The organism is Mesorhizobium sp. M0030 (assembly GCF_040323695.1).
Lineage (GTDB): Bacteria > Pseudomonadota > Alphaproteobacteria > Rhizobiales > Rhizobiaceae > Mesorhizobium.
This window is the reverse complement of record NZ_JAMYVE010000006.1, coordinates 56,596-111,544: the sequence shown is the minus strand read 5'-3', so window position 1 is coordinate 111,544 and position 54,949 is coordinate 56,596. Positions and strand designations below refer to the sequence as shown.

Below are 54,949 nucleotides of genomic sequence, written 5' to 3'. Positions count from 1 at the left end.
GGTTGATTCCAACCGCCGAGGTCCCGCTCACCAACCTGGTGCGCGAAGAAATCACGGCCCATGAAAAGCTGCCGCTGCGCTATACGGCGCTGACGCCGTGCTTTCGCTCGGAAGCGGGCTCCGCCGGCCGCGACACGCGCGGCATGTTGCGCCAGCACCAGTTCTATAAGGTCGAGCTGGTCTCGGTCACCGACCAGGAGTCTTCGCTCGCCGAGCACGAGCGGATGACGCAGTGCGCGGAAGAGGTGCTGAAGCGACTGGAGCTGCCGTTCCGCACCATGGTCCTGTGCACGGGCGACATGGGGTTTGGCGCGCGCAAGACCTACGACATCGAGGTCTGGCTGCCCGGCCAGAACGCCTATCGCGAAATCTCGTCCTGCTCGGTCTGCGGCGACTTCCAGGCCAGGCGCATGGATGCCCGCTACAAGGACCGGGATGGCAAGGGCAACCGCTTTGTGCACACGCTGAACGGTTCGGGCACCGCTGTCGGCCGTGCGCTGATTGCCGTCATCGAAAACTACCAGAATGAGGATGGCAGCGTAACCATTCCTGAAGTGCTGCGGCCTTATATGGGCGGTCTGGCGAAGATCGAATCGAAGTAATGCGCATCCTTCTGACCAATGATGACGGCATCCATGCCGAGGGCCTGGCGTCGCTCGAACGCATCGCCCGCACGCTGTCGGACGATGTCTGGGTCGTGGCGCCGGAGCAGGACCAGTCCGGCTACGCGCACTCGCTGTCGATCTCGGAGCCGCTCCGGCTGCGCAAGATCGGCGAGAAACACTACGCCGTGCGCGGCACGCCGACCGACTGCGTCATCATGGGCGTCAAGAAGATCCTGCCTGGCGCGCCGGACCTGATCCTGTCCGGTGTCAATTCCGGCGCCAACATCGCCGACGACGTCACCTATTCCGGCACCGTCGCCGGCGCCATGGAAGGCGCGCTGCTCGGCATCCGCTCGATCGCACTCAGCCAGGGTTATTCCTATGTCGGCGAGGACCGCGTCGTTCCCTATGAGACCACCGAGGCGCTGGCGCCGGCGTTGCTGAAAAAGCTCGTCGCCATGCCGCTGCCGGACGGCGTGCTGCTCAACGTCAACTTTCCCAACTGCCTGCCTGACGAGGTTGCCGGCACCGTCGTGACGTCGCAGGGCAAGCTGGTGCACAGCCTTTGGGTCGACGAGCGCCGCGACGGGCGCGGCCTGCCTTATTACTGGCTGCGCTTCGGCCGCGAGCCGGTCGAGGGCAAGCAAGGCACCGATCTCCATGCTCTGCACAACCGGCTGGTGTCGGTGACGCCGCTGCAGCTCGACCTCACCGCGCATGAAATCCGTGACCAACTGACCAAAGCGCTGTCTGATTAAGGTTTTGGCATGAACAAGGTTTCTGCATGAACATGCCGCTCGACGATCGCGAGGGTTTTGCCGCTTTCCTGCTGCGCCTGCGCGGCCAAGGCGCGGTGCCGAAGGCGCTGATCGCAGCCTTCGAGGCGACGCCGCGGCGCGGCTTCCTCAACGGCCAGTTCCATTCGATCGCCTGGTCGGACGGCATGCTGCCGATCGAGTGCGGCGAGGCGATCGAGGGCGCCGACCTGCAGGCGGCGGTGATTGCGGCCCTGGCAATAGAGCCCGGCAACCGGGTGCTCGAGATCGGCACCGGCTCGGGCTACACGGCAGCGGTGATGTCGCGGCTCGCGGCTCGCATCGTCAGCGTCGACCGCTACAAGACGCTGGCCGAGCAGGCCAGGCAACGCTTCGAGGCGCTCGGCATCGGCAATGTCATCGTGCGCCAGGCCGATGGTTCCACCGGCCTTGCCAACGAAGCGCCGTTCGACCGCATCGTAGCCTGGGCGGCTTTCGACAGCCTGCCGCGCTTCCTGCTCGACCAATTGTCGAGCGGCGGCATCGTCATTGCCCCGATCGGGCCGGAGGAGGGCGAGCAGGTGCTGGCCAAGCTGACCAAGGTCGGCAGCCGCTTCGAGCGCGAGGATATCGGCACCGTGCGCCTGCAGCCGATCCTGCGCAGCGTTGCGGCGGTTATCTGAATTCTGCCTGTCACGCGCTTCGAAGGTAAGCCGAAGCCGATCGTTTCGTCATCCACGGGCGAAGCAAGGAGCGTAGCGACGCAGCGCAGACCCGAGGATCCATGCCGCGCCATCAAGGCGTAGCTACGGCGCAGAATTCTGCTCTGCTGCATTCTTCGGCCAATGTCACGGAATGGATCCCAGGGTCTCCGCGACGGCGCTTCGCGCCTGCTTCGCCCAGGGATGACGACGTTGGTGAAGGCGCCTTACAAAATGTTTTAAGAAAATTTGCGTCCGATTCTATGGGGTTAACCCGCCAGTAACATTAACGCGCTTTAATCATGACCAGTGTGTACCGGGTCTGCGGGTTAGTGCGATGCAATTCAGTGTTATGAAGGCAAACGGGCGTACTCTGTCGCGGGGCTGCGCTGTCCTCATGCTAGCCGGAATGGCAGCGGGGTGTAGCTCCCAGGTCTCGCGGTTCAACGGTGTCGACGACGTCTTCACCTCCTCGACCAACAATCAGCGCGCCATCATCGACAAGCAGAGCACCGCGCAGCCCTATCCGGGCGATGTGGCGCCCGAGCCGATCGCTGCAGCACCTGTCGATGGCAGCCATAACCAGTCGGTCAGCCGCTCCAGCCTGGAGCCGGTCACCGTCCAGCAGCTGCCGCCGCCAAGCGCGCCCAAAGCCGCTCCGATGCGCACCGCTTCCGCGCCTGCACTTGCGCCGGCACCGCATGTCGACAGGACGACCACCAGCACCGTGCAGCCGGCAAGGCCGTTCAAGAATGCCGGTGACTCCGATCCGAAACCAGTTGCCGCCGGCACGCCGCACGCCACGGAGATCGTCGTCAGGGACGGCGAGACCATTTCCGGCATCGCCCATCGCTATCACGTGCCGGCCGACGTCATCATGAAGGTCAACGGCTTGAGCGCCACCAAGGGGCTGAAGACCGGCCAGAAGCTGGTCATCCCGGCCTATGCCTATTCGAGCAAGGGGACCGAGCCGAAAGTTGCCGACGGCAAGCCGGCGAACAGCCCCAAGACGCCGGCTCCGGAGAAGGTCGCCGTGCTGCCGCAGCAGCCGAAGCTCAAGGACGGCAAGTCCGCCGCGCAGGTCGACGCTTCGGCCGCGAACAAGCCGAAGACCGACAAGCCGGCGCAGCAGACGGCCGCAGCGGCGCCAAAGGCAGGTGCCGGCACCTACACGGTGCAGTCGGGCGATAGCCTGTCCTCCATCGCCAGGAAGACCGGGGTTGGCGTCGTGGCGCTGAAGCAGGCCAACGGCATGCAGGACGGTCTGCTCAAGATCGGCCAGACGCTGAAGGTTCCCGCCGGTGGCACCGCAACGGTTGCAAGCGCCAAGCCGGCCAAAGTTGATCCGGTGACGACGGCCGCAACCCAGCCTGCGGCAAAGCCGACGGAGACGCTCGCCACCTACACGCCGCCGAAGAAGGATGCCAAGGTCATCCAGCAGGCCGAGGACGACGATGCTGTCGCGCCTGATGCCACCGGCATCGGCAAGATGCGTTGGCCGGTGCGTGGCCGCGTCATCTCCAATTTTGGTGGCGGCAAGGATGGTGTCGACATCGCCGTGCCTGAGGGGACGCCGGTCAAGGCGGCCGAAAACGGCGTGGTCATCTATGCCGGCGACGGCCTCAAGGAATTCGGCAATACGGTTCTGGTGCGCCACGAAAACGGGCTGGTCACCGTCTATGGTCACGCCAGGTCGATCGAGGTGCAGCGCGGCCAGAAGGTCAAGCGCGGCCAGGAAATCGCGCTGTCGGGCATGAGCGGGACCACCGACTCGCCGAAACTGCACTTCGAAGTGCGCAAGAACTCGGCCCCGGTCGACCCCTCTGGCTATCTCGAATAGAACAATAAACGTTTTGCAGGCCGTCTGACCTCCAGTCCGGCCCGCCGGCTCAGCCCGCTCCGCAAGGGGCGGGCTTTTTCAGTGACCTGACGGAAATCAATCAGTCGTTCAGCGGCTTGCCGAGCCGGCCGGCCAGATCCTGGGTGAACTGCCAGGCGACGCGGCCCGAGCGGCTGCCGCGCGTCGTTGCCCATTCTAGCGCCTCGGCGCGCAGCTGCTCCGGGTCGATAGTGAGCCCGTGATGGCTGGCATAGCTGTTGACCATGTCGAGATATTCGTCCTGCGAACATTTGTGGAAGCCGAGCCACAGGCCGAAACGGTCGGACAGCGAAACCTTTTCCTCGACCGCCTCGGACGGGTTGATGGCGGTCGAGCGCTCATTGTCGATCATGTCGCGCGGCAACAGGTGCCGGCGGTTCGACGTGGCGTAGAAGATGACATTGGCCGGGCGGCCCTCGACGCCGCCTTCAAGGGCTGCCTTCAGCGACTTGTAGGAGGTGTCGTCATGGTCGAAGGAGAGGTCGTCGCAAAACAGGATGAAGCGAAACGGCGCCGCCTTCAGCAGGCCCATCAGCCTGGGCAGCGTGTCGATATCCTCGCGATGGATCTCGATCAGCTTGAGCGGCAGGTCGGATTTGGCCTGGGCGTTGATCTGCGCATGCACGGCCTTGACCAGCGAGGATTTGCCCATGCCGCGCGCACCCCACAACAACACATTGTTGGCGGCATGGCCGGCGGCGAAGCGTTCCGTGTTTTCGACCAGAATGTCGCGCACGCGGTCGACGCCGCGGATCAGGCCGATGTCGACGCGGTTGACCTTGCGCACCGGCTCGAGATAGCCGGGGTCGGCCTGCCAGACGAAGCAATCGGCAACCGCAAGATCGGTTTGCGGCACCGGCGGCGGGGCGAGGCGGGTGACCGCCTCGATCAGGCGGTCGAGCTTTTGGTTCAGGGCCTCGATGGTGCTGTCGGTCATGTCTCGTCTTTTATGTTTCCGCACGAACGTGCGTAGGGGCCGAAATCGTCTTGATCCGGGCGAGATAGAAACTGGTTCCAAGCTTTTGTTTGGGCATGATCTTTTGCGAAAACCACGCCCGTATTCCGGGAGCATGCTCTAACACGGGTCAACCGGCCGGAAAAGCAGCTGAAAGCCCGGCCGCGCAGTTGCATTGGTAACTTTACCCACTATATTCCGGCCAAATTTGGCGAGGCCGCCCTACGGCCTTCTTCGTAACCAGGAGTTCTTGATGTTCGTCACACCGGCATACGCCCAAGCTACCGGAACTCCGCTTGGTCCGTTCGGGGATATCGGCATGATACTCCCGTTCGTTCTGATCTTCGTGATCATGTATTTCCTCATCATCCGGCCGCAGCGCGCCCAGTTGAAGAAGCGCCAGGAGATGATCTCGGCCGTGCGCCGTGGCGACACGGTCATCACCGGCGGCGGCTTCGTCGGCAAGGTGACCAAGGTGATCGACGACAATGAGCTTGAGATCGACCTTGGCGGCGGCACCAAGGTGACGGCGCTGCGCTCGACGATCGCCGATGTTCGGGTCAAGGGCGAGCCGGTGGCCAACCAGAACGCCAAGAAGTAAGCCAGTTTCCCAAGCGGAGCGATCCGCGGGCAGAGCTCTGACAAAGACGGCGTATGGTCCATTTTTCGCGCCTGAAAATGATCCTGATCTGGCTTGCTATGGCCACAATGCTCGTCGGCGCGCCCAGTCTTCACGCTGCCGGCGCGGACGTGCTGCTTCGATTGGACGCGACCGATGTGATCGATCGCCGGTTGGAGGCGACGCGTGACGAAATCAGGACGCTGCTGCGCGATGCAAGGATCGGCTATACTGGTCTTGCTAAGTCGGGTCGGGCCGTTCAGGTGCATATCACCGACGCCGCTCAGGTCGGCGCGGCCAAGATGGCATTGGAGGCGGTGACTGATCCTGTCCTTGGCAGCGCTGGTCCGGTCCAGGAAGTGATCCTGGATGATACCGGAGCAGCGTTGCTCAAGTTCACGGTAACAGACACAGGTATCAAGTATCGGATGTCGATCGCGCTTGCGCAGTCGATCGTGGTCATTAAGAATCGCCTGCGTGATCTTGGTGTAGCCGACCCAGTAGTGCGGCCAGAGGGCGAAGACGGTATGCTGGTCCGGACCTCGGGCGTTGCGGATTTGCAAAGGCTGAGGAGAATTCTCACCCGAACCGGAATGCTGACTTTTCAGTGGGTTGATGAGTCGATGCCGGTCGCTGATGCGATCAATGGCCGGACGCCCGCTGGCTCGGTGGTGGTTTATTCGAAGGACGATCCACCGGTTCCCTATCTGGTTGAGAGCCGAACGATCGTTTCCAGTGACGACATTGTCAATGCTCAGGCGACTTCCAACTCCGTCACAAATGAGCCGGCGGTTTCGTTCACCTTCGATTCCAGGGCAACGGCACGCGTTGCGCAGGCGACCTCGCAGAATGTCGGCAAGCTATTTGCGATGATCCTCGACAACCAAGTGCTTTCGGTGCCAGTCGTCCGCGAGCCAATTCTTAACGGCCGCGGCCAGATATCGGGCAACCTTACAAAGGAGAACGCCGATGATCTGGCCTTGCTTTTGCGTTCCGGACCGATGCCTGCACAATTGAAAATAGTCGAGTAGCGCACGATAGCGCCCGGCGGTGATCAGAATTAGAATGGAACCGACAGAGGCGATTGACGCCGAAACCGCTGCCGGCGGCAGCGCCAAATTGACCTCAGCGCGCTCGACAATCGGCGAAGTGCGGGTTAAGGGCGAGCCGGTGGCAAATAAGAACGCCAAGAAATAACCGAATTGTCGGCGGAACGATCCGCCAGTACGCCCTGACGGACAACGCCATATGCTGTATTTTTCGCGCCTGAAGATGATCCTGATCTGGATCGCCGTGGCCGTCACATTCATCCTTGCCGCGCCAAATCTCTTCCCGGCCAGCACATTGGCGCAATTGCCCAACTGGGTGCCGAAGCGGCAGATGACGCTTGGTCTCGATCTGCAGGGCGGTTCGCACATCCTCTTGCAGATGGACCAGAACGACCTGGTCAAGGCGCAGCTGGAAACGACGCGCGACGAGATCCGCACGCTGCTGCGCGATGCCAAGGTGGGCTATACCGGCCTTGGCGGCACCGGCAGGACCGTACAAGTGCGCATCACCGATCCAACCCAGATCGATGCCGCCAAGGCGGCGCTTAAGCCGCTGACCGATCCGGTCGCCGCCGGCCTGTTCACCGGTGGCTCCATCCAGGAGATGTCCCTGGATGATTCCGAAGCCGGGCTGCTCAAATTCACCGTCACCGACGCCGGCATCAAATACCGCACCTCGGCCGCATTGGCGCAGTCGATCGAAGTCGTCGAGCGTCGCGTCAACGAACTCGGCACCACCGAGCCGATCGTGCAGCGGCAGGGCGACGACCGTGTACTCGTCCAGGTGCCGGGCCTGCAGGATCCGCAAAGGCTGAAGGAGATCATCGGCCAGACCGCCAAGATGACCTTCCAGATGGTCGATACCTCGATGTCGGTGCAGGATGCGCTGAACGGCCGCCCGCCGGCAGGCTCCTCGGTGCTTTATTCGCAGGACGATCCGCCGGTTCCGTATCTGGTGGAAAATCGCGTCATCGTGTCCGGTGAAGATCTTGCCAAGGCGACGGCAACCTATGATTCCCGAAACAACGAGCCGGTGGTTTCGTTCGTCTTCAACTCGCGCGGTGCGACACGATTCGGCCAGGCGACGCAGCAGAATGTCGGCAAGCCGTTCGCCATCATCCTCGACAATCAGGTGATTTCGGCGCCGGTGATCCGCGAACCGATCCTCGGCGGCAGCGGCCAGATCTCAGGCAATTTCACCGCCGAAAGCGCCAACGACCTCGCCGTGCTGCTGCGCGCCGGCGCGCTGCCGGCAAAGCTGACCGTGATCGAAGAACGCACCGTCGGCCCGGGCCTCGGCCAGGATTCGATCCATGCCGGCAAGGTCGCCGGCATCATCGGCTCCATTCTCGTCGTCGCCTTCATGTTCGTCGCCTACGGACTTCTCGGCTTCCTCGCCAACATTGCGCTCGCCGTGCACGTGGCGATGATCGTCGGGGTCTTGTCGCTGCTTGGCGCGACACTGACCTTGCCCGGCATTGCCGGTATCGTGCTGACCATCGGCATGGCGGTCGATTCCAACGTGCTGATCTATGAGCGTATCCGAGAGGAGCGACGGGCCGGCCGTTCGGTCATCCAGTCGATCGACACAGGCTTCACCAAGGCGTTGGCGACCATCGTGGATTCCAACGTGACGTCGCTGATTGCCACGGTCGTGCTGTTCTATCTCGGCACCGGACCGGTCAAGGGCTTCGCCATCACCTATGCCATCGGCATTTTGACCACGGTGTTCACCGCCTTCACCTTCACCCGTCTGCTGGTGTCGATCTGGCTGCGCCGTGCGCGTCCGAAGGAATTGCCGCGTGCGCCGGTGACCTTCGTTCCGGCCGGCACGAAAATCCCGTTCATGGGCATCCGCCGCTGGACGTTCGCACTGTCCAGCCTGCTGTCGATCGCGTCGGTTATCGGATTCCTGACCATCGACATCAACTACGGCATCGACTTCAAGGGCGGCTCGATCATCGAGGTGCAGTCCAAGCAAGGCGACGCCGATATTGGCGATATCAGAAGCCGGCTGTCGGAGCTCAATATCGGTGAAGTGCAGGTCCAGCAATTCGGCGCGCCGAATGACGTGCTGATCCGCGTTGGCACCCAGGATGGCGGTGAGAACGCCGAGCAGACCGTCATCGACAAGGTGCGCGGCGAGCTGCAGGACAATTACGATTTCCGCCGCGTCGAGGTGGTGGGTCCCACCGTTTCGGGCGAACTGGCCAAGCAAGGCACGATTGCGATGATCATCGCGCTGATCGGCATCCTGGTCTATGTCTGGTTCCGCTTCGAATGGCAGTTCGCGGTCGGCGCAATCGTGGCGACGGTGCACGATGTGGTGATGACGCTGGGCTTCTTCGTCATCACCGGGCTCGAGTTCAACCAGTCTTCGCTGGCGGCGATCCTGACCATTATCGGCTATTCGCTCAACGACACGATCGTCGTCTATGACCGTGTTCGAGAAGATTTGCGAAAATACAAACGAATGCCGCTCCCACAATTGTTGAACAACGCCATCAACGAGACGCTGTCGAGAACGACGCTGACTTCGGTGACGACCATCCTGGCGCTGCTGGCGCTCGTGTTGTTCGGCGGCGAGGTGATCCGCTCGTTCACCATGGCGATGCTGTTCGGCGTCGTCTTCGGCACCTATTCGTCGATCTTCATCGCAGCGCCCTTGCTGATCCTGTTCAGGCTCAGGCCGCAGGGAGCGAGCGCCGATGAGGAGAAGCCGGTTGGTGGCGGCAAGGCCATGGCGACCTGACGGCTGCGCTGGTGGCAAAAGGCATCGTCATCCGCGAGGCGCATTTCCCCGGACGGGCGCCGATCGAAGCCTACGGCAATGGCGGCTTCCGCTTCGCCGACATGTCGCATCGCGGCTCGCTTCTTTGCCTGCCCTCCGGCATCCATGGCTGGGAGCCGGCCGATCCGCTGGCCCTGACGGCGGCGGATTTCGACCTGCTGCTGGCTGAGGCCGGCAAGGTCGAGATCCTGCTGGTCGGTACAGGCAAGGATTTGCGGCCCTTGCCGACAGCACTTCGGGCGGCGCTGAAAGCGGCTGGCATTGGCTCCGACCCGATGTCTACGGGGGCAGCGGTGCGGACCTACAATGTTCTGCTTGCCGAAGACCGCGCCGTGGCCGCGGCGCTCATCGCCGTCGACTGACGTGACCGATACAGCTGACATCGTCATGGAGACGGTGCGCGCCGGCGACCATGACCGCTATGTCAGCGCACTCTATGCACCGGCCAACAAGCGCGCGGCGCTGTTTTCGCTTTACGCCTTCAATGCCGAGATTGCGTCTGTCCGAGACCGCATCCACGAGGCATTGCCGGGCGAAGTGAGGCTGCAATGGTGGCGCGATGTCATCGCTGCTGAAGCCGCAGCCACAGGCAACCCGCTCGCCGATGCGCTGAAGGCGACGATTTCTGCCCATGGCCTGCCCAAAACTGCCTTCGACAACATGCTCGAGGCCCGCATCTTCGACCTCTATGACGATCCGATGCCGTCGCGCACCGATCTCGAGGGATATTGCGGCGAGACGGCGGCCGCGCTGATCCAGCTGGCGGCGATGGTGCTCGATCCCAATCAGGCGCCGCGCTTTGCCGAACTGGCGGGCAGGGCCGGCTGCGCCCAGGCGATGACCGGCCTGTTGCTGCTGTTGCCGCTGCATCGCCGACGCGGGCAATGCTTCGTGCCGGCGGATATCCTTGCAGCGGCCGGCTCGTCGCCGGAGGAGTTCGTCAGCGGCGACGGCGGCCCCGGCGCTCAGCGCGCGGTGGCTGCGATGATTGCATTGGCGCAGGAGCATCTCCGCGCTTTCGAGCAAGGGGCGTCCGCACTTCCGGAAACGCTGCGTCCGGCGTTCCTGCCGCTGGCGCTGACCAGCGCCTATCTCGGCAAGATGGCCAATGGCCGCTCGCCGCTTGGTGGCGCAGCCCGGCTTTCGGCTCTGCGCCGGCATTGGCTGTTGCTCAGGCGCGCAACGCGGGGTTGGCCAGCGAGTTGACGTAAACGTCAATCGCGTTAGGACTCTGAGACTTGGCTATTCAGCAGCTTCCGATGTTTGCGCCGGCAGCCCTAGCCACTCCCGACAATCTGCCCGCGCGCGTGAGGTGATCGCGTGGCGCTTGGCCACCGTCTTGTCCTTGCCGCGCAGGCGTTTGCCTTCGGTCTTCGGTGCTTCCACCGGCGGGAACAGGCCGAAATTGACGTTCATCGGCTGGAACGAGCGTTTGCCCGGCTCGTCGTCGGAAACGATGTGGCCGCCGGTGATGTGGTTGAGCAAGGCGCCGAAGGCGGTGGTGAGCGGTGGCAGCGATGGCGCGTGGCCGAGCCGCTCGGCGGCGGCGAAGCGGCCGGCGAGCAGGCCGATCGCCGCGCTCTCGACATAGCCCTCGCAGCCGGTGATCTGGCCGGCAAAGCGCAGGCCCGGCCGCGACTTCAGCTGCAGCGAGGCGTCGAGCAAGGTCGGCGAGTTGATGTAGGTGTTGCGGTGCAGGCCGCCGAGACGGGCGAACTCGGCGTTTTCCAGACCCGGAATGGTGCGGAACACGCGCACCTGCTCGGCATGCTTCAGCTTGGTCTGGAAACCGACCATGTTGTAGAGCGTGCCCAGCGCATTGTCCTGACGCAGCTGCACCACGGCATAGCCTTTTACCGTCGGATTGTGGGCATTGGTCAGCCCCATCGGCTTCATCGGCCCGTAGCGCAGCGTCTCGACGCCGCGCTCGGCCATGATCTCGATCGGCAAGCAGCCGTCGAAATAGGGCGTGCCTTCCCACTGCTTGAATTCGGTCTTCTGGCCGTCGACCAGCGCCTGTACGAAGGCGAGATACTGGTCCTTGTCCATCGGGCAGTTGATGTAGTCCTTGCCGGTGCCGCCGGGCCCAACCTTGTCGTAGCGCGACTGGAACCAGCAAATGTCCATGTCGATCGTGTCGAAATGGATGATCGGGGCAATCGCGTCGAAGAAGGCCAGCGCATCGGCGCCGGTTGCCTCGGCGATCGACTGGGCGAGCGACGGCGCGGTCAGCGGTCCCGTGGCGATGATCGCCTGGTCCCACTCCGCCGGCGGCAGGCCCGGCACTTCCTCGCGCTCGATGGTGATCAGCGGGTGCGCTTCAAGCTTTTTCGTCACCGCGTCGGAGAAACCGTCGCGATCGACGGCCAGCGCGCCGCCTGCCGGCACCTGGTTGGCGTCGCCGGCACTCATGATCAGCGAGCCGGCCAGCCGCATTTCGGCGTGCAGCAGGCCGACCGCGTTGTTTTCGGCATCGTCGGAGCGGAAGGAGTTGGAGCAGACGAGCTCGGCCAGGCCATCGGTCTTATGCGCATCGGTGCCGCGCACCGGGCGCATCTCATGCAAAATGACGGGAACACCGGCTTGCGCTGCCTGCCATGCGGCTTCGGAGCCGGCGAGGCCGCCGCCGACGATATGGATTGGATTTTTGCTCATGAGCGCCGGAATAATCGCTTGGCGCGCTGTTTGCAATTGGCCGGTGCGAGCGTGGGTCATTGTCGTGCAACGACGGAGCTCGACTTTCTTATGTCCGCAGCGACGGTCTGATGGCGGCGTAAAGCGCCTCGATCGACTGCATGCGCAATTGAAAAGCCTACCCAAAAACAACAACACCCGCCGCGGGAGGAGGTGCGGCGGGTGTCGTTTTTGGGGCCGATCCTCGGGAGGAGGTGGGGATCGGCCGTATTCGCCATCGCCGGGGAGGAGGTCGGCTTTGACGAAATTCTTTTCGCCGGATCGAGGGAGGCGAAATCCCTGGAAGACGAACTGCGTTCACTTTGAAGACGAACTAGCGTTCGCTTCGGAAAGACGAACTGCGTTCGCTTTGGAAACAGCGCCCGCCGCGGGAGGAGGTGCGGCGGGCGCCGTTTTGGTGGTCAACCCTCGGGAGGAGGTGAAGGCTGACCGTATCCGTCAGGGTCGGGGAGGAGGTCGACCCTGGCGAAATTCTGGCTAGATCGTCGCCCTGCGGGCGATGATCTTGATCTCGTCACGGACGATGCCGAGATCATGGAGCTGACGGTTCGAAAGGCGACCCAGCTCGGTAACGGTGTCGCGGTAAACGCGCCAGTTACGATAGTTGCGGATCAGGTTCATTGTCGTTCTCTTTTTCAAAACTGGTTCGGACCATTTGCGATCCGAAGAGGATTAGACCGCCTTGCGGGCGACGTAGTGGATGTCGCTGCGGCTGATGCCGAGGTCGGTCAGTTCACGGTTCGACAGGCGGCTCAGCTCGGAGACGGTGTCCCGGTAGCGGCGCCAGTTGCGGTAGTTGCGGATCAGGTTCATGGTAGTGCTCGTTTCGTCTTTCTTCGGATCATTCCGTTTGTGTACGAACAGTAAATAGGCTGGGTTATATCGATTTAAAAGTGCTGTTGGCGCATGGCAGCAATGCAAATTGTGCAATGCAACATTAACGCGCGTTCACGGCTTCGTCATGAAGAAACCCGAATCGGAAAATGACGTTGCGTCAACGATTTGGGCGGATCGGCTGTCAGAAAGACCAAGCTGGGGGAGAAGCGGCATGGCGAGTTATTCGTCACGGGCGAGGGCCGATATCGGGCGGTGGCTGCAGGCCGGCCTGATCGACGCCAAGACGGCCGATGCGCTTAAGTGCGACATCGACGCAAACGAGCGCAAATCGCTGAGCTTCGGCACTATATTGGCCATGATGGCAGCGCTGCTGTTCGGCGCCGCGATCCTGCTCTTCGTCGCCGCCAACTGGGACGCGATCCCGCGGCTGGTGCGGGTCGCGGCGCTGTTTGCCGTCATTCTCGCCGGCTATGTCGGCGGCGCGGTGTTGAAGATGCGCGACCATGCGGCGATCGGCGAGGCGCTGTGGATCGTGGCCGCCGCGGCCTTCGGCGGATCGATCGCGCTGATCGGCCAGATGTACCATCTCACGGGTGACGAAGCCTCGGCCATCGTCACCTGGGGCATCGGCACGGCGCTTGCCGCGGTGGCGTTGCGCTCGAACCCGCTGACGGTCGCTGCCGTCGGCATATCCATTGCCTGGCTGTTCGTGCGCGCGTTCGACTTTTATGACCGGCCCGTATTTCCGGATTTCTTCGTCGTGATGGCGCCGGTGCTTTTTGTCGTCTCATTCTGGACGCGTAGCCAGCCGGCACGCCACCTGATCATTCTCTCGGTCATTTTCTATATCGCGGTGCGCGGCCTGGACCAGAACACGCTCGCCCTGGCTATTCCTCTGGTCGCGGTGTCGGCGCTGCTGTTTGCGGTTTCGATCTTCGCCGCTGGGCCGGCCGACCGGATCTTGCAACTCGGCGGGCGGTTGCCTTTGCACGCCTTGATCGGCTTTCTCACCGGGCTGGCGATGATGCAGATCGAACTGGGCGATGACAACGCCTTCAGCAACGGCTTTGCCATTGCGTCGGTCATCGCACTGGCCGGCATTGCCGCGGCGATCATGCTGGGCGGGCGCGAGAGCAGGGGGCTGCGCTGGGTTGCCTATGCCGGCTTTGCCTTCGAGCTCGCCATTATCTATGTCGTGACCTTGCAGACGATGCTCGGCACGGCCGGCTTCTTCCTGGCTGCCGCAGTGCTGTTCGGCATCCTGGCTCTCGTCATCATCCGTGTGGAAAAACGCATGAAGGCCCCGGAAGGAGCGGCAGCATGATGTCGGGAAAGAAACTTGTCATCTCGGCGCTGGTCCTGGCGCTCGTCCAGATCGGCTTCCTGAGCTGGATCATCGCCGGCCGCGCGGCGATCCTGCGCAACGGCAAGGAGGTCTTGCTGAAAGTCGAGCCGGTCGATCCGCGCGATCTGCTGCGCGGCGACTATATTATCCTCGGCTATGAAATATCGCGCTTGCCGGTGAAGCTGATCGCCAACATCCCGGCCGGCCAGCTCGTGAGCGAGAACACGCCGATCGTGGTCCGGCTGAAGCCGGGTGCCGACGGCTATTGGCATGCGACCACGGCCTGGTTCGGCAAGGCTCCGACGCCGGCGACCGCCGACGAAGCCGATATTGTCGGCCAGGTCGCGCCGGGCTGGACGCTTGATCCTGAATCCACGATCGCACCGCAATACGGCATCGACCGCTTCTACCTACCTGAGGGCCAGGGCATGGCGATCCAGAACGACATGCGGGTGCGGCCATTCGGCGTGCGCATCGCGCTCGCCGCCAGTGGCCAGGCACAGATCAAGGCGCTGATGGACGGCGACAAGACATTGTTTGAGGAACCGCTCTACTAGAAGACATTACCCAGGGCATGGATTTCGGCAACGATCGATCGCTTCGCCCTCATGCAAACCAGACGGGCGAAGACAATGCCGATTACGGTGACGACGCGCGAAGATATCAATCTCGATGCCGTTTTGCGCGTCGCCTGGAGAAACGACACGGTCGAAATCGGCGACAAGGCCTTGCAACGCATTGCCGAATGCCGCGCCTCGTTCCTGAAACTCATTGAGTCCGATCCGCCGCCGGTCATCTACGGCGTCACCACCGCGATGGGCACGAGCTGGCAAGCCGCAAGCTCGAACTTGACGAGCGCGACCGCCATGCGCGCATCAAGGCTTTTGCTGCCGCCACATCGTTCGGTGAGCCATTGCCTGAGCGCGTCGTAAGGGCGATCGTGTTGGCGCGGCTGACCAACTTTATCGAAGGCAATGCCGCGACCACGCCGCGCATCGCACGGGCGGTCGCGGCGATGCTCGACGGCGGCCCGATGCCGGTGGTGCCGTCGCAAGGGCAGGGTGGCGCCGGCGAGATCCTGGCGCTCTATCCGCTGTTTGCTGCGCTTACCGCCAGCCTTGAGCTTGAGGTGAAGGAGCGCGGTTCGCTGATCAACGGCTCGCCCTGCGCGGCGGCACTGATGACGGACGCAGCACTTGCCGCGCGTCGTCGCCTCGCCATGGCGCACAAGGTGTTCGCGCTGTCGATCGAAGCGTTTCGTGCGCCGCTCGAGCATTATGATGCAGCGCTCGACGGGCTCTGGGGCGACGAACACGAAGCGGCCGCCTTGCAAGGGTTGCGGCAGTTTCTGGTCGGCGCAGGGGATGGACGGCGCAATTATCAGGCGCCGGTCAGCTACCGCATCGTGCCGCGTGTGCTCGGCCATGCGCATCGGGCGCTGGCCGGCGCCGAGCAGGCGGCGACCGTATCGCTGGCCTCGATCTCGGACAATCCAGTCTATATCCCGCCCGACGCGGCGCACCCGCTGGGGCGCTGCATCTCGACCGGCGGCTATCACAATGCCATGGCGACGCCGGCGCTCGACGATCTGGCGGCGATCTGGGCCGATCTCTGCCTGCTCTGCGACCGCCACGCCTCAAAGCTGCTGAACGGCAAGGTGTCGCTGCTGCCCGACCTGTTGATGACCGGGCGGCATTGGGCCGACAGCGACGGGCACGGCAATGTCGGCTATGTGCCGATGGCGATCACCGGCTATCTCGAACAGGCCAAACTCGCGGCGCAGCGCACCTTCATTCCGGGCACCGAATCGGCCGGCGCCGGCCAGGACGACGTCGCCACCACCGCATTCTTCGCCTGGACCAAGGAAGCGACGGCCGGCCGCTGCCTCGATGCGGCAATGGCGATGCTGGCGATGATCGCCTCGCAGGCCCTGTACGTGACTGAACGCGCCGCGCCGCCGGCATTGCAGGATTTTGTCGCGGATATCAGGAAGATCGTGCCGCCGGTCGACGCCGACCGGGTGCTGGGGCCGGAGCTGGCGAAATTGGCGGAGTGGTTTACCGGTCAAGTGTTTGAAGTGTAGGCCGTCGCCGCCAGTCCTCCTACGCCACGGCTTCGGAGGACACCCTTCGCTTTATCAAGCTCCTGGGTGGCCTGCCACCCGAAGCTCGATAGAGCGAAGGGTGGTGCGGATGAAGGGACTCGAACCCCCACGCCTTTCGGCACTGGAACCTAAATCCAGGGCGTCTACCAGTTCCGCCACATCCGCATTTGTCGGCAATCCCATGTAGCCATCATTCTGTCAATGTCGGGGCGAAAATGTCTGCCGTTGGGGCGGTCATTCGCTGCAACGCGAAGATGGTTGAAAATTGGCCTCGCCTGTGACAAAAGGCGTGTCAAATGTGACGGGACGCGCCGATCCGCTTCTGCAGAATGTGATAAGAAGTAGGAAAAACAAGAACTTATTCACATCTTGGAACGCAGTTTGGAAGAATTTGAGCCGTAATTTCGGTCAAATCGCCAGGTTCCGTACCAAAAGCCATTCCCGGCAAGATTGTACCGGCAGGCTGTGAACGGCAAGACGCCGTGGCAGCCTCTTTGGTGAAGATAAAGGTTTTACGATGCAGGTCACCGAAACGCTCAACTCCGGTCTCAAGCGCGAGATCAAGATCACCGTGCCGGCCGGTGATATGGAAGCCAAGCTGATGGCGCGGCTGTCCGACGCCAGGAACAAGGTCCGCATCAACGGCTTCCGTCCCGGCAAGGTGCCTGTGCAGCATTTGCGCAAGGTCTACGGCAAGTCGTTCATGGCCGAAGTGGTCAATGAGATCCTCAACGATTCGACCCGTTCGATCATCACGGGGCGCGGCGAAAAGGCCGCCATGCAACCTGAAGTGATCATGACGGAAGATGAGAAAGAGGCCGAGAAGATCCTGGCCGGCGGCGCCGACTTCGAATTCCGCCTCAACTACGAGGTCATCCCGGCGATCGAGATCAAGGATTTCTCCGACATCAAGGTGACGCGCCAGGTATTCGAAGTGCCGGACAGCGAGATCGACGAGCAGGTCCAGCGCGTTGCCGAATCGGCGCGCAGCTTCGAGCCGAAGACCGGCAAGGCCGCCGAAGGCGACCGCGTTTTGATCGACTATCTCGGCAAGATCGACGGCGAGGCCTTTTCCGGCGGCGCCGGCACCGACCAGCCGCTGGTTCTGGGTTCCAAGGAATTCATCCCGGGCTTCGAGGACCAGCTGATCGGCGCCAAGGCCGGCGACGAGAAGCAGGTCACGGTCACTTTCCCGGAAAACTACCAGGCAGCGCATCTGGCCGGCAAGGAAGCCACCTTCGACGTCACCGTCAAGGAAGTGTCCAAGCCCGGCGCGCTGGAAATCAACGACGAGATGGCCAAGAACCTCGGCCTGGAATCGCTGGAGCGCCTGCGCGACGTGGTGCGCGGCCAGATCGAGAACCAGTTCGGTTCGATGACCCGCCAGAAGGTCAAGCGCCAGCTGCTCGACCAGCTTGACGCGGCCTATTCGTTCGAGGCGCCGTCGAAGCTCGTCGATGCCGAGTTCAACAACATCTGGACCCAGGTCAACCGCGATCTCGAAGCCGCCGGCCGTACCTTCGCCGACGAGGAGACGACGGAAGAAGAGGCACGCGCCGAATATCTGCGGCTTGCCGAGCGCCGCGTGCGTCTCGGCCTGGTTTTGGCCGAGATCGGCGAGAAGGCCGGCGTCACCGTTTCCGACGAGGAACTGCAGCGCGGCCTGTTCGAGCAGGTGCGCCGCTACCCGGCCAACCAGCAGCAGGAGGCCTTCGAGTTCTATCGCAGCAATCCGGAAGCCCTGAACACGCTGCGCGCGCCGATGTTCGAGGAGAAGGTCGTCGACCATCTGCTCAGCCAGATCTCGGTCACCGACGTCAAGGTCAGCAAGGAAGAGCTGATGGCTGACGACGAAGAGGGCGATACCGCCAAGGCCAAGCCGGCGAAGAAGGCCGCTGCCAAGAAGGCCGACAAGGCTGAAAAGGCCGACGACGCGGAAGAGCCGAAGAAGAAGGCAGCCCCGAAGAAGAAGGCCGCCAAGGACGCCGAATAAGCGCCTGACGACAAGATCAGACAAGGCCGCCCTCGAGGCGGCCTTTTTCGTTGTGGCGGTCTCTTGAGCCACCACGGACGACCTGAACCTTTGTACGGTCGACCTGTTCTACCTGCCGGCGATATTCTGTGGTACACAGGTGGCGCAATTCCATCTGGGGAGAAGCGGAGAATCTATTCTGCCGTGCAGGGCGCATGCTGGTGCTACCGGCATGTGCAGACCGTCTCAGGCAAATTTGACGATCAGGGAGGAATGCCATGCGCTTGGTTGCGTTTTTCGCCGTCGTTTCCGTTGCAACTTTCATCGCCAATCCATCGCGGGCACAGGATGCCGCGGCGGGCGAGAAGGTCTTCACCAAATGCAAGGTCTGCCACGTCGCAGACCAAGACACCAACAAGATAGGCCCTTCGTTGCATGGCGTTATCGGCCGGACGGCCGGCACGCATCCGGATTTTAAATATTCCGAAGCCATGATCGCGGCCGGCACATCCGGCGTCAAATGGGATGAGCCGACACTGACGACGTATCTTCACGACCCCAAGGCAATGGTCAAAGGGACGAAGATGGCGTTTCCCGGCCTCAAGAAGGACGAGGACGTCGCCAACGTCATCGCCTATCTGAAGCAATTTTCCCCGTAACCTGGCTCTTCGGCCGGCCAGAGCGTTTCACCGTTTCACGGAAACGGCGATCCGCTCGATCTCTTTGTTCTTACGCAATTCCGGACGGAAAACCGCATACACTTTTCCTGGAATTGCTCTAGGCTGCCCGGTTTCCATCGATGGTCGTCTCAAATGTCGGTCAAGGAAAGCCTCAAGGATACCGGCGTCCGCCTCTCGGAAGCGACGGCCAGTGATTTCTTTGCGCTCTTGAAGCCTCGGGTCATGGCCCTTGCCGTCTTTACCGCCTTCGTCGGTCTGATGGTGGCGCCCGGCGCGATGAACCCGGTCATCGCCGTGATCGCCATAGGTGCGATTGCGGTTGGAGCGGGAGCGGCCGGCGCGCTCAACATGTGGTACGACGCCGACATCGACGCGCTGATGTCGCGCACGTCAAAGCGGCCGGTTCCGTCGGGCCGCGTCACGGCCGGCGAAGCGCTCGGCTTCGGCCTGGTGCTTTCCGCACTTTCGGTCATGACGCTCGGCGTGCTGGTGGGCTGGCTTGCCGCGTCACTGCTGGCCTTCACCATCTTCTTCTACGTCGTCATCTATACGATGTGGCTGAAGCGCTCGACGCCGCAGAACATCGTCATCGGCGGCGCGGCGGGTGCGCTTCCTCCGATGATCGGCTGGGCGGCGGCCACCGGCGCCATCGGCATTGAAAGCCTCATCCTGTTCCTGATCATTTTCCTGTGGACGCCGCCGCATTTCTGGGCGCTCGCACTGTTCAAGGCCGGCGACTATGCCGCCGCCGGCATCCCGATGATGCCGAACGTGGCCGGCCAGGCCTCGACCAGAAGGCAGATCTTCGCCTATTCACTGCTCCTGGCACCGATCGGCGTGCTGCCCTGGGCGTTCGGATTCACGAGCGGGGTCTATGGGATTGTTTCGGCTGCATTGGGCGCGGGTTTCATCTGGCATGCCTGGAACGCCCTGGTCATTCTCGACAAGGAGATGAAGCCGGCCAAGGCGCTGTTTGCCTATTCGATCTTCTATCTTTTCGCGATCTTTGCCGTGCTGCTTGCCGATACCATCGCGATACGCGCATTCATGTCAGCCGGAGGGTGACGGCATGACGCTGTGTTCGGAAACCTCGCCTTCCGGGAGCCTTTTGTAAGAACGGGCGACAAGCTCCAGTCAATGGAGTATATTGATTGCGGTGCAGGTCGCGGTTCGCGTGGCCAGTCATGCAGAACGGCAGCACCGTGAAACCGCGACCTTGCCGGACCTGGTCTGGAGGAACGGGCATGACAAGTTTTCACGTGATTGCAGGCGCCAGCGAAACGCTGGAACACACCAAAATCCGAAAAATCAGTGTTTCCGATCTTTTCGATGCGCTCAAGCGCGGTGTTGACGATTTTATGGTCAAACCGTCGCACATCGTCTTTCTCTGCCTGATCTATCCGCTTGTCGGGGTGGTGCTCGCTGCCTGGACTTCGGGCGCCAATGCGTTGCCGATGTTGTTTCCGCTGGTGTCCGGCTTTGCGCTGATCGGTCCATTCGCGGCGATCGGCCTCTATGAGATCAGCCGCAGACGAGAAGCCGGGCTCGACACCTCCTGGACGCATGCTTTCGAGGTCAGGAATTCTCCGGCCCTGCCAGCCATCGCCGCAGTCGGGATCATGCTGGTTGCAATCTTCATCGCCTGGCTTTTGGCGGCGCAGGTGTTCTACGAATATCTCTTCGGCCCGGCTCCGCCTGCATCGATTTCGGGCTTCATCAATGAAATATTTGCCACCGGACGCGGCTGGTCTCTGATTGTCCTGGGGCACGCCATCGGCTTCGTCTTCGCCGCGGTGGTGTTGTGCACCACGGTTGTCGCCTTCCCATTGTTGCTCGACCGCGACGTTGGCGCCTACGAAGCCATCCACACGTCGGTGCGAGCGGTGCTGGCGAACCCGATCCCCATGGCTGTCTGGGGACTGATTGTCGCCGTCGCCCTGATCATAGGCTCGCTGCCGGTGTTTGCCGGGCTGGCGGTCGTCCTGCCGATCCTGGGTCACGCCACCTGGCATGTCTACCGCAAGGTTGTGGAGCCGCCATCGTCCGCGAGGACGGTCGGCCTCTGACCCCGCAGATCAACTGATGGGAAGCTTCATCTCCGGTCTTTGACCGGAGATGAAGCTGTGCGTCAGGGCCCCGGTCCGAAGAAGGACAACCGGGTGAGAAGCGTGTAGTCCGCTTCGAAGAGCATCATCGCCACGAACACCAGTATCAGAAGCGGCGGCAGGATGATCGCATAGGTAAGCGCCAGCCGCTCCCAGGCCATGTGCATGAACACGGCGACGATCAGCCCGGCCTTGAGGATCATGAAGATCAGGATCAGAGACCATCTGAGATAGCCATGGATGCCGAGATAATCGACCATGTAGGAGCAGGCGCTAAGGATGAACAGCCATGCCCAGACCACCAGATAGAGCTTGATCGGATGTTCCTGATGAACCTCCGCGACGCCGGTCGATGGCCCTTCATGCGCATGATCAGAGTGCAGCGCGTGTTGCCCGAGGCCGTTTGCGGTTGCTTCAGCCATGTCAGCCTCTCACCAAAGATAGAAGAATGCGAAAATGAACACCCAGACCAGGTCGACGAAATGCCAGTAGAGCCCCATGATTTCGACGTTCTCGTAGCGACCCCTGCGGCTGGTGAAGAAGCCGGGACGACCGACGTCGTAGTCTCCACGCCAGACCTTTCGCGCCACGATGATGAGGAAGATCACCCCGATCGTCACATGCGTGCCGTGGAAGCCGGTGATCATGAAGAAAGTCGAGCCGAACTGGGCTGCGCCCCAGGGATTGCCCCACGGCCGTACCCCTTCGGTAATCAGCTTGGTCCATTCGAAGGCTTGCATGCCGACGAAGGTGGCTCCTAGCGCTGCCGTCAGAAGCATGAGGATTGCGGTTTTGCGGCGGTCGCGGCGATAGCCAAAATTGACCGCCATGGCCATCGTTCCGCTGCTCGATATCAGCACGAAGGTCATGATGGCAATCAGGATCAGTGGAATGTCCGAACCGCCGATGCGAAGCGCAAAGACCTCGCTCGGATTGGGCCACGGCACACGTGTGGAGACGCGCGCGGTCATGTAGGAGAGCAGGAAGCAGCCGAAGATGAAGGTGTCGCTGAGCAGGAAGATCCACATCATGGCCTTGCCCCAGGACACGTTCTTGAACGCGCGCTGATCCGAGGACCAATCGGCGGCGATGCCTTGCCAGCCTGCGGGCCGCGTCTCCGTTTGGCCGGTATGCGTCAGTGTCGTTTCTGCCATGCTCCTCGACCTCCTAGGTCAGCAACTGCCGGCAAATATCGATGAACGTCGCGGCCCAGCCGGCTAAAAGAGCGAAGATGGCGAGCCAGACGAAAAGCAGGAAATGCCAGTACATGGCGCATAATTCGACGCTGAGGCGAAGCCGTTCCGGCCGTGCCCCGTTCCAGGCGCCGGCGGTTGTCCTGCTCAGGCCCACCAGCCCTCCCACTATATGCAGGCCGTGCATCCCGGTTATCAGGTAGAAAAAACTGTTGGCCGGATTGGCGGCCAGAAAATAGCCATCGGCGGTCAGGTCCCGCCATGCCATGAGCTGCCCGATGAGGAAGGCGATCGCGGTCAGCCCAGCCACGGCAAGGCCGAGCTTGACCGTGTCCATCTGGCGCTTGCGCGCCGCGATCGAGGCGCATTGCAGCGCGATGCTGCTCAGCACCAGCATGCCGGTGTTGAGCCAGAGCAGGCGTGGGATGGGCAGCGGCTGCCAGTCCGACAGCGCCATACGCATGAAGTAGGCGCTGGTGAACAACGCAAACAGGCAGCCGACCACGGCGAGGAAGACACCGAGGCCAATCTTGGCGGTGGGCAGGCTCGATCGGTCGAAGGCGACAAAATCTCCTGCCACACCTTGCTCGAGCCATGGTTTCGCCATCAGCCGCTGATGCGAGAGCCACCAGCCGGCAAAGCCGGCGATCACGAGAAGGAAGACCAGGATGACGCTCATGCTGGCTCCCTGGAGGGGCCGAACGTGCCCGGCATGTTTTGCGGAATGAAGTCCTCCTTCGCGCCCGGCACGCTGTAGTCATAGGCCCAGCGATAGACGATCGGCAGATCCTTGCCGAAATTGCCATGCGCGGGTGGTGTCTGCGGCGTTTGCCATTCGAGTGTCGTGGCCCGCCATGGATTGCCACCGGCCTCGCGCCCATGGCGGATGCTCCAGATAAGATTAAACAGGAACACGATCTGGGCGAAGCCGACGATGAACGCCATGATGCTGATGAACGAGTTCAGGTGATGCGCCGACTCCGTCATGACCGTCACGTCCGTCAGTTCGGCATAGCGCCGCGGCACGCCCATCAGGCCGATGTAATGCATGGGAAAGAAGATCAGGTAGGCGCCGAGGAATGTGACCCAGAAATGGAACCGGCCGAGCGTCTCGTTCAGCATCCGGCCGGTGACCTTCGGGTACCAGTGGTAGATCGCGCCGAAGATGACGACGATCGGAGCAACACCCATGACCATATGGAAGTGGGCGACGACGAACATCGTGTCCGACAGCGGGACGTCGACGACGACGTTGCCGAGAAACAGCCCGGTCAACCCGCCATTGACGAAGGTGACGATGAAAGCCATGGCAAACAGCATCGGTATGGTGAGATGGATGTCGCCCCGCCACAGCGTCAGCACCCAATTGTAGACCTTGATCGCCGTCGGGATGGCGATGATCAGTGTCGTGGTGGCGAAGAAGAAGCCGAAATAGGGGTGCATGCCGCTGACATACATGTGGTGCGCCCAGACCACGAAGCTCAGCGCGCCGATGCCAACGATGGCCCAGACCATCATCCGGTAGCCAAAAATGTTCTTGCGCGCATGCGTGCTGATCAGATCGGAGACGATGCCGAAGGCCGGCAGCGCCACGATGTAGACTTCCGGGTGGCCGAAGAACCAGAACAGATGCTGGAACAGGATCGGGCTGCCGCCATTGTGCTGTAGCTGTTCCCCCATCTCGACGACCGCGGGCATGAAAAAGGAGGTTCCAAGCGCGCGGTCAAGCAGCATCATCACGCAGGCGACGAACAGCGCCGGAAAGGCGAGCAGCGCCATGACGGTGGCGGTGAAGATGCCCCAGACGGTCAGCGGCAGGCGCATCATCGTCATGCCGCGCGTGCGGGCCTGCAGCACCGTCACGACATAGTTCAGACCGCCCATGGTGAAGCCGATGATGAACAGGATCAGCGAGACGAGCATCAGGATGATGCCCCATTCCTGGCCGCCAGGTGTACCGGTCATGATGGCTTGCGGCGGATAGAGCGTCCAGCCGGCGCCGGTCGGTCCGCCGGGCGCAAAGAAGCTCGACACCAGCACCAGCACGGCAAGGAGGTAGATCCAGTAGCTCAGCATGTTGACATAGGGAAAGACCATGTCGCGGGCGCCGACCATCAGCGGGATCAGGTAGTTGCCGAAGCCGCCGAGGAAGAGTGCCGTGAGCAGGTAGATCACCATGATCATGCCGTGCATGGTGATGAACTGGTAGTAGGCCTCGGGGGTGATGAAATCGAACGTGCCGGGGAAGCCGAGCTGCAGCCGCATCAGCCAGGACAGCACCAGCGCGACCAGGCCGATGGCCGTTGCGGTCGCCGAATACTGGATGGCGATGACCTTGGCGTCCTGCGAGAAGACATACTTCGTCCACCAGCTGTGCGGATGGTAAAGCTCCATTTCCGCGACTTCGGCGGGCGGGACGGCATCTGCAGGCGTGATATCGACCATAGGCGGAGCACCTCCGTGCCCTTCAGCGGGACCCGACAGTTTCGAGTTTTGCCGCAACTTCTAGAGCTGACGCCGTCGCGTTGCCCGGCGCCTGTTCCACCGAGCCCGTCTGCTGCGGCGCCGACAATTGCGCGAACGTCTGCTGCTGGTCGAGCCAGGCCACATAGTCCTGCTCGGTATCGACCATGACGATGCCATGCATCATCGGGTGCCCCTGGCCGCACAGTTCGGCGCACAGAACCTGGAAGGTCCCGGTCTTGGTGGGGGTGAACCAGAAATAGGTGACCGAGCCCGGTATCATGTCCATCTTGGCGCGGAATTCCGGAACGTAGAAATCGTGCAACACATCGATCGAGCGCAGCAGCATCTTGACCGGCTTGCCGACCGGCAGATGCAGGTCGGCCGCTTCGACCACGACGTCGTCCTGGCCGCTGGGATCCTTGGCGATCACGCCCAGCGGATTTTCAGCGGTGACGTCGCGGGTGTCGGATGTGCCGAGTTTGCCGTCCTTGCCGGGCAAGCGGAAACTCCACTGCCATTGCTGGCCGACGACTTCGACCACGGTTGCGTCGCTTGGAACATTGACGAACCGGCTCCAGACAAACAGGCCGGGAACCAGCATGGCGGTAACACCCACTCCGGTGACGATCGTCAGCCACCATTCGAGCCGCTTGTTCTCCGGTTCGTAGGCCGCCTGGTTGCCTTCGCGGTGACGGAAGCGGAAGACGCAATAGGCCATGAATAGGACGACCGCGGCGAAGACGACGCCGGTGATCCAAAAGGTGATGATGATGGTGTTGTCGATATAGTCCCAATTCGAGGCAATCGGAGTCCACCACCATGGGCTCAGGAAGTGGAACAACACCGAGCCCACGACGATCAAAACGAGTACAACCACTATGGGCATGTCCCGTTCCTCCCGGTATTTCAGGGGGCGCGAAGCCGTCCCGGGAAAATACCAAGTGCATCATGCGTGATTTGCGATCGAAATTCTAGAGCCGGTTGTGGAAGGAGCGAAAAATTGCTTCTGCGGCGCCCGGACCTTGCTTCGTTGGTGATGTCGGAGCGACACCTGACCCCCCAAATCAGGGAGGGCAGGGGCTGGTTTGATTCGGCTTGCCTTGTTCCAGCGGGATCAAAGCGCCTTGATGATGATGCACCCGGCCAAAAGCAGCACGACGCCGGCGAGCCGCATGCCGGAGACAAGCCGCTGCGGCAGGCGGAACCAGCCGAAGGTGTCGACGAAGATGCCGGCGACCTGCTGGCCGGCCACCGTCAGGCTGACGGCAGCTGCCGCTCCGATGACGGGGATGGCAGTGAACACGGTCGTGACATAGGTGGCGCCGGCAAAACCTCCGAGCCAACCCCACCAGGGCATCGACGACAGGCCGGCGAGGCGAGGGCGGGGCGTCTTCGTCAGGGCAAGCGCGATCAGAAGCACCGCGGCCATGGCCAGCATCGCCACCAGGAACGAGATGGTGCCGACCGCAAATGGCGCGCCGCCAAGGTCGTGCCGAAGCAAGGCGTTTATAGCGCCTTGCACCGGAAGCACGGCGCCTGCCAGCAGCGCCAGTCCGATCCACCCTGGTCTTGAGGATGCGGTATTGTCGGCCGCGCCCTTCTGTCCCAGAACGATGAGGGCAGCACCGGCAAGCACAACCAGCATGCCGAAGGCAGGCCCGGCTCGCAGTCCGGCTTCGGGGATCCCGAGCCAGCCGAACGTGTCGAGGGCGAAGGATGCAAGCATCTGCCCGGCGATGAAGAGCCCGACGGACACGACGGCGCCAAGGCGAGGGAACAGAAGAATGGTCGAAACGACGTAGAAGGCCGAAGCCATGCCGCCGATCGCATGCCACCATTCGGCTTGCCGAACGGCAAGCAGAGCCGGTGTCGTTCCGGTGAGGGCCGTGATCGACAACAGCACGATGGCGCCGACCGCGAGCTGAAGCGTGGTCGCGGCAAAGGGTGAGCCGACCGCCTTTGAAAGTTGGGCATTGGCGCCGGCTTGCACCGCAAGCAGGCCACCGGCGACAAGCGCCAGAGGGATGAAGAGGATTTCCACGATCGTATTCCTTGAATGCGAGGTGCGGCGGCTAGGGCATGATCCCAAAAAGTGGGTGCCGGTTTTTGGAAAAGATCATGCTACAACAAAGGGTTAGGTCATGATGAGATTTCAACCAAATCTCATCATGATCTAAGCGGCAGCCGATGCTTCGGGCAGGGCGGGAACGGCAATGCCTCTGACAACTGCGGAGCGTCGGCCTATGGCGGCATACCAACGCGCCAGGTCTGGCGCGTCATCGAGGCTGAGGCCGAGCCTGGTGACGGCCGCGTTGATCCATGGCCATGTCATTACATCGGCGATGCCGTAGCTTTTGCCGACAATGTGCTCATGGTGCTTTAGCCGGCTATCGAGAACGCGGAAGACACGTCCGGTTTCGCGCTCAAAACGCTCGATCACGTAAGGGATTTTTTCCGGCGCGAAGACTTTGTAATTCCACAATTGGCCAAGCGTCGGGCCGACATGGGCCGCCTGGAACAAGGTCCAGGTCAGCGTATCGTCCGCTTCCTGCGCGCCCACCGGCTGAAGCTTGCCCGACCGTCGCGCCAGGTAGTGTAGGATGGCGCCGGATTCGAAGACCGTGCGGCCGGCGTCCCGGTCGACGATCACCGGGATCTTGTTGTTGGGATTGAGCGCCAGGAAATCAGGCTTGGTCTGGTCGCCCCTTTCGATGTCGACCAAGCGGACCGAGTAGGGCAGGCCGACCTCTTCCAGCATGATCGAGGCCTTGTGCCCGTTGGGTGTCTGGCAGGTGTAGAGTTCTATCGGCGTCATGGCTCTTCTCCGCGACTGTTTCTTTGTCGTCGGACTCCATATGGCGTGCGTGCATGCGCAGATCGACATGCCGATTCGCCCGCTTGCTCTGCGTTTTTGCACAGCGAAGCGTCATTTTGACTCGCAGAGCGCATCGCTTTCTTTTATCTTTCTGCAAGAATGCACAGCTCACGCGATATCGACTGGGAAGATCTGCGCATGGTGCTGGCCGTCGCCGATGGCGCTTCGCTGGCGGCGGCGGCTCGGATCCTGGGCGTGAACCACACGACTGTGCTGCGGCGCGTCAACGCCTTCGAGGCGCGGCTGGGTATCCGCCTTTTCGATCGGCTGCCGACTGGCTATGCCCTCACCGCGGGCGGCGAGGAACTGCTGGGCGCGGCACGCACAATGGCCGAGACGGTCAATGAACTGGCGCGCAAACTGTCGGGGCAGGATCTCAGGTTCGAAGGCAGGTTGCGGGTCACCACCACCGACACGCTGATGGCGTCGGTGCTGCCGCCGATCCTGGCGGCGTTTCATAAGCTCCATCCCGGCATACGGGTCGAGGCGATGACGCAGAATTCCATCGCCAACCTGACGCAAAGGGATGCAGACGTGGCGATCAGGCCGGTGTCGCAACCGCAGGAAATCCTGGTGGGCCGGCGCATTTCGGGCGTCGCCTTCGCCGCCTACGCGACACGTTCCTACGCCGAAAAGCTACCCCCGGAGCCGAGACTGGGTGCGCTGCGCTGGATCGCGCCCGACGACAGCCTGGCCAACACCGGCGTCGCCCGCTGGATGCGGTCGTCGCTGCCCGATGTCGAGATCGCCATGCGCGCCGATTCCCTGGTGACGATGTCGCATGCGGCGGGCGCCGGAATCGGGGTTGCGGCGCTGCCCTGTTATCTCGGCGACAGCCTGCCCGGGCTTGTAAGGGTCGGAGGGCTGATCGAGGAGATCGGCTCGGCGCTATGGGTGCTGGTGCACGACGATTTGCGCCGCACGGCGCGCGTCCACGCCTTCACCAAATTCGTCTCCGGCGAATTGCAGCAGCGGCGCGACCTTCTTGAGGGCAGACTCGGCGCCGGAGCTTGAGACGCACGCCAGCTGACGCGCGGGCTCAGCTCCGCAAGAGGTTCCCAAGCTCGGCAACCGTCATCACGCGCCCGAACACCTTGCCTATGATGTCGAGGGTTGCATTGTGCGATGCCTCGTCCAGTCCGCCATTGGCGTCGCTGATGAAAGCCACCTTGTAGTCGCGCATGAAGGCGCTCCGCGCGGTGGATTCGCAGCAGACGCTGGTCACGGTGCCGATGATGATCACCGTGTCGACCCGGCCTGCGCCACGGATGTTGCGCAACACGGTCTCGAGCTGCGTGTTGTGGAAGGCATCGTAGCGGTGCTTTTTGATGACGACATCCCCAGGCAAGGGCGCAAGCGCGGCGACGATTTCGGCGCCGGCGCTGCCTTCCCGCATGCCTTTGGTTTTCAGCTTCGGCTGATAGCTGGTTCCAGCGGCGAGATATCGAAATGGTCGCTGAGCACATGCTGGGTGTAGATCACCGGGACGCCTTGCGCGCGGCAAAGCTCGACCACCTGCCGCATCGCCGGAATGCGATGGCGGGCCATGGCCACTTCCATGACGGCGCCCTCATCGACGAAGTCGCTTTGCATGTCGATGACCAGGAGGGCTGCGCGTGGCTTGTCGAACGGCCATGGTTCGTCGCCGGGCTGGGGCATTGCGTGTTTCCTGTTTCCGACGTTGATCAGGTGAGCAGCAGGCTCTTCATCGAGACATCGCAATTCCTGCCGATGACGATGTGATCGTGGATGGATGGAGAGATCAAGGTCGTGGCAATCTCGCAGCGAGTTCCGGGATTTGGTTTGGGCGACTTGACGCGTCCTCGCTTGGCCTACGGGTCGATGACCGCGATCGCATCGATCTCTATCAGGTAGCCGGGAGACATCACCGCTATCCCGACCACTACGTTTGCCGGCTTGTGATCGCCGAACAGCTCGATCTGGGCCGCTTCGATGATCGGCACGTGTTCGTCGCGTTTGTAATCGACGATGTAGATCGTGATCTTGCAGACTTGCTCGGGCCGAGCGCCGGCGGCAGCAAGCGCACGGCCAAGATTCCCGAACGCCAGGCGCGCCTGGACTGCGAAATCACCATGGCCAACGAGCTTGCCGTGTATGTCTTCTGGCTGCTGGCCCGAGACGAACACCAGCTTGCTTCCTGTCGCAACGACGACCTGGGAGTACATTTCCGGAATCGGCAGATCATTTGGATTTATGCATTCGAGCGTCATTGAATAGATCTCCTGCAATGGCTGACGGGAACTGGCTGCTTCGTATTCGCGAGTCTACGACATTGTCGCCGAAGCGGGCGCTTCCGTCACAATATCACTTCTACACCGCAAGCGTGGGCGTTTGAGCCAAGCCGGAATGTTGCTGATTGGCTCGCGAGCGGTGGCGTTTGGGTTGACGGCGCCGGCGAGCGTCGGGCTCAGATCAGCAGCAGGCCCTTCATCGAGGCATTGCCTTTCTTGCCGATGATGATGTGGTCGTGGACGGCGATGCCGAGCGGCTTGGCGCTGTCGATGATCTGCTTGGTCATTTCGATGTCCGCACGCGATGGTGTCGGATCGCCGGAAGGGTGGTTATGCACCAGGATGACGGCGCTGGCCGACAGTTCCAGCGCGCGCTTGATCACTTCGCGCGGATAGACCGGCGTGTGGTCCACGGTGCCGACCTGCTGTACCTCGTCGGCGATCAGCACGTTCTTCTTGTCGAGGAACAGGATGCGGAAATGTTCGCGGTTCTCGAACGCCATCGCCGAGCGGCAGTACGCAAGAAGCTGCGTCCAGTTGGACAGCACCTCGCGGTCGCGAACCTCGGTCCGCGCCATGCGCTGCGCGGCAGCGGCAATCACCTTCAGGTCGACCGCCACGGCGGGGCCGATGCCCTTCACCTCCTGCAGCAGCGCCACCGGTGCGCCAAGCACTTCGCCAAAAGTGCCGAAGCGCGCCAAAAGCGCCTTGGCGATCGGCTTGGTGTCGACGCGCGGGATCAGGCGAAACAGCAGCAGTTCGAGAAGTTCGTAGTCGGGCAGGGCGTCCGCGCCGCCGGCAACGAAGCGCTCGCGCAAGCGGTCGCGATGGCCGTGATAGTGTGGCTTGTCCGTCGATTTGTCTCTTGGTGCCTTGTCCTTCGCCGGTGGTTCAAGCCACCGCTCGGAGAAGAACCCCCGTTCGTCGTCACCGCTGTTCCCCATCGACCCCCCACACTCCCCGAAGGCTTCGACGGCAGATTAGAGCGGTAAGCAGCGCGCGGTCGAGTTTTTTCGGCGACGGCGCCTCAAAGCCGCGGCTTGAGGCGATCTTGTTTTCAGCTGACCGGCGGCAGGCCGGGGCGGTCGAGCTTGTTTGGCGACAGGGTGAAAATCTCGCAGCCAGTTTCGGTGACGCCGATCGTGTGTTCGTACTGCGCCGACAGCGAGCGGTCGCGCGTCACCGCCGTCCAGCCGTCCGACAGCACTTTCACATGCGGCCGGCCAAGATTGATCATGGGCTCGATGGTGAAGATCATGCCCGGCCGCATCTCGACGCCTTCCGAGGCGGTGCCATAGTGCAGGATGTTGGGTGCGTCGTGGAACAGCTGGCCAACGCCGTGGCCGCAGAAATCGCGCACCACCGAGCAGCGCTCTGCCTCGGCATAGGTCTGGATGGCGGCGCCGATGGCGCCGGTGCGGGCGCCGGGCCGGACCGCCGCGATGCCGCGCATCAGGCACTCGTGGGTGACTTCGAGCAGGCGTTCGGCGGCGCGCTTGATGGTGCCGACGGGATACATGCGCGAGGAATCGCCGTGCCAGCCGTCGAGGATGTAGGTGACATCGATGTTGACGATGTCCCCGTCCTTCAACGGCTTGCTGTCTGGAATGCCGTGGCAAACGACGTGGTTGATCGAGGTGCAGGACGATTTGGTGTAGCCGCGATAATTGAGCGTCGCCGGCAGCGCGCCTTGGTCCATGCCGAATTCGAAGACGAAACGGTCGATGGTCTCGGTGGTGACACCCGGCTGGACCATCGGCACCAGTTCATCGAGGCAGCGCGCGGTGAGATCGCAGGCCTTGCGCATGCCGGCAAATCCTTCCTCGGCATAGAGGCGGATCTGGCCGGTATTCCTGAGGGGTGCCGTGGCGGCGTCGAGATAGGTGACCATAGTGTCCGTTTGCCTGTAAGCGGGCGGCGCATATCAGCCCGTTAGAAAATTTCCTCAGATTTGGCACTGCAAGCCGCAAGGTTCAAGGAAGAACTGCCGGCAATGGACTGATACTGGCGATATTCCTGGCTTGCGCGGCCGCTCAGATGACATCCAGGTGCGCGATCTCCTCCGAATGCCGAGATCGCACTGACGACACATTTTCGCGCAAAAGCAGCCAAAGCAACTTTTGACGACGAACGGCGTTGCTGTGGTCGACGCCAGTTCGGGAGATATAGAATGGACAGATTGCAATTCGAGGTGCCGGTGCGCATCGCGCCCGCGCCCGGGCTGCCGGTAGAGGAAATATACAGCGTCGAACAGGCGCTGGATATCCTGCATGACTGGCCAAAGAAGCGACAGAGCAAGGTCTATGAAGCGGCGTTCAATGCCTGCTTCGGGGCCACGGTGGATGTAGTCAGGACAGAGGACGCCTGGCGCGCCTTCATGGCGTTTTGCCGGGTCAGTGGCCTGCTGGCCAGGGATATGATGGTTACGGCCAAGCGCGCCGGCGAGGCGAGGGGCCTGAGGGTCTAGAGTTCTGCTTGGCCTGGAGGCCGGCCAACCGACTCGTTCCAATCGGCGCGGACTCCGCGGCGTTAAGGTTCCGTTTCCGACTTCACAGCTAGGCATGAGCCATAGAGCAGCGTCTGATTCGTTGCGTCGGTTTCATGGTGCAGAACATGTCTTCAGCCAATGTGCGTACCTTCCCGCTAGATCGGCAGACCGTGCTGGTGCGCGAGGTCGCCGCAAGGCTGGGCAGACTGCACGGCGACACGGCCACGTCGTTCTGGAAGGCCACGGCGCGCGAACTCCTCGACAAGGCGGTCGCAGCCGGCAGCGATGCAGCTTCGGCGGCCAACGATGTCCGCCGGTTTTTTGCCGCGGTCCAGGACGAGATGAATTTCAAGGCGGACGATGCCGCACCGGGGCAGCGCCGGACGCGCACCCGCCTCTAGCTTCGAACAGAGCACCGACACGCGCTCACTGTGGCCAACCGTGGACCGGTCTTGGCGTCGACGATCTCGGGCCTTGCGCTGTCGATCGTGCCGTCCCAGCCACGGCGAGCGCCTTGTTGAACGCGAGACAGGCGATGAAATACTGGTCGCGCTCGGCCCTGGCGACGTCGGTCATCGCCAAGGAAATCGTCGAGCGCTATGGCGGGACCGTCACGCCGGAGAACCTGCCTGACGGATGGCTTTTGCAGATGGTGGGATCGAGGCGGTTTAGCGCAAGGCGTCGGCCCCTCGGCGATCCCTGTGCCGGTCCGGTCCGAATCGGCTATGCCTGCGCGATGCAGGAAACGTCTCTCTATATCCCGGTGAAGCGGTTTCTCGAGAGCCTGGAATTCACGGTGAAGGGCGAAGTCGGCCACTGCGATATCGTGGCGGTGCGCGACGGCGAGCCGCCTGTGCTGGTCATCTGCGAACTGAAATTGCAGTTCAACCTCGAACTGGTGCTGCAAGGTGTCGATCGCGCGGCGGCATGCGACGAAGTGTGGCTGGCCGCGCGCATGTCGGCGCGTGGCAAAGGCCGCGAGCACGACCGCCGTTTTCGCGCGCTGTGCCGGCGGCTCGGCTTCGGGCTTCTGGCTGTCAGCGGCAAGGGGGAGGTCGAATTGCTGCTCAGCCCGGCCGCTCTGCCGCCGCGTCGCGATCCAAAGCGGCGCTCGCGGCTGATGGAGGAACACCGGCGCCGGCGCGGCGATCCGGTGGTCGGCGGTGGCTCGCGAGCCCCGATCATGACGGCCTACCGGCAGGATGCGCTGGCCTGCGCCGCAGCCATGACCGACGGGCCGAAACGCCCGCGCGATCTGAAAGCGATTTCGCCGCGCGCGGCCAGCATCCTATTGGACAATGTCTATGGCTGGTTCGCCAGGGCCGAGCGCGGCGTCTACGCGCTGACCGAGGGTGGCCACGCGGCGTTACAGCGCTGGCCGCAGGTAGCGCACGACCAAGGGTGAGTGGCCGGAGATTGCCGCGAGCAGGCGCCGAGGGAAACCTCGGCACGGCAGCCGCTGTTCGCCGTTTCAACCGATGCGCCGCGCCACCCTTCCAGCCGCTGCTAGTTCGGCGGCTGCCGCGAGGCGTCCTGTTTTCCTGAAAGATCTGGTACGCCCAAGGGGAATCGAACCCCTGTTACCGCCGTGAAAGGGACGATATAATACACGAAAGTTGTTCGCCCCTGTTCGCTGGTGTCCATAAATATCAATATCTTGCTGGATTTCTGTTCGCGCTTGTTCGTTGGCATTCGCCCATGTATATTTGACGTATATTTGACGGTTTGGCAAGCGGGGGCGACATGTCGAAGACGGTGGCGAGTTCTCTGTTCACTACGAGGGAGGCGAGAAAAATCCTCGAGCTGGGTGTTCACTGGCGCGCCATCGATCCGGACACGCACCTTGGATATCGCAAGGGAAAACGGGCTGGGAAACGGGCAGGTGTGTGGCTTGTCCGGTGGCGAGTCGGCAAAGGATATAAACAGGCGCCCCTTGGAGCGGCTGATGACATCATCACTAAGGGAACACTGGATTATAAGGCGGCCGATAGTGCTGCACGCACACTGGTAGAAAAGGAACGGACCAGAGAAAAGGTCATAGCGGCGGGCCCCGTACTGACCGTTGGGGACATTGTAGAGCAATATGTCTCCGGCCGAGACCAAAGGCTTTTGAACCGGGTCGGTCGACAGATGCGCTCTGATGCCGGCCAACGCCTTCGACGGTATCTTCTCGGCCAAGATGGACGTGGCAAACAAGATGCCATCCCGGCTGCCGCGATATCGAAGATTGAATTCCACGAACTGAGTGAGGACGATCTTTTTGGATGGCGCGACGGCTTGCCGCGCAGTCTGAAAGGAACAACCGTGCGGCGGCTCGTCAATGACCTCAAGGCGGGTTTGAATCGCGGTTACACCTTGAACAAGAAGCGGTTGCCCGCAACAGTCCCGGCAGTCATCAAAGGCGGCCTTGCGACGCCCAACGCCGATGACGACCAAGCCGAACCGGTGGCACGCGAAAATCAGATCCTCAGTGATGCTGAAGTTGATCGACTGATCATAGCTGCGAAGCAGATAGATGCAGAGGATGGGTGGGATGGGGACCTGTTCAGGCTGATCGTGGTGTTGGCTAGAACCGGTGCAAGATTTTCGCAGGTTGTCCGCATAAGGGTAAGGGACTGCCAGGCTCTCCCAAAGCCGCGCATACTGATACCCGCAAGCCGTAAGGGGCGCGGGGGACACGCCGGCGCAACTCTGTTCCCTGTGGACGCCGATATCATCAGCATGCTTCTGCCCGCGACCACCGCACGAGATCCAGACGCCATACTATTGGAGCGCTGGCGGAGCCGGCAGGTTCCCGGTGCGATACGCTGGGAGAAGTCCGAGCGTGGCCCTTGGACGGCCTCAGCCGAATTCGCGCGGCCTTGGAAATTGATTGTGGAAAGGGCAGGGCTGCCGGGAACCATTCCCTACGGCTTGAGGCATAGCAGCATCGTAAAATGCATAAGGGAAAACCTGCCTATTCGTCTTGTCGCCGCCAATCACAACACGAGCATTGTGATGATCGAAAAACACTACAGCGCCTGGATTTCGGACGGCCTTGAAGACATGACCAGAGCGGCGATTGTGCGGCCGCTTCCTCAGGAAGGAGACTCGAATGTGGTGCGGCTTCCCGCCGCGCGGTGACGCGTCGAAGCCGCCGTCGAGTTGTTCGCTGGTGTACGCGCATCGTTGACAGTAAATCCATCAACCCATATTGGAAACTGACACAGGCGAGCCTTCGGAGTTCGCTGCCGGGTCGAAACAGGAGCACCCGGTGAATCGCCTTCAGGGCATAGCCCGCAACCAAAAACAGTTTGTTTTAGGGGTTGCGGGTGTTCGTTTTCCGCCACCTCTTTTGGAGGTTGGTGGTGAAGACGAGAAATCAAATCCCGAATGTCAAGATTGATCTTGAACAGGTCGCTCCCGTTTTTCGGAAGCCGGCCTATTCGGTTCTGGAATTCCTGAAAATCCATCCAATAAAGAGGACCGCGTTTTATCACGAGGTTGCCGCCGGCCGCTTGGTAGTCCGCAAGCAAGGCTCCAGGACAATCGTGACGGACAGCGATTACCAAGCGTTCCTTGACGCGCTTCCGAGGGTCGATCCGAAAGACGTCGATCTAGAGGAGGGCGAGTAAATGCCCCGCGTCGATTTCGAATTGGTCGAGCGCGTTGCCGATCTTGTGGCCAAGAACTTTCATTCCTTCGACCGACCGCTGGTGCCAAGCATCTGTCGCCGGCTTGGCGTCGAGAATGTCGTCGCCATCTACGCCATCCGCCGCGCCGCAGAGATCCGCGCCGAGCAGGCCAAGGGGGCGGGGCATGGCGGCAGCAAATAACCGCCGACCAGGGGCGCAATCCCGGTCGGCGAAGTCATTTCAGGAAAATGCTGGATCGCAGCAATCTTATTCAGAAGGCGATCTCGATGCAATCCCCGCGGAGACTCTGGCCGAAATGGTCCGGCTTTATCGAGCCGGATTTTCCCTTTTGCCGCTCGGCGGTGAAGACGGGAAAGCGGCGACCTTTACCTTCAAGGATCGCGCACGGGCGCCCTTGCTCAGTGTCCAAAACAGAATGCTTGCAAGCAAATCCAAAGCCTTCGGTATTAGGCTTGATGGCATGCTGGTTGTCGATGTCGACACCGACACTCCCGAGTCAACCGATTATGTGCGCAAGCACTTCGGCCTCTCTCCGGTCCAGACCAAAACCAGGCGGGGCCGGCACTACTTTTTCCAATATACAGGCAAGCCGCTTCCTTCGGTTGAACTCCCCGGTATCAGGATCGATTTCAAAGCGGGTGGAAACGAATATGTCGTCGGTCCGGAATCGATACGCGTCGATGGGGTCAAATACGCCCCGGTCAAACGGCTTATATCTATCGCCGCACTGCCGTCATTTGTGGATCAACGCGGCGCCGAGCGTCACGAGGCCGGGACTGGGACCGGGACCGGTAAAATTCCTGTTGGGAAGCGCAACAAGACGCTGTTCAACAAGGCGCTGGAATACGCTCGCTATATCGAAACCTATGATGATCTGCTGGCCGACCTTCTGGCATTGCGCACAATCATTTTGGAAATGCCCTCCGATTTTCCAGATTCCGAAGTCAAGAAAATCGCGAGGTCGGTCTGGAAATACAAGATCACCGGAAACCTTTGGGAAGGGCGGAATTCGGTCATGTTAATCCGTCGTAAAATTATGGAGCGACTTCACCGGTGGGATCATGGCTGTGAAGCCTTTTCCCTCTTTTCCGTGTTGCAAAGCAATCATGGCCACATCCCTGGGAAGCTATTCGGCATTGTCCCCGATGCCATGGCCAGGGCTAGGCTGATCCCGCTGGGCCGGAACAGTGTGATCAGGGCGAGGGACATCCTGATCGAGGAAGGCTTGCTGGCACGGGCGGGCAAGAAAGGGATGATGATCCTGTACCGGCTAACTGAGGAGGGAGAGTGTAATGATTATATTGAATCCCTATCCGGGACGATAGGAGATGCGGCATGAAATCCCGTCAACTCGACCTCTTCGCCTGGGCGGAAAATAGGCCGACCGCGAAAATCATTTCCATATTTCCGAGGCTTGCCGCGAAAATTCGGGGCGAGCTTTACAGCGGCAAATTCGAAAATCCCATAATTAAATCGCCGGCCGGCGGAAATGTTGAAAGCCTGCGCCGCCATCATGGAGGCGCCAACCGATAAGCCAAGACCGAAAAATCAAAAACCCAAAAATCAACAAAACAAAAGGAGCGGAACGGAAATGAAAAATGAGCACGAAAAAGACTGGGAAAAATACGAAATCGGCGGCGCCGGATAAATCCAAGGTCTCCACCGCCAAGACCGCGAAGCAGCGGAAAGAGGAATGGAAAGCGCGACAGGAAAGAGGCGAGGCCGTATTCCCCCTGACCCTCAAAGTCGGAGAGGCCCGAGATGCATTCCTGACTGCTGGCGTATTGCCTGAATGGGACTCCGAGGATCCGAAGGAAATTGGCGAGATCGCATCTCGCATCGTGAAAGCTGTAATCAGGTTCGTGAGCGGCCATGGTAAATTGCCCTTAGATCTAGACACAGTCGGTATCAGGACACTTGTGGGGTTGCCATCCGACCTGTTCGCCAACTGTCACCGCGAGCGGTCGCGGAACGCGTTCCAGGTCACCGATCTACGGTCTGCTACGTTCAAGCCTCGTCCTACCGGAGGCTTAATCGTGAACGCATTGACGAGTCATCTCAATCGCCAAGACCTTGATGCCGTCCTCAGACTGGCAAGAGCTTTGACCAAGGCTGAGAACAACGTTGGTTCTGCTCACATCGATGATCCCGAATTCTTGCAAGACGTCGCCGATGTGATCAAGGCAACCGTCGAAAAAGAGACCAAGTCACTGGCAAACCGCGTTCGTTTGCTCGAACTTGCGACCGGCCCGCAAAACGATGCCAAGCGGGGCGTTGCGAAGGCCCGCGCCACCAAGGTGAAGTTATGACCCCGTCGCAGGCAGTTGCATTCGCCACTGAGGCGCTTGGCAAGGTTCGCGATAAAGTTCTTGTCGACTACGAAGCCACCCTCAAGAAGCAGGACATCAACGAACGCGAAATCAGCGTACGTCTCGCCACCTATCGACGGCAGATGGAGACCTGGTTCCAGCGTTCGATTGAAGGGATCAAGAAGCGTTACCCAATTCATTGAAAACTGTCGTTGGCCTGGGCGTTTCCCCTTCCTCTCAGGCCCACTGCCGCCGCGCTGTGGCGCCAGCGTGGCGGCGCCCGGGGGCGATAAAATGTCAGAAGCCGAAGACGAATGTAGACCGGACGAAGAGTCATACATAGGTTTTATTTCCTAGACCATTTATTTTCCGATCCCGGGCCCCGATCCACAATTTCGATGGACGCCATGACCGACAAAACCCCTGATTTTCCACCACCTCGCTGGCTGACCCGCGCCGAAAAGGCCGAATTCGCGAAGCTTATCGCGGTCCGAAAAGCCGTCTCAAATCAAGTTACGGCAACAGATGCGATGCTGGTCTGTGATCTGGTGACGGCGAGGTCGCGCCTCATCGCCATGCGAGCCCTATTCAAGCGCGCTGTCGCCGATTGCGGCGACTCCGATTTTCTTTCGCCGCAGCGGCATCTCCTGTCGATCGCCAGCGGCATTGACCGGACGACGGCGGCCACACAAAAGATGGCCGTGCAATTGGGCGTCTAAGCCGTTCCTCGCCTTCTCTTCGGGGAGTTCTTTCCGGCTGTAAACTTGCGCGGCGCCATGGTTGCGGCATCTATGGGTGAGACGTCAGGGGGATTGGCGAAAATGATCGCCATGGCGAAAATTGGAATACTCTCAGTTGCTATCTGTGCGATCTGCTTGGTTGTCGGGATTTTTGCCTCGAGGCAGGTTGCTGCACCAACTATCTTTCCTCCACTTTGGGCTCTGGGGCTGTCGAGTATCCTGTCTGGAGCTGTGCTGTATTGCGTCGGTGAGATAGCCGACAAGCTCAATGTGGCCGTTGATCATCTAGCGTTCCTGCGTAGAAATGCGGAGGCTGCGGCTCCCAAATCGAACGTTTCGCCATCCAGGCAACAAACGCTTGCTGATCTCGAAGGCGTAAAAGGTGTCTTTCAAGATCGTTGAAATGGTGTTCTCGGCGAAGGCTAGGAAGCTTCGCCCACAAAAACATGTGCCGACGGAGTAGGATGAAGAATCAGCTGCCGCTCGAACTGCGGTGGCCCTGATTTGCCGTCCGGCCGCCGCTGATCAGGAAACCTCCCACCGCAACGCCGGCCCATTTTGTATTCGCAGAAATCGTAAAGCGCCTCTTGCAGGGGTGTGGCTTTTGCCGTTCAGTGCCCATCCGGGGAATAATGTTATGCGCAAGCGCTATATAATCGTGATCCTTGCTGTTGCGGGGTGCCAGACGGCGCCGGCTTACATCGTCTACAAACCGGGCGTTGATCTAAACGCAACTCAGACTGCTAAGGACCAGTGTCAGATTGCGTCGCTCAGAGAAATACCGCAGTCGATGGCAACCGATTACCATCCTGGCTACAACAACCCCGGGACAGTGCAATGCAATACGATCGGAACAGTCGTCTCCTGCAACACCATCGGGGCGGTAAACATTCCGGGGTCAACGACGACCTACGATGTGAACCAAGACCTTAGAGACCGATATATGGTTCGCTGCCTGGAGGGCCAAGGATTCGGCGTCAAGCTTGCAAGGGCCTGCGCGTCCGAAGCCGAGAACTCGAAAGCTCTGGCAGATCGGGAGGCAGGTCGGTTTCCGACATGCGCTGTGAAGCTGTAGCCTCAGAATGGTAACAGCCGATTGGGCGTTCGTACTAGCTTTTCGGTGACGCTGGCACCCGCTTTTGTATGGAAAGTATGGTCGAAGTTCATGTTCCCAAAACGGGGCGCGATCGCTCTTTGCGTGGCATCCTTCATGGGCTGCGCTCATGCCCAAGAAGCCTGCGACCCAAACTACTCAGGGGCCTGTGTTCCGATTGCGAGTGATGTCGATTGTTCCTCTGGAAAGGGCAACGGCCCCGCATATGTGCGCGGGCCGGTCACTGTCATAGGCACGGATATCTATGATCTCGACCGAGACGGCGACGGGATAGGCTGCGAGAACGGCTAGAGCCGACGCTAGCGCATAGCCTTCCGCCACCCAGCGGCGCGCGCTGCATCTTCCGAACAGAACCACCGCTCGCCCTTCGAAAGGCTGATGCGGGTTTCGGAATAATGTTCCTGCCCGGGAACGTGATAGATGCGCTCGCCAGTGTTGTAGCTGATATTGCCCTTGATGCCGCAGCCAACAGCAGGGGGACCGATTTCAAAGGCAGCAGGCCAGCCACAACCGCACCGAAGGCCCCGATCTTTAGCCATAACGGCGCGTCGCGCGAACGATAGCGCCTGCCATACCTTCGGCGGTTGTATTCATTGTCCGCGTAGTAGCGACGTTTGCCCACGCCCCTCACTCCCCGATGGGAGAATGCGACGCCTAGGGCTTGGAGTCCAGATGGGCGGCTTTTGGTGGCTCTGTCCCGTTCCACTGGATGAACGTTACTTCCTCCCCGGTGACGTCCCGCACCCCTGCAACAGCACGTCATGCAGGACGCGCGTCTGCCGGCAGTGGTCGCAGTGCGGGGATATAGACGGCTTGATGATACTCAAGTGCAGCGGCCATCGCCTATCCCCGGAAACGTTCGGTATGCCAGACGATCTTGCCGTCGACCTTCATGGGCTTGTGGATCATCAGCCGCTCAGGCAGGTGTTCGGGATGCACCTCCAGCAAGGTGATTTTGATCTGCGGCTTACACCGGTTGCAGTCGAACTTGAGCTTCAAGGGATCGACGCCGCCGCCATAGACCATCATCAGGTCTACGGACCGGCAGTAGCGGACATTGCCGCAGTTGCACTCTGCCTTCACAAGCATGTTGTGCCGGGTCGCCTTGCCCGGGCCGAGCTCAGGCTAAATCGCGAGCTCCGCGACAAAAGCCGTCCCGACTGGGGTACAACTAGTAGACAGTAGTGGTGGCAGGTGGTGCGAGTGAACGCCCACCGAAAGATATCGTTCTCAGAAAAGCCGGAGCGTGATAGGATCACTGGTGGAGGAGGATGAGTTGTGGGGACCGCACGTAGCAGCTTTTGCTCGACCGCGTTGCTTTTTGCAGCTGTGACCTCAGCTTCGTCATCGTTCGCGCAAAATATCCAGTTTCTCTACAACGATCCCCTGCAAGGGCCAATATGTGCAGGTGATTTTGGCCCCGCCCCTTGCCGGGTCATTACCCAATATCAATACCCAAATCCGCCGCAACAGTCTCAACAATATCAACTTGCACCATCGCCTCAACTACCGATCTTCGGCGGTAACAACTCTTTTCATGATGTTCCGAGCTACAATCGGCCGTTAATAGAAGAGCGCCCTTGGGGATTTTGCCCGCCGCCGTGCAGAGTGAATTAGAGTGCCGATATCTGTCGACACACTTACAGAAATATACAACCTCCTTTGCCGAAGTGCGCTGAATAAAGAGTACTACGGACGATCGTTAGCAACAACTCAACGATTCAATGATGTGCTGGAAATTTTAATTGCGCTAGGTACAACAGGCAGCGGCATTTCTGCCTTAACCATCTGGTCATTGAAGCCATTTGGGCCGTGGATTTGGGGCGCATTAGCGACCATTTCGGCCTTGCTCGCCGTGGCAAAACCTATAATTCAATTAAACAAGCGAGTGGAAAGACTTACTCGGTTGTATGTCGGCCACTCTGACAATTACGCCAATATGATCATCTTAGTGAGCAGAATTCGTCGCCACGGAGACATCGACAAGGAGTCAAATAGCGACTTTGAAGCTGCAGAGGCACGGTTCCGTGAGCTTTCCAAAGAAGACGATCCTCGGCCGAATGTGAAGCTGCTAAAAAGATGCGAGGCAATGGTTCGAATGCGTCATCCGCCCGAGGCTGCGTGGTATCCCATCGGAAATTCAACGAACCCCACAGTCGGCACTTTAGCCACCAAGACAGATAATAGCCCTTCACGGTGAAAGCGGTTGCTCGGACGGGCTCCGCGCTTAATCCGCCTCTTGAAATCTTGCAGCGAGGCATGTCGCAAATCCTCCTCCCCGCGAAGATGCTTCACACGGCCGATGATGCCCGGGCTGAACCCATTGCGTCGCCGCCCGCTTCATGCCCTTCGGCGCCGGCCCGGCGCGCGTCCGCGACGCTATTGTCGTGGCGATGACGTTGACCGAAGGCGCTTCAGCAGTTCGCGTGAGGCTTGGATCGCCCTGCGCGATTGATCCATGTTCTGGCGAAACGTGCCGGGTTCCGCCATGGACTTCTGCCACCTCAGCAAGGTGGCCGTCGTAGTCGCAGCGGCCGCGCGAGCGATATCTATGGGCGTTGTAACCATCACATCCTCCCAAAAAGGCAATGGTAAACGCCACATTAATAAGCCGGCCGAAGCCCTCGCTGCAATAAAGAATGTTATACGAGTTTTACTCAATGGCGAGGCACATTGCCATGCGACAGCCTCATCGCCGCCCCCTTCCACACCTCAAACAAAAAACTCGCTGATCGAAGTCAGCTAAAGCCGCACAACCGTGTCGAGATGCAGGCGTATCCGCTGGCCTTTCGCGAAGGACAGGGCGAACGATTCCAGCCAAATGATCGTGTAATTTCCTGGTCAGTTTCAATGATGCGAACGACCCATTCGCCACTGGCTCGGACAACTTCCACGCGAGGCAACGCCTTTCGGATTGGCACCACGTTGTCCACCGCATCCTCCCTACAAACAGCAATGGCAAGCCGATTTAAGACCTTGGTAGTTGGGATTTCAATAAACAGATGCTTTCGGATCGGACGAACCATCTTGGATGGGCAGTACGAAGGCTGGCGAATGGCTATCTTGTCATGCCACCTCAGTCAGGCGAGCCCTCCGGGGGAACCTCCCGATAGCCTCTGCTACAGGTCGTTGGCATTCAGGATGGCCGCCAGCTCTTCGGCATACTCCATGTCGGGAAGGTCGACAGATGGGTGGCCCGCTAAAATAGCCGGCAGCCCGGTGAACACGTCGAACACCGTCCATGTCCCATCCGGTTCCCGCCTTACGCCGTACCGCAGAGTTGCCATGAGGGATGCTAATGGAAGTCGGGAATAGATGGTACGAAAATGCGAGCGGGCGATCGGACAACAGGCACGCCTTTCCGGAAACTCTTTGCCGCTGCGGCGGGTTCGGTCGGGCATGACCAGAATGGCCGACCTCGGACCGCCCATTTCCGGCAAGCCACATGACCCTGACTGGGAGAAGGAGCATTTCTATGCGCGCCACACTGCGCGCAACGGGGAGACCGTCCCGAGCACCAGCCGCTGGAATTCGACGCCTAAGAGCGCAGCACAACCCAACTGGGCATCGGCTATCGAACCAGCGTTTGCGCGCGGCCGCTTCTAGGCGCATGGTGCCTGGATGACTCCAATCGAACGGAAGCTGGCCGAATTGAACGACATTCGGGACACCTTGACTGAGCAGGCTACAATCCTGCGCTATCGCTGCGAGAGTTCGCGCCAAGACGCGAGAGAGCTATGCGAAGAGCTCCGCCAAATGGTAGGTGTGGCCCGCAGCAGCAACAAATTCGCGTCCATCATCACCGGCTCGCGCAAAGGCTAGGCGACGCGGCCCGCACCCCAGGAAGGAAAGCACGGGCCGACCGTTGCTGTCTTCAGCCTTCGAAAGGCGGAACCGATAGGCGTCATCGGGAGAATTGGCGCCAATCCAAGCACGACTTGATAAGCTCGGGATTCTCGTCGGATAATGAGGTGCAATACAGGCGGCTGATCCGGTCTGCGCGAGTTGCCACCGACGAGCGCCTTATGAACAGGTGGGATCGGATGGCGCCACGGTTTATAGCGAAACAACTGTCCTGGCCGACCGGAATCGGCGGCTGGCTGGTCCGGGCTGGCATGAACCGGGGGAATGCTCGGCTCAATGGCTACGCTCTCAATGAATTGCGACTGGTCCCGGAAGATCGTGCCGTGGAGGTCGGTTTCGGCGGCGCAGTTTTACTGCCGCAACTTCTCCGTGGGGCAGCATTCGTTTGCGGTGTGGATCGCTCGCAGGATGTCGTGAACGCTGCCTGCCGCCGGTTCGCCGATGCAGTGCGCGCCGGACGAGCCGAGTTCCGAGTCGGGCTAGTCGAGGACTTGCCCTTGCCGGATAGCACATTCGACAAGGCTCTCAGCGTCCACACAGTGTACTTCTGGCAAAGCCTTAGAGCTGGATCCGCAGAGCTCGCTCGCGTCCTCAAACCAGGCGGTCGCGTCGTGCTGGGCTTCCTCCCGAAGGCGCATATGGATCGGATGAACATGCCGGCCGATATTTTTACACCTCGCGAGCCGGATGAGGTCATTGCTGCCTTGCGAGATGCAGGGTTCAGCGACCCTGAAGTGCGGAGACCGAGCACGGAAACCGCATGGCTCGTTGTGACAGGCATGCGAAGATAAGTTTCGGCGCCAGATGCAAAAAACCCGCCGACCAAGGCCAGCGGGCTCACTGGCCTATTTTCCCATCATCATCGCAGCTTTGCAGAAATTTTCATGGGCCTTCGCAATATCTGCGTCAGCGCAGTCCTTCATCACCGCGTCCTTGTCCTCCTGAGACATAGCCGACCAAGCGGTTTTCGCTTCGGCCTCAGACTTCATGGTCTTCATGCTGCTGTCCGTGAAGAAAGGAGACATTTTTGCAGGATCGTCGAGCGCAGACGTGCCAGTGGAACTGCCGGCAAAGGCCGATCCGGTCATAAGGGCAAATGTCGCGCCGAGAATGATCATTTTGGAATTCATCGAAATTCCTCCTAGGACAAACTGCTTGAATGCAGCCGTGCTAATTCAACGCTGGCGGGTAGAAAGGGTTTCCAGCCAAATTGAAAATTGTAAAAATTGCTACCGATAGTCCGTCGTCAACCTAGGAGGAATTGGCCCGCAAGTTCGGTCAGGGCGGCCGGCGGCCACCATCGATGCTGCAATTGCCCTGGCCGGTTGCCATTGCCTGCTAACGAGCGCACACTGTTGCGGTCGCCTCGAAAAACCAAAAACAAACAGGCACGAGGCGCTTGGGAGCGATCATCAGGCTTTCGCCCGACCAGGGAGAAGGCCCATGCCGACACCGGCAGAAATCCGGCTCATTTATTTGATGGGCCAACTCGCTCACAACCAGAGCATCGTTTCCAAGCAAGATATAGTCGTTGGTTTGCTGAATCACGAAGGCAGTCCAACGATCGACGCCATTAGCCTTTTGGCGAGCATGCACCACACCCTGCAACGGACCCGCCAGAGCTTACACGAGGCGGAAGCGGCATATCGAGTCAGAAATGCGGAGTAGTGAAAAAGCCCAACGCGCGTACACAGCCGCAGAGTTCGCCGAGAAACACGGTTTGACCGTGAAGGCAGCCGAAATCATCCTGTCCGTGAACGGCTCCTCACGTGTCGCTTGCGATGCAGCAGCACGCGCATTCAAAGAAGCGGTAGCGCACCGACAACACAGCAGTGACGTGGAACGATGAAAAGCCCGCCGACGGGGGTTAGCGGGCTTGTGCAGGAATGGCCCGCGCCTGCTTCCGAGGCTGCGCGGGCCGACCATGACGAGTGGAGAGGACATCTTGGTCACCGGCAGGAATCGCTGAAGAACGAGCCGGGTGCGACCGAACAGCCTCGGAGCGGGAATGTTCCCGGCTCACGCAAAAAGCCCGCCAGCATCGCCGGCGGGCAATTGGTCTGGAGTGCGCCGGGATCGCCCCGGCATAGGTCAACGAGTGGCGGAGGTCTTGGGGGCAGTTAGGCCTTCGCCTTTCTGTTGTCCGAGCGGGTCACCTCGACCTCAACAGCTCTGATCGGGCGGTTCTTTGATAATCGGCTAGATGGCTCGCTAGCTTGCTTGCCATCAATCGGGAACAACATTTCTGTCTGCCCTTCAGCCCTTTTGCGCGATTTCTTCGGCGCTGCAGATACTGATTGGCGTCCAGCCTCAGGCATGTCGATCATGCCGGGCAAATCAACAGGATTGGTTCGAAAGAGCATGTCAACGGTAAGAATTTGCAACTTTGCAACCCGTTTAGAAGCGGGACCGACATCTCGTTCCGAAGCGGCTTCCTTCACCATCGCCGGAGTTGGAGGATCAAGACATACCAGAACGCCAATCTCTGCGCCTTCGCGCTGCACGACAGACTTAAGCTTATGAATTGCATCGACGCCGACATGCAACCCACCCTTCACGGAGACAACAGCTCGATTTGGCTGCTCAATCCCGACACGGTGATACCGGATGATTCCGTCAATCCCACCGTCTGCACCGGGGCGATCCTTAGGAATGCCGCCGAGTGAGAAAACGGCCCACTTCTGAAACTCCAACCAATCTCGACCGGCCAGCGCTCTCGCGTCATTTGCATCCCTTGGTCGTCCAAAGATTTTGTACCTGTCTTTGATCCTAGCGCCGAATGATTTAACGAGCCGACCTTCGATGACGTGAATTGCTAAATAGGTAACATCTATTCCAATCCATTTTCTTCCTAACGTCTCTGAGGCCTCGATCGCGGTCCCACACCCACAAAACGGATCCAAAACAACGTCGCCTTTATTGGAGGAAGCCAGAATAATGCGCTCCAGCAGCGCTAGCGGCTTTTGTGTCGAGTAGCCCAGACGTTCATTGCCGGCAGGGTTGATCTTATCAATGTCATCCCAAATGTCGCTGACGGCCAACCCCTTCAACTCATCGCGATATCTCTTGATCTGCGGCCAGCCGCCACCGGGCGGCCAATAGAGTTTGCTCGCAGCGTCAAGAGCCTCAAGATTCTCGGTCGTAAACTTCCAATGCGCACCCTTGGCGGCCGGGTCATACCCGCGCCATGCTTGACCAGACGAGCCTTGGCGCGTGCCGGCGGCGGTCAGGCTATTGCGCCAATACAAGCGGCCATCCCCGTCCTGATATTTATAGTATTTATCGAGGTAGTCCTCGGCATAGTCGGTGCGAGGGTTCGTCCACGTAAAGAGGCCGCTTTTGCTATAGAAAAACAGCACATCGTGAACCGGTCCGTAGCGTTTTGCGCTGTTGTGCGCGCTGTGTCTCTTCCAGATAATCTCGTTCTGGAATCGGTCTGGTCCAAAAATCGCATCTAGAATCAATTTCAAATAGTGGCTCGCTGTCGGGTCACAGTGCAAATATAGCGAACCCGTCGAATTCAGCACGCGACGCATCTCGATCAATCGCACGGTCATCATGGCCAGATACGCCATCATGTTGCTGTTTCCAAAAACCTTTTGGAACGCGTCTAGGAGAGACCCCGCTTCAAGATGTCTCTCGGCTGTCTCATCAATTGCGCGCTGCGCATCGCGTCCCCATTTCCATGTGTCTTCGAACGCATGGGACTGAGCTTGGGAAGGACCGCCCCGCTTCGTTCCATAAAGAACATTATAATTTGCGTTGGAATTGAAAGGTGGATCCAGGTAGATCAAATCAATTGACTCTGCTGACATACCTCGCAGCACGTCAAGATTATCGCCGAAGTGAAGCTCATTCATAGCTTGCGTCCCCGGCAACAGATTTGCACACGATCGTTAAATATTTGAGAAGTTGGAGTGCATCGACTATTGCTGGAGCGCCACCCCGCTCCACTCCCCCTGCAGCGCGGCTTTCGCTCATCCGCCCCGCAGCACGCGCCAGATCAGACCGGCTCTTGCAACAAAGCCAACTGGTATTTGCAGAATTGTTCTTTGGCGCGAAAGCTGGATTGTCACAAGGATGGTAAACCTTGTGAGCTTTAGGCTGAACCTTGCGGCTCGCCAGTTCGAACAACGCACCAAAAGGCAGCTATCGCCTTGCCATTGGCAGAGGCGTCAACGACCTCTATAACGCTATTGAGCGAACGCTCAGGGCGTGAGAACCCCGTCAGGTGGCGGCACCAGTGCTGCCGATATCCGCACTCTCCGACCAAGGTCGGGGAGGCATACGTGTATGTCCAGGGCGAAAGCCTAAAGGCGTATGCGGCCTTCCACCTGAAGGCTTCTCAACTCCCCGATCTGGTCAAAGGGGAGACCACATGAAAAATCTCGTTTTCGCATTAGTTGGCCTCGCGGCCGCAATTTTCGTCGCCGAGTTCGTCTGGACATCAGCGTCAGGTGCCTACCGAAGTTCGGTATCTGAAAAGCAGGCTAAAAAGGATGAGTTTGATCACATCGTGCTGGAACGGACGATCCTACTCTGCAAACAGTCAGGATACGATCCGGCAGCGTCTTTCTGCCAATCTGCGAGGGCTACGTGCCTTAAGGACGCGGCGCGGTTTCCCGATCTCTGTTAATTGCTGTCTGCGCTCAGATATGGCCGTGTGGATATTGTCGATCCGCGAGCTCGCCGACAAACTTCGGGCGACACCGCGCTGATCGTTACTGCCCGAGAATCGAAGGGCTCACCGGCTTCTGGCGTTCCCTACTTTTCCTGTGACACTCCGCAGGTCGATGTGGCATAAGGCGACATTGGGGGGCTGCGGATGTCTTTGGAACTACGGTACAAGTTGATTTTTGAGGGTGGAGATGCCGACAACAATCGCTTGCCGGCGCATGAGGGGTCTTCTTCTTTAGAAGGGGTGTCCTGGTCAGTTTCGTTGCTCGCACATTACGTCGCCACTGGTGCAATCCGCACAAGAGGGGAACTCTCGCCAAAGGTTCGAGTTTTTATATCTCCCGCACGGCAGGGCAGTTTTATCACCGATCTATGGGTGGTTGCCACGGAGCCAAATAACCTCTGGATGACGACTATCCTTGGCTCTTATGCTGTCGGGACGATCGGCCAGATGGCGAACTCGCTAATAGTGACCAGTGTCAAGGAAGTATGCGGCATCATAAACCGCGTTACAACGAAGGAAGAGCGTTGGCTCAACGGTTTGCCGTCTGGCGATCGAGAAGCTCTCGTGGACAAAATAGAACCTTCGATGAAGCGAGCTCACGCGGTGATAGGCGAAGGCGCTGAAACGCTTGTGATCCGCAAGGGTTACACTCCGTTAGTCACCCTAGATCATCTGACTAAGGCATATGTGAATGCTGACTTGTTCGGCGAGGAGCTGACCAAGACAGTCAGCATTGGAGCATTCAACGCCAATTCTGGAAACGGACGGCTATATCTTCCTGAAGTGGGGAAGACGGTCCCGTTCTTCGTTGAGAAGGGGTTGGATCAAGGCACTTATGCCGCCTTGAGCCATAGCTTAGATTCCTACGTCAACAACGTCCCCAGCATGGTTGATATCGTGGCAACCGAGGTGCTTGCCAACGATGGCCGGATAAAACGTCTCTTGATCAAAAGGGCCTACAAGCGGCCATAAGCCCTATTTCTCGGACGAGCAATCTGACTCTGTTCAACGGGTTCTCAGCGATTCAACGTTGAAGGATGCGAACGGGCGGGTTCTCAACGATTTCGAGCAACGCTGCCATGTCAGGCGCAGCCCCATAGTGCGTCAGCAAGATCCCGCATTGTCTCTGATTGAAGCGCCGTGCGGACGCCGAGAGATTTATCTGATTTGATTCGACCATCTCAAAAGGCCGGCGCGATTCGGGCCGGCATTCTAGGAGGCGAGAAATGATAGGACTCGACCCGGACGCAATTCGAGAAGCGATGATTTTCTTCCCTTATGCGAGTGAAAAGACGATAGCGGCGATCGAATGCGGGCAGGAATTTGTCCATTACTGCGACGGCAATGCTGGCCTGTCCATGATCCAGAACAAAGAGGTCTGGCTTAGGAATACCACATGGATGAATGACCTCTCAGAAATCCGCTACGGAACGGCACTTCTTGTAGGCGCCTACAATGGGGATAGAGGGAAGGATTTGAGAGAGGCGTTGAACGCTGAATGGCCTGGGTTCACAGAAGAGTTTGAACGCATTTTCTCGTCCTGGATCGACCATTGGCAGCAAGAGACATATATCGCCTGTCTAACGGAGAAACTGCCAAAGGAAGACAAAATTGGAAGGCTTTCAATGTGGAGGGCCTACGGGAAAGGAAGTTCACCCATTGCGTTCGTGATAAACGGTGGACCGCTCTTGAGGCCCTCCGATGCCGTGGGAGCTTATTCCAGCCCGGTGGCATACCTGGATCAGGACGATTTTAACAACGAGTTCAGCAAGATGGTCGCGAACATAATCGGCAATCTGGATTTCTTAAGGGGGAAAGGCAGAGACCGCGTTTTCAACCACCTTTTCGCGGCATTCAGATACGCGATTATATGCACCAAGCACCCTTCATTCTATGAGGAGCGAGAGTGGCGGGTCGTCTACCAGCCAACCTTTGAACCTTCGGAACGAATGGTTGAGGATACGAAGGTCATCAGCGGTGCGCCTCAACGGATATTCAAGATACCAATGAGGGATTACCCCGATGAGGGATTCTTCGGCGCGACACTTCCGGACCTTTTGGTTCGAATAATAATTGGACCTGGCCCTGATGCGGCTAGTCTTCAACGCGAGTTCGTACATTTTTTGCAAAAGGAAAGTGTTCCGGACCCGCTGCAAAAAGTCGTAATTTCGAACGTGCCATTGAGGACCTAAACTAGTATTTTGAGCGGCGCTTTTGGCAGTCACCAATTGAAGGGACCGAACGAATGACATTTATCGACGCTGTGCGCCAGATCAGGAGGCGGTTTCCGGAATCTGTCGTTCAAGGTGATGATCGATCGACTGTCGCCAAAACGCCTGATGGCGGCGTCCTACTGGCAACCATTGACCATCCGGAAGGATGGCACAATGACGTGACGCTTCGCCTTGGAGCAGCAAACTCAAAATAGGGAAGAGTTTTGGCTGCAGCTCATATTCTGGCTACGCGCAACGCCGCTTTCTGGTCTACGGTGAAGCCGCTACGCCGCCGGCGAAAGTCCTTGAAGGTGTCGTCGACCATGGCGGCCTCGGCCTCGTAAAGGATGTGGCTATACGATAGCCCCGCTATCATCCCCATAAGTTCGCGGGCATGCTCTGGGTTATCCCGAAGGCAGCGCTCTACTGCGGAGTCCAAGATGGGTTTCCAATTCTGGATATCGATGGCGACGGCGTCGCTGGCCTCGCGGCGAAGCCGGGCGAAGATCGTCCGGATATCGAGTTCGCGCATCGAATCCGAATAGGTGAGGCCGCGCCGGCCGGCATCCATCATGAAACGTTCGAAGGGCGCTTGATCATCGCCGGTGATGGCGTCGATTATGTCGGGCAGCTTCGAAAGGATCATGCCGACGCCGCCTAGGATCACGGGCGAGAAAAACAGGAGATCGCTCAGAACCATGGCACGGTCCTTTCCATTTTCACGGTTTGGTGGGTGAGGGGAGCCGGATTCGGCCGAATCTGTTCGCCGCTGTTCGCAGGCGTATATTCGACGGATATTTGATGTATCCGAACAAAACCACAGTAAGTGATTGATTTTGCTGGTACGCCCAAGGGGAATCGAACCCCTGTTACCGCCGTGAAAGGGCGGTGTCCTAACCGCTAGACGATGGGCGCGCTCAGACGAAGCGGCTTATAATTGCGTTGTTGCCAACCGGCAACCCATCAGCCGCAAGATGCGGAAACTTTTTTCAAGAGGGGCAAGAAAAGCCAGTTTGGTGAGCCAGCGCAGGTTTCTGGCCTCGCGTCGTTGCACATCTTTGGATGAACGCGCCGCGCAGTCGTCATCCTTGGTCTGCGCTGCGTCGCTGCGCTCCTTGCTTCGCCATAGGATGACGAAGTCGCGGGTGCCTCGGCTAATCTCGAACGTCGCTGATAGCTAATCGGAAAAAACGGCGGGCTGCTAACAGCCCTCGGCCCGTTTGCCGAATGGGGATGCTACCCCCGCCGGCGGCAGCGCCAGTTCCAGTCGCGCTCGGGGCCGACGTCGACGTGAACGGATTCGGTATGGCAGTAGGTGCCGACGCCGCCGCGGCCGGGCATGGTTCGGATGTAGCTCGCCAGTTCCCATTTGGAGACGCCGGGAACCTGGATGTCGGCGGCGGCGCAATACATGTGCAGCGAATTCTTGGCGCCGTTGGCGCGCCGGTTGCGGGCCGGGTCGCGGTAGCCTGATGTGACCATCATCTTGCGGCCGTAATGGCCTTCGATGGTCTTCAGCACACGCACCAGCGACGGCTTCAGGCAGGCGACGTCGACGCTCTCGTTTTGCTTCAACAGGCCGTTGGGCGCCAGCCGGGCGAGGCCGGCGGCGGAAGCCACCTGATAGGCGCCGCCCGAACCCTCGTCCTCGTTCAGGTCGACGTCGCTTTCGTCGTCGAGGCCGGATTTGCGCTTGATCTCGAACAGCGCCGTCTGGCGCACGCCGGGCAAGGCATCGCTGCCGGTGATGTGGTTGCTCTCGTTGCCAAGCGAGGCAAGCTGCAAGGGCTTGTCGGCCGAACTGGCTGAGGCCAACGTGATGATCGGCTTTGCCGGGGCGGCCTTCTGGGCAGCAACCGCAGGCTGTTCGCCCGAGCGCGAGTTGACCAGCGGAGCAGGTGCCGCCGAGGTTGGCGTGGTGCTGAACAGTGAGGCCAGGAAGCCCTTCTTCGGCGTGTCGATCTGCTGGGGCGCGGCGGTCACGTAGACCTCGCCGGGCGCGGGTGCCGCGGCAGTCGGTTTCGGCGCGGTCACGCCGGCATCGGCGGCGGCGATCTTCTGCGCCACGGCGTCCGTTGCGGCCGCGGTCTGTGCTGACTGCTGCAGCGACTGCGGCGTCTGGCCGACAATGGTTTCGGAGCCGGCGGGAACATTGACCGGGAAGCCGGTGCCGGGCTTGGCCACCGGCACATAGGCGACCTGCTCGGGCAGTGTCGCATCGCCCGCTGCCGTCATCATCATCTGCGGCCCGGTGGATGTGACCTGCACGGTCGAATCGCCCGGCGCCGCAGGGCTGGCGCCGGAAGCCGCGGCGATGTCAGAAGCGGTCGCGTTGTAGCCAGGCATGCCGACGGACATTGTGGGGTCGCTGGCGGAGGTGCAGGACGCCAGAAGCACGGAGAAAAGCGCTGCCGCTATAGTGCGACCTTCTCTCCCCGCGAGACGCGATCCTACTGATTTCAAAACTAAATTCCCCCTCGGTGTCCGGTCGGCCTGCTATTGGTGCGGCGTCGAAACGTTCACATCCAATGCCTTGTGTTCCCAAACCGGAAACGAGACTTGTGTCAATTCTGCAAGCCTCTGAATTATTTGCTCGTTGGAGGCCAATTGAGGCTTCTTGAAGGTTGACGACACCATTTCGCCCCGTTTTGCCGGCTCGTCAACTCACCAGACATTACATTCCGTTACACACAGGCACCTGCAAAAGGTGCCGGCCGTTACACACGCACCTTCACATAGGTGCCGGGGGCATCACCCAGGGTTTTCATGTGCTTGCCCGGTTTGCGGGCCGGAACGAGGGTGTCGTCCTGGGTCTCGATCCAGTGCTGCCAATGCGTCCACCAGGAGCCGGGATGCTCCACCGCGCAGGCGAGCCACTGGTCAAAATCGCCTGTCGGTTTGCCGCCGGTCCAGTACTGGTATTTCTTGGCTGCCGGCGGGTTGACGACACCGGCAATGTGGCCGGAACCAGCCATCACAAACTCGACCTCACCGCCGAAATATTGCGAGCCGAGAAACACGGAAAGGGCCGGCGCGATGTGATCTTCCTTCGACGCCAGGTTGTAAACCGGGATGGTGACGTCGGCCAGCGACAAAGTGCGGCCGGCGAGTTCCATCACGCCACGCGTCAGATTGTTCTCGAGATAACAGTTGCGCAGGTAGAAGGAGTGGTTGGCGGCCGCCATGCGGGTGGAATCGGCGTTCCAGTAGAGCAGGTCGAAGGGAAGGGGATCCTTGCCGCGCATGTAATTGTTGATGACATAAGGCCAGATCAGGTCGCCCGAGCGCAGCATGTTGAAAGCGGTCGCCATCTTGGTGCCGTCGAGGTAGCCCTTTTCGTTCATCGATTTCTCGACCGCTGCCACCTGGTCCTCGTCGACGAAGACTTTCAGGTCGCCGGCATGGGTGAAGTCGACCTGCGTGGTGAAGAAGGTCGCCGATTTGATGCGGTTGTCGCCTTCCTGTGCCAGCAGTGCGAGTGCGGCCGCCAGCAGCGTGCCGCCGACGCAATAGCCGATGGCGTTGACCTCTTTCTCGCCGGTCGCCTTCTCGATCGTGTCGAGGCCGTATTGCAGGCCTTCCCGTATGTAAGCTTCCCAGCCCTTGGCGCCGTGCCGCTCGTCGGGATTGATCCAGGAGATGACGAACACGGTATGGCCTTGCTCGATCGCCCAGCGGATGAAGGACTTTTGCGGGTTGAGATCGAGGATGTAGAACTTGTTGATCCAGGGCGGGCAGATCAGCAGCGGGCGCTTGAGCACCGTCTCCGTCGTCGGATCGTACTGGATGATTTCGGCGACATCGCTGCGCCCGACCACCTTGCCGGGAGATGTCGCGACGTTCTTGCCGATCTCGAAGGGCGAATAGTCAGCTTGTCTCAGCTTCAGGTCGCCCTTGCCGGCGGCGATGTCTTCGGCCAGCATCTTCATGCCGCGCACCAGGTTTTCGCCATTCGAGGCAACGGTTTCTCGAAACAGCTCCGGATTGGTCAGGATGAAGTTCGACGGCGAGATGGCATTGGACACCTG

59 protein-coding genes, 2 tRNA genes and 1 pseudogene (2 of these 62 running past the window's edge) are annotated in these 54,949 nt (G+C 60.3%); 37 read left to right on the top strand and 25 right to left on the bottom strand.

The window, feature by feature from the left end; genetic code table 11:
* The 4 genes from serS to NKJ80_RS14630 all read left to right on the top strand — a co-directional run.
* Positions 1-602: the 3' portion of a serine--tRNA ligase gene (gene serS / locus NKJ80_RS14645; protein WP_023667685.1), read on the top strand. Its footprint begins 703 nt before the window's first position; 602 of the gene's 1,305 nt are visible here — the last part of the coding sequence; its start codon lies beyond the left edge, outside the window; it ends in the stop codon at positions 600-602.
* Positions 602-1,363, top strand: a complete 762-nt coding sequence (gene surE / locus NKJ80_RS14640) for a 5'/3'-nucleotidase SurE (protein ID WP_023697617.1) — start codon at positions 602-604, stop codon at positions 1,361-1,363. The genes serS and surE overlap by 1 nt, the downstream gene beginning before the upstream one ends.
* A 26-nt stretch (positions 1,364-1,389) precedes the next feature.
* Complete coding sequence (locus tag NKJ80_RS14635; RefSeq protein WP_023697616.1) at positions 1,390-2,043, top strand: protein-L-isoaspartate(D-aspartate) O-methyltransferase; 654 nt, start codon at positions 1,390-1,392, stop codon at positions 2,041-2,043.
* Positions 2,044-2,398: 355 nt separating this feature from the next.
* Positions 2,399-3,901, top strand: coding sequence for a peptidoglycan DD-metalloendopeptidase family protein (locus NKJ80_RS14630; RefSeq protein ID WP_352497796.1), 1,503 nt, complete (start codon positions 2,399-2,401; stop codon positions 3,899-3,901).
* Between the two features lie 100 nt (positions 3,902-4,001).
* Here the strand turns inward: NKJ80_RS14630 and NKJ80_RS14625 are convergent, their stop codons facing one another.
* Entirely contained in the window at positions 4,002-4,877 is an 876-nt protein-coding gene (locus NKJ80_RS14625) for an ATP-binding protein (protein WP_023688224.1), read from the bottom strand.
* A 271-nt stretch (positions 4,878-5,148) separates the two neighbouring features.
* Between NKJ80_RS14625 and yajC the strand changes: the two genes are divergently transcribed.
* From yajC to NKJ80_RS14600, 5 genes are all read left to right on the top strand, one after another.
* Positions 5,149-5,496 carry a preprotein translocase subunit YajC gene (yajC, locus tag NKJ80_RS14620; protein WP_023667680.1) on the top strand — a complete coding sequence of 116 codons (348 nt, stop codon included), beginning with the start codon at positions 5,149-5,151 and terminating at the stop codon, positions 5,494-5,496.
* 53 nt (positions 5,497-5,549) lie between these two features.
* Positions 5,550-6,545, top strand: coding sequence for a SecDF P1 head subdomain-containing protein (locus tag NKJ80_RS14615; protein WP_352497795.1), 996 nt, complete (start codon positions 5,550-5,552; stop codon positions 6,543-6,545).
* 217 nt (positions 6,546-6,762) lie between these two features.
* Positions 6,763-9,315, top strand: coding sequence for a protein translocase subunit SecDF (secDF, locus tag NKJ80_RS14610; RefSeq protein ID WP_023667677.1), 2,553 nt, complete (start codon positions 6,763-6,765; stop codon positions 9,313-9,315).
* Positions 9,316-9,326: 11 nt separating this feature from the next.
* A complete protein-coding gene (locus tag NKJ80_RS14605) occupies positions 9,327-9,716 on the top strand; it encodes an Mth938-like domain-containing protein (protein ID WP_023688226.1) in 390 nt (129 codons plus the stop codon).
* A 25-nt stretch (positions 9,717-9,741) separates the two neighbouring features.
* On the top strand, positions 9,742-10,560 hold the full coding sequence (locus NKJ80_RS14600) for a phytoene/squalene synthase family protein (RefSeq protein WP_023751547.1): 819 nt from the start codon (positions 9,742-9,744) through the stop codon (positions 10,558-10,560).
* A 36-nt stretch (positions 10,561-10,596) separates the two neighbouring features.
* On the opposite strand, the gene trmFO is transcribed toward NKJ80_RS14600, so the two are convergent.
* From trmFO to NKJ80_RS14585, 3 genes are all read right to left on the bottom strand, one after another.
* Complete coding sequence (gene trmFO, locus NKJ80_RS14595; protein WP_352497794.1) at positions 10,597-12,009, bottom strand: methylenetetrahydrofolate--tRNA-(uracil(54)-C(5))-methyltransferase (FADH(2)-oxidizing) TrmFO; 1,413 nt, start codon at positions 12,007-12,009, stop codon at positions 10,597-10,599.
* A 516-nt stretch (positions 12,010-12,525) separates the two neighbouring features.
* Positions 12,526-12,669, bottom strand: a complete 144-nt coding sequence (locus NKJ80_RS14590; protein WP_023667673.1) for a DUF1127 domain-containing protein — start codon at positions 12,667-12,669, stop codon at positions 12,526-12,528.
* Positions 12,670-12,720: 51 nt separating this feature from the next.
* The gene (locus tag NKJ80_RS14585) at positions 12,721-12,861 is read right to left on the bottom strand and encodes a DUF1127 domain-containing protein (protein WP_006335194.1); all 141 of its coding nucleotides are present in this window, start codon (positions 12,859-12,861) and stop codon (positions 12,721-12,723) included.
* 235 nt (positions 12,862-13,096) lie between these two features.
* Here NKJ80_RS14585 and NKJ80_RS14580 point away from each other — a divergent pair, with 235 nt between their 5' ends.
* The 4 genes from NKJ80_RS14580 to NKJ80_RS14565 all read left to right on the top strand — a co-directional run bounded on the left by NKJ80_RS14580 (position 13,097) and on the right by NKJ80_RS14565 (position 16,313).
* Positions 13,097-14,209, top strand: a complete 1,113-nt coding sequence (locus NKJ80_RS14580) for a DUF2157 domain-containing protein (RefSeq protein ID WP_023733692.1) — start codon at positions 13,097-13,099, stop codon at positions 14,207-14,209.
* Positions 14,206-14,787 (top strand): GDYXXLXY domain-containing protein, encoded by a 582-nt coding sequence (locus NKJ80_RS14575; protein ID WP_023697610.1) that lies wholly within the window; start codon positions 14,206-14,208, stop codon positions 14,785-14,787. The genes NKJ80_RS14580 and NKJ80_RS14575 overlap by 4 nt, the downstream gene beginning before the upstream one ends.
* A 75-nt stretch (positions 14,788-14,862) precedes the next feature.
* The gene (locus NKJ80_RS14570; RefSeq protein WP_352497793.1) at positions 14,863-15,162 is read left to right on the top strand and encodes an aromatic amino acid lyase; all 300 of its coding nucleotides are present in this window, start codon (positions 14,863-14,865) and stop codon (positions 15,160-15,162) included.
* The gene (locus NKJ80_RS14565) at positions 15,057-16,313 is read left to right on the top strand and encodes an aromatic amino acid lyase (RefSeq protein WP_352497872.1); all 1,257 of its coding nucleotides are present in this window, start codon (positions 15,057-15,059) and stop codon (positions 16,311-16,313) included. The genes NKJ80_RS14570 and NKJ80_RS14565 overlap by 106 nt, the downstream gene beginning before the upstream one ends.
* A gap of 101 nt (positions 16,314-16,414) precedes the next feature.
* Here NKJ80_RS14565 and NKJ80_RS14560 read toward each other — a convergent pair.
* Positions 16,415-16,499: transfer RNA gene (locus tag NKJ80_RS14560), tRNA-Leu, on the bottom strand.
* Positions 16,500-16,851: 352 nt separating this feature from the next.
* On the opposite strand from NKJ80_RS14560, the gene tig reads away from it, so the two are divergent.
* The 4 genes from tig to NKJ80_RS14540 all read left to right on the top strand — a co-directional run bounded on the left by tig (position 16,852) and on the right by NKJ80_RS14540 (position 21,052).
* Positions 16,852-18,327 carry a trigger factor gene (gene tig / locus NKJ80_RS14555; RefSeq protein ID WP_023697608.1) on the top strand — a complete coding sequence of 492 codons (1,476 nt, stop codon included), beginning with the start codon at positions 16,852-16,854 and terminating at the stop codon, positions 18,325-18,327.
* A 257-nt stretch (positions 18,328-18,584) separates the two neighbouring features.
* Positions 18,585-18,965 carry a c-type cytochrome gene (locus NKJ80_RS14550; protein WP_023667668.1) on the top strand — a complete coding sequence of 127 codons (381 nt, stop codon included), beginning with the start codon at positions 18,585-18,587 and terminating at the stop codon, positions 18,963-18,965.
* A 153-nt stretch (positions 18,966-19,118) separates the two neighbouring features.
* Positions 19,119-20,051 carry a heme o synthase gene (locus tag NKJ80_RS14545; RefSeq protein ID WP_023688232.1) on the top strand — a complete coding sequence of 311 codons (933 nt, stop codon included), beginning with the start codon at positions 19,119-19,121 and terminating at the stop codon, positions 20,049-20,051.
* A 179-nt stretch (positions 20,052-20,230) separates the two neighbouring features.
* On the top strand, positions 20,231-21,052 hold the full coding sequence (locus NKJ80_RS14540) for a DUF2189 domain-containing protein (protein WP_023823004.1): 822 nt from the start codon (positions 20,231-20,233) through the stop codon (positions 21,050-21,052).
* Positions 21,053-21,114: 62 nt separating this feature from the next.
* Here NKJ80_RS14540 and NKJ80_RS14535 read toward each other — a convergent pair whose 3' ends face one another.
* From NKJ80_RS14535 to NKJ80_RS14505, 7 genes are all read right to left on the bottom strand, one after another.
* A complete protein-coding gene (locus NKJ80_RS14535; RefSeq protein WP_023667665.1) occupies positions 21,115-21,513 on the bottom strand; it encodes a cytochrome C oxidase subunit IV family protein in 399 nt (132 codons plus the stop codon).
* Between the two features lie 9 nt (positions 21,514-21,522).
* Complete coding sequence (locus tag NKJ80_RS14530) at positions 21,523-22,245, bottom strand: heme-copper oxidase subunit III family protein (protein ID WP_023667664.1); 723 nt, start codon at positions 22,243-22,245, stop codon at positions 21,523-21,525.
* Positions 22,246-22,258: 13 nt separating this feature from the next.
* Positions 22,259-22,963, bottom strand: a complete 705-nt coding sequence (locus tag NKJ80_RS14525; protein ID WP_352497792.1) for a cytochrome c oxidase subunit 3 — start codon at positions 22,961-22,963, stop codon at positions 22,259-22,261.
* Entirely contained in the window at positions 22,960-24,729 is a 1,770-nt protein-coding gene (gene ctaD / locus NKJ80_RS14520; RefSeq protein WP_023681631.1) for a cytochrome c oxidase subunit I, read from the bottom strand. Before ctaD ends, NKJ80_RS14525 begins: the two co-directional genes overlap by 4 nt.
* A 22-nt stretch (positions 24,730-24,751) precedes the next feature.
* Complete coding sequence (locus NKJ80_RS14515) at positions 24,752-25,636, bottom strand: cytochrome c oxidase subunit II (RefSeq protein WP_023667661.1); 885 nt, start codon at positions 25,634-25,636, stop codon at positions 24,752-24,754.
* A 228-nt stretch (positions 25,637-25,864) separates the two neighbouring features.
* A complete protein-coding gene (locus tag NKJ80_RS14510; RefSeq protein ID WP_352497791.1) occupies positions 25,865-26,791 on the bottom strand; it encodes a DMT family transporter in 927 nt (308 codons plus the stop codon).
* 132 nt (positions 26,792-26,923) lie between these two features.
* Positions 26,924-27,565 carry a glutathione S-transferase family protein gene (locus NKJ80_RS14505; RefSeq protein WP_352497790.1) on the bottom strand — a complete coding sequence of 214 codons (642 nt, stop codon included), beginning with the start codon at positions 27,563-27,565 and terminating at the stop codon, positions 26,924-26,926.
* 159 nt (positions 27,566-27,724) lie between these two features.
* Here NKJ80_RS14505 and NKJ80_RS14500 point away from each other — a divergent pair, with 159 nt between their 5' ends.
* Entirely contained in the window at positions 27,725-28,639 is a 915-nt protein-coding gene (locus NKJ80_RS14500; RefSeq protein ID WP_352497789.1) for a LysR family transcriptional regulator, read from the top strand.
* A gap of 25 nt (positions 28,640-28,664) precedes the next feature.
* Here the strand turns inward: NKJ80_RS14500 and NKJ80_RS14495 are convergent, their stop codons facing one another.
* From NKJ80_RS14495 to map, 5 genes are all read right to left on the bottom strand, one after another.
* Positions 28,665-29,021, bottom strand: a complete 357-nt coding sequence (locus NKJ80_RS14495) for a cysteine hydrolase family protein (protein WP_023729889.1) — start codon at positions 29,019-29,021, stop codon at positions 28,665-28,667.
* A gap of 11 nt (positions 29,022-29,032) precedes the next feature.
* On the bottom strand, positions 29,033-29,284 hold the full coding sequence (locus NKJ80_RS14490; RefSeq protein ID WP_023729888.1) for an isochorismatase family protein: 252 nt from the start codon (positions 29,282-29,284) through the stop codon (positions 29,033-29,035).
* Between the two features lie 173 nt (positions 29,285-29,457).
* The gene (locus tag NKJ80_RS14485; RefSeq protein ID WP_023681625.1) at positions 29,458-29,856 is read right to left on the bottom strand and encodes a RidA family protein; all 399 of its coding nucleotides are present in this window, start codon (positions 29,854-29,856) and stop codon (positions 29,458-29,460) included.
* 197 nt (positions 29,857-30,053) lie between these two features.
* A complete protein-coding gene (radC, locus tag NKJ80_RS14480) occupies positions 30,054-30,821 on the bottom strand; it encodes a RadC family protein (protein ID WP_023705983.1) in 768 nt (255 codons plus the stop codon).
* A 113-nt stretch (positions 30,822-30,934) separates the two neighbouring features.
* A complete protein-coding gene (map, locus tag NKJ80_RS14475) occupies positions 30,935-31,768 on the bottom strand; it encodes a type I methionyl aminopeptidase (RefSeq protein WP_352497788.1) in 834 nt (277 codons plus the stop codon).
* Between the two features lie 279 nt (positions 31,769-32,047).
* On the opposite strand from map, the gene NKJ80_RS14470 reads away from it, so the two are divergent.
* From NKJ80_RS14470 to NKJ80_RS14415, 12 genes are all read left to right on the top strand, one after another.
* Positions 32,048-32,344 (top strand): DUF982 domain-containing protein, encoded by a 297-nt coding sequence (locus NKJ80_RS14470; RefSeq protein WP_352497787.1) that lies wholly within the window; start codon positions 32,048-32,050, stop codon positions 32,342-32,344.
* Between the two features lie 146 nt (positions 32,345-32,490).
* Positions 32,491-32,766 (top strand): DUF6074 family protein, encoded by a 276-nt coding sequence (locus NKJ80_RS14465; RefSeq protein ID WP_023667652.1) that lies wholly within the window; start codon positions 32,491-32,493, stop codon positions 32,764-32,766.
* A gap of 335 nt (positions 32,767-33,101) precedes the next feature.
* The gene (locus NKJ80_RS14460; protein WP_023688243.1) at positions 33,102-33,770 is read left to right on the top strand and encodes a DUF2161 domain-containing phosphodiesterase; all 669 of its coding nucleotides are present in this window, start codon (positions 33,102-33,104) and stop codon (positions 33,768-33,770) included.
* A gap of 338 nt (positions 33,771-34,108) precedes the next feature.
* Complete coding sequence (locus NKJ80_RS14455) at positions 34,109-35,488, top strand: site-specific integrase (protein ID WP_352497786.1); 1,380 nt, start codon at positions 34,109-34,111, stop codon at positions 35,486-35,488.
* Between the two features lie 224 nt (positions 35,489-35,712).
* Positions 35,713-35,979 (top strand): hypothetical protein, encoded by a 267-nt coding sequence (locus NKJ80_RS14450; protein ID WP_352497785.1) that lies wholly within the window; start codon positions 35,713-35,715, stop codon positions 35,977-35,979.
* The gene (locus NKJ80_RS14445; RefSeq protein ID WP_352497784.1) at positions 35,980-36,180 is read left to right on the top strand and encodes a hypothetical protein; all 201 of its coding nucleotides are present in this window, start codon (positions 35,980-35,982) and stop codon (positions 36,178-36,180) included.
* Positions 36,164-37,339, top strand: coding sequence for a bifunctional DNA primase/polymerase (locus NKJ80_RS14440; protein WP_352497783.1), 1,176 nt, complete (start codon positions 36,164-36,166; stop codon positions 37,337-37,339). Before NKJ80_RS14445 ends, NKJ80_RS14440 begins: the two co-directional genes overlap by 17 nt.
* Positions 37,336-37,533, top strand: coding sequence for a hypothetical protein (locus NKJ80_RS14435; protein ID WP_352497782.1), 198 nt, complete (start codon positions 37,336-37,338; stop codon positions 37,531-37,533). Before NKJ80_RS14440 ends, NKJ80_RS14435 begins: the two co-directional genes overlap by 4 nt.
* Before the next feature lie 65 nt (positions 37,534-37,598).
* Positions 37,599-38,309, top strand: coding sequence for a hypothetical protein (locus tag NKJ80_RS14430; RefSeq protein WP_352497781.1), 711 nt, complete (start codon positions 37,599-37,601; stop codon positions 38,307-38,309).
* Positions 38,306-38,512: a hypothetical protein gene (locus tag NKJ80_RS14425; protein ID WP_352497780.1), complete on the top strand. Its 207-nt coding sequence runs from the start codon at positions 38,306-38,308 to the stop codon at positions 38,510-38,512. The genes NKJ80_RS14430 and NKJ80_RS14425 overlap by 4 nt, the downstream gene beginning before the upstream one ends.
* A gap of 204 nt (positions 38,513-38,716) precedes the next feature.
* Positions 38,717-39,028: a hypothetical protein gene (locus tag NKJ80_RS14420; protein WP_352497779.1), complete on the top strand. Its 312-nt coding sequence runs from the start codon at positions 38,717-38,719 to the stop codon at positions 39,026-39,028.
* 102 nt (positions 39,029-39,130) lie between these two features.
* Positions 39,131-39,451, top strand: coding sequence for a hypothetical protein (locus NKJ80_RS14415; protein WP_352497778.1), 321 nt, complete (start codon positions 39,131-39,133; stop codon positions 39,449-39,451).
* Between the two features lie 1,011 nt (positions 39,452-40,462).
* On the opposite strand, the pseudogene NKJ80_RS31455 reads toward NKJ80_RS14415, so the two are convergent.
* Together NKJ80_RS31455 and NKJ80_RS14410 are read right to left on the bottom strand one after the other, a co-directional pair.
* Positions 40,463-40,627: pseudogene (locus tag NKJ80_RS31455) on the bottom strand (sunset domain-containing protein); the annotation flags it as partial.
* 379 nt (positions 40,628-41,006) lie between these two features.
* A complete protein-coding gene (locus NKJ80_RS14410; RefSeq protein ID WP_352497777.1) occupies positions 41,007-41,252 on the bottom strand; it encodes a hypothetical protein in 246 nt (81 codons plus the stop codon).
* A 529-nt stretch (positions 41,253-41,781) separates the two neighbouring features.
* Between NKJ80_RS14410 and NKJ80_RS14405 the strand changes: the two genes are divergently transcribed.
* Both NKJ80_RS14405 and NKJ80_RS14400 read left to right on the top strand, forming a co-directional pair.
* The gene (locus NKJ80_RS14405) at positions 41,782-42,363 is read left to right on the top strand and encodes a hypothetical protein (protein ID WP_352497776.1); all 582 of its coding nucleotides are present in this window, start codon (positions 41,782-41,784) and stop codon (positions 42,361-42,363) included.
* 1,843 nt (positions 42,364-44,206) lie between these two features.
* Complete coding sequence (locus NKJ80_RS14400) at positions 44,207-44,818, top strand: class I SAM-dependent methyltransferase (RefSeq protein ID WP_352497775.1); 612 nt, start codon at positions 44,207-44,209, stop codon at positions 44,816-44,818.
* 54 nt (positions 44,819-44,872) lie between these two features.
* Here NKJ80_RS14400 and NKJ80_RS14395 read toward each other — a convergent pair whose 3' ends face one another.
* On the bottom strand, positions 44,873-45,157 hold the full coding sequence (locus NKJ80_RS14395; protein ID WP_352497774.1) for a hypothetical protein: 285 nt from the start codon (positions 45,155-45,157) through the stop codon (positions 44,873-44,875).
* A gap of 313 nt (positions 45,158-45,470) precedes the next feature.
* Between NKJ80_RS14395 and NKJ80_RS14390 the strand changes: the two genes are divergently transcribed.
* Positions 45,471-45,695: a hypothetical protein gene (locus NKJ80_RS14390; protein ID WP_352497773.1), complete on the top strand. Its 225-nt coding sequence runs from the start codon at positions 45,471-45,473 to the stop codon at positions 45,693-45,695.
* A 452-nt stretch (positions 45,696-46,147) separates the two neighbouring features.
* On the opposite strand, the gene NKJ80_RS14385 is transcribed toward NKJ80_RS14390, so the two are convergent.
* Positions 46,148-47,887, bottom strand: a complete 1,740-nt coding sequence (locus tag NKJ80_RS14385; protein ID WP_352497772.1) for a DNA methyltransferase — start codon at positions 47,885-47,887, stop codon at positions 46,148-46,150.
* Between the two features lie 518 nt (positions 47,888-48,405).
* On the opposite strand from NKJ80_RS14385, the gene NKJ80_RS14380 reads away from it, so the two are divergent.
* The 4 genes from NKJ80_RS14380 to NKJ80_RS14365 all read left to right on the top strand — a co-directional run bounded on the left by NKJ80_RS14380 (position 48,406) and on the right by NKJ80_RS14365 (position 51,136).
* Positions 48,406-48,663, top strand: a complete 258-nt coding sequence (locus tag NKJ80_RS14380; protein WP_023816223.1) for a hypothetical protein — start codon at positions 48,406-48,408, stop codon at positions 48,661-48,663.
* Positions 48,664-48,852: 189 nt separating this feature from the next.
* Positions 48,853-49,680 carry a DUF7946 domain-containing protein gene (locus tag NKJ80_RS14375; protein WP_155929728.1) on the top strand — a complete coding sequence of 276 codons (828 nt, stop codon included), beginning with the start codon at positions 48,853-48,855 and terminating at the stop codon, positions 49,678-49,680.
* Positions 49,681-49,934: 254 nt separating this feature from the next.
* On the top strand, positions 49,935-50,900 hold the full coding sequence (locus tag NKJ80_RS14370) for a DUF2971 domain-containing protein (RefSeq protein WP_352497771.1): 966 nt from the start codon (positions 49,935-49,937) through the stop codon (positions 50,898-50,900).
* Between the two features lie 53 nt (positions 50,901-50,953).
* Complete coding sequence (locus tag NKJ80_RS14365) at positions 50,954-51,136, top strand: hypothetical protein (protein ID WP_352497770.1); 183 nt, start codon at positions 50,954-50,956, stop codon at positions 51,134-51,136.
* Positions 51,137-51,156: 20 nt separating this feature from the next.
* Here the strand turns inward: NKJ80_RS14365 and NKJ80_RS14360 are convergent, their stop codons facing one another.
* The 4 genes from NKJ80_RS14360 to phaC all read right to left on the bottom strand — a co-directional run.
* A complete protein-coding gene (locus NKJ80_RS14360) occupies positions 51,157-51,621 on the bottom strand; it encodes a hypothetical protein (RefSeq protein WP_352497769.1) in 465 nt (154 codons plus the stop codon).
* Between the two features lie 140 nt (positions 51,622-51,761).
* A tRNA-Glu gene (locus NKJ80_RS14355) sits at positions 51,762-51,836 on the bottom strand.
* A 321-nt stretch (positions 51,837-52,157) separates the two neighbouring features.
* Entirely contained in the window at positions 52,158-53,279 is a 1,122-nt protein-coding gene (locus NKJ80_RS14350; RefSeq protein ID WP_023691126.1) for a YcbK family protein, read from the bottom strand.
* 359 nt (positions 53,280-53,638) lie between these two features.
* Positions 53,639-54,949: the 3' portion of a class I poly(R)-hydroxyalkanoic acid synthase gene (phaC, locus tag NKJ80_RS14345; protein ID WP_352497768.1), read on the bottom strand. Its footprint extends 525 nt past the window's final position; the window shows 1,311 of its 1,836 coding nt (coding positions 526-1,836); the start codon falls outside the window, past its right edge — the gene reads right to left on this strand; its stop codon occupies positions 53,639-53,641.

Excerpts from the sequence above, each read along its gene's own strand:
- NKJ80_RS14530 (WP_023667664.1), bottom strand. The coding sequence starts at position 22,245 with ATGGCAGAAACGACACTGACGCATACCGGCCAAACGGAGACGCGGCCC.
- NKJ80_RS14435 (WP_352497782.1), top strand. The coding sequence starts at position 37,336 with ATGAAATCCCGTCAACTCGACCTCTTCGCCTGGGCGGAAAATAGGCCG.
- NKJ80_RS14550 (WP_023667668.1), top strand. The coding sequence starts at position 18,585 with ATGCGCTTGGTTGCGTTTTTCGCCGTCGTTTCCGTTGCAACTTTCATC.
- NKJ80_RS14615 (WP_352497795.1), top strand. The coding sequence starts at position 5,550 with ATGGTCCATTTTTCGCGCCTGAAAATGATCCTGATCTGGCTTGCTATG.
- trmFO (WP_352497794.1), bottom strand. The coding sequence starts at position 12,009 with ATGAGCAAAAATCCAATCCATATCGTCGGCGGCGGCCTCGCCGGCTCC.
- surE (WP_023697617.1), top strand. The coding sequence starts at position 602 with ATGCGCATCCTTCTGACCAATGATGACGGCATCCATGCCGAGGGCCTG.
- tig (WP_023697608.1), top strand. The coding sequence starts at position 16,852 with ATGCAGGTCACCGAAACGCTCAACTCCGGTCTCAAGCGCGAGATCAAG.
- yajC (WP_023667680.1), top strand. The coding sequence starts at position 5,149 with ATGTTCGTCACACCGGCATACGCCCAAGCTACCGGAACTCCGCTTGGT.
- NKJ80_RS14390 (WP_352497773.1), top strand. The coding sequence starts at position 45,471 with ATGCCGACACCGGCAGAAATCCGGCTCATTTATTTGATGGGCCAACTC.
- NKJ80_RS14380 (WP_023816223.1), top strand. The coding sequence starts at position 48,406 with ATGAAAAATCTCGTTTTCGCATTAGTTGGCCTCGCGGCCGCAATTTTC.
- NKJ80_RS14600 (WP_023751547.1), top strand. The coding sequence starts at position 9,742 with ATGGAGACGGTGCGCGCCGGCGACCATGACCGCTATGTCAGCGCACTC.
- NKJ80_RS14420 (WP_352497779.1), top strand. The coding sequence starts at position 38,717 with ATGACCGACAAAACCCCTGATTTTCCACCACCTCGCTGGCTGACCCGC.
- NKJ80_RS14350 (WP_023691126.1), bottom strand. The coding sequence starts at position 53,279 with ATGTCCGTCGGCATGCCTGGCTACAACGCGACCGCTTCTGACATCGCC.
- NKJ80_RS14485 (WP_023681625.1), bottom strand. The coding sequence starts at position 29,856 with ATGACGCTCGAATGCATAAATCCAAATGATCTGCCGATTCCGGAAATG.
- NKJ80_RS14360 (WP_352497769.1), bottom strand. The coding sequence starts at position 51,621 with ATGGTTCTGAGCGATCTCCTGTTTTTCTCGCCCGTGATCCTAGGCGGC.
- NKJ80_RS14460 (WP_023688243.1), top strand. The coding sequence starts at position 33,102 with ATGCAGGAAACGTCTCTCTATATCCCGGTGAAGCGGTTTCTCGAGAGC.
- NKJ80_RS14540 (WP_023823004.1), top strand. The coding sequence starts at position 20,231 with ATGACAAGTTTTCACGTGATTGCAGGCGCCAGCGAAACGCTGGAACAC.
- NKJ80_RS14375 (WP_155929728.1), top strand. The coding sequence starts at position 48,853 with ATGTCTTTGGAACTACGGTACAAGTTGATTTTTGAGGGTGGAGATGCC.
- NKJ80_RS14545 (WP_023688232.1), top strand. The coding sequence starts at position 19,119 with ATGTCGGTCAAGGAAAGCCTCAAGGATACCGGCGTCCGCCTCTCGGAA.
- NKJ80_RS14415 (WP_352497778.1), top strand. The coding sequence starts at position 39,131 with ATGATCGCCATGGCGAAAATTGGAATACTCTCAGTTGCTATCTGTGCG.
- NKJ80_RS14445 (WP_352497784.1), top strand. The coding sequence starts at position 35,980 with ATGCCCCGCGTCGATTTCGAATTGGTCGAGCGCGTTGCCGATCTTGTG.
- NKJ80_RS14395 (WP_352497774.1), bottom strand. The coding sequence starts at position 45,157 with ATGAATTCCAAAATGATCATTCTCGGCGCGACATTTGCCCTTATGACC.
- NKJ80_RS14370 (WP_352497771.1), top strand. The coding sequence starts at position 49,935 with ATGATAGGACTCGACCCGGACGCAATTCGAGAAGCGATGATTTTCTTC.
- NKJ80_RS14455 (WP_352497786.1), top strand. The coding sequence starts at position 34,109 with ATGTCGAAGACGGTGGCGAGTTCTCTGTTCACTACGAGGGAGGCGAGA.
- NKJ80_RS14525 (WP_352497792.1), bottom strand. The coding sequence starts at position 22,963 with ATGAGCGTCATCCTGGTCTTCCTTCTCGTGATCGCCGGCTTTGCCGGC.
- NKJ80_RS14400 (WP_352497775.1), top strand. The coding sequence starts at position 44,207 with ATGGCGCCACGGTTTATAGCGAAACAACTGTCCTGGCCGACCGGAATC.
- NKJ80_RS14575 (WP_023697610.1), top strand. The coding sequence starts at position 14,206 with ATGATGTCGGGAAAGAAACTTGTCATCTCGGCGCTGGTCCTGGCGCTC.
- NKJ80_RS14440 (WP_352497783.1), top strand. The coding sequence starts at position 36,164 with ATGGCGGCAGCAAATAACCGCCGACCAGGGGCGCAATCCCGGTCGGCG.
- NKJ80_RS14365 (WP_352497770.1), top strand. The coding sequence starts at position 50,954 with ATGACATTTATCGACGCTGTGCGCCAGATCAGGAGGCGGTTTCCGGAA.
- NKJ80_RS14385 (WP_352497772.1), bottom strand. The coding sequence starts at position 47,887 with ATGAATGAGCTTCACTTCGGCGATAATCTTGACGTGCTGCGAGGTATG.
- NKJ80_RS14505 (WP_352497790.1), bottom strand. The coding sequence starts at position 27,565 with ATGACGCCGATAGAACTCTACACCTGCCAGACACCCAACGGGCACAAG.
- NKJ80_RS14570 (WP_352497793.1), top strand. The coding sequence starts at position 14,863 with ATGCCGATTACGGTGACGACGCGCGAAGATATCAATCTCGATGCCGTT.
- NKJ80_RS14535 (WP_023667665.1), bottom strand. The coding sequence starts at position 21,513 with ATGGCTGAAGCAACCGCAAACGGCCTCGGGCAACACGCGCTGCACTCT.
- NKJ80_RS14515 (WP_023667661.1), bottom strand. The coding sequence starts at position 25,636 with ATGCCCATAGTGGTTGTACTCGTTTTGATCGTCGTGGGCTCGGTGTTG.
- NKJ80_RS14635 (WP_023697616.1), top strand. The coding sequence starts at position 1,390 with ATGAACATGCCGCTCGACGATCGCGAGGGTTTTGCCGCTTTCCTGCTG.
- NKJ80_RS14495 (WP_023729889.1), bottom strand. The coding sequence starts at position 29,021 with ATGCGGGAAGGCAGCGCCGGCGCCGAAATCGTCGCCGCGCTTGCGCCC.
- NKJ80_RS14425 (WP_352497780.1), top strand. The coding sequence starts at position 38,306 with ATGACCCCGTCGCAGGCAGTTGCATTCGCCACTGAGGCGCTTGGCAAG.
- NKJ80_RS14590 (WP_023667673.1), bottom strand. The coding sequence starts at position 12,669 with ATGAACCTGATCCGCAACTATCGTAACTGGCGCGTTTACCGCGACACC.
- map (WP_352497788.1), bottom strand. The coding sequence starts at position 31,768 with ATGGTCACCTATCTCGACGCCGCCACGGCACCCCTCAGGAATACCGGC.
- NKJ80_RS14625 (WP_023688224.1), bottom strand. The coding sequence starts at position 4,877 with ATGACCGACAGCACCATCGAGGCCCTGAACCAAAAGCTCGACCGCCTG.
- NKJ80_RS14410 (WP_352497777.1), bottom strand. The coding sequence starts at position 41,252 with ATGCTTGTGAAGGCAGAGTGCAACTGCGGCAATGTCCGCTACTGCCGG.
- NKJ80_RS14500 (WP_352497789.1), top strand. The coding sequence starts at position 27,725 with ATGCACAGCTCACGCGATATCGACTGGGAAGATCTGCGCATGGTGCTG.
- radC (WP_023705983.1), bottom strand. The coding sequence starts at position 30,821 with ATGGGGAACAGCGGTGACGACGAACGGGGGTTCTTCTCCGAGCGGTGG.
- secDF (WP_023667677.1), top strand. The coding sequence starts at position 6,763 with ATGCTGTATTTTTCGCGCCTGAAGATGATCCTGATCTGGATCGCCGTG.
- ctaD (WP_023681631.1), bottom strand. The coding sequence starts at position 24,729 with ATGGTCGATATCACGCCTGCAGATGCCGTCCCGCCCGCCGAAGTCGCG.
- NKJ80_RS14465 (WP_023667652.1), top strand. The coding sequence starts at position 32,491 with ATGTCTTCAGCCAATGTGCGTACCTTCCCGCTAGATCGGCAGACCGTG.
- NKJ80_RS14430 (WP_352497781.1), top strand. The coding sequence starts at position 37,599 with ATGAGCACGAAAAAGACTGGGAAAAATACGAAATCGGCGGCGCCGGAT.
- NKJ80_RS14580 (WP_023733692.1), top strand. The coding sequence starts at position 13,097 with ATGGCGAGTTATTCGTCACGGGCGAGGGCCGATATCGGGCGGTGGCTG.
- NKJ80_RS14585 (WP_006335194.1), bottom strand. The coding sequence starts at position 12,861 with ATGAACCTGATCCGCAACTACCGCAACTGGCGCCGCTACCGGGACACC.
- NKJ80_RS14630 (WP_352497796.1), top strand. The coding sequence starts at position 2,399 with ATGCAATTCAGTGTTATGAAGGCAAACGGGCGTACTCTGTCGCGGGGC.
- NKJ80_RS14490 (WP_023729888.1), bottom strand. The coding sequence starts at position 29,284 with ATGCCCCAGCCCGGCGACGAACCATGGCCGTTCGACAAGCCACGCGCA.
- NKJ80_RS14470 (WP_352497787.1), top strand. The coding sequence starts at position 32,048 with ATGGACAGATTGCAATTCGAGGTGCCGGTGCGCATCGCGCCCGCGCCC.